At 71.7% G+C, this 46,831-nt stretch carries 37 protein-coding genes and 1 riboswitch (1 of these 38 cut by a window edge); of the genes, 15 read left to right on the top strand and 22 right to left on the bottom strand.

Going from position 1 to position 46,831, the window contains the following annotated elements:
- Window positions 1-121 precede the first annotated feature (121 nt).
- The 4 genes from Ato02nite_RS01120 to Ato02nite_RS01105 all read right to left on the bottom strand — a co-directional run bounded on the left by Ato02nite_RS01120 (window position 122) and on the right by Ato02nite_RS01105 (window position 4,523).
- Window positions 122-685 (bottom strand): copper resistance CopC family protein, encoded by a 564-nt coding sequence (locus Ato02nite_RS01120; RefSeq protein WP_438873002.1) that lies wholly within the window; start codon window positions 683-685, stop codon window positions 122-124.
- A 38-nt stretch (window positions 686-723) separates the two neighbouring features.
- A complete protein-coding gene (locus Ato02nite_RS01115; protein WP_213004410.1) occupies window positions 724-1,917 on the bottom strand; it encodes a Dyp-type peroxidase in 1,194 nt (397 codons plus the stop codon).
- Window positions 1,914-2,456, bottom strand: coding sequence for a copper chaperone PCu(A)C (locus tag Ato02nite_RS01110; RefSeq protein WP_213004409.1), 543 nt, complete (start codon window positions 2,454-2,456; stop codon window positions 1,914-1,916). The genes Ato02nite_RS01115 and Ato02nite_RS01110 overlap by 4 nt, the downstream gene beginning before the upstream one ends.
- A gap of 81 nt (window positions 2,457-2,537) precedes the next feature.
- Entirely contained in the window at window positions 2,538-4,523 is a 1,986-nt protein-coding gene (locus Ato02nite_RS01105; protein ID WP_213004408.1) for a bifunctional copper resistance protein CopD/cytochrome c oxidase assembly protein, read from the bottom strand.
- Window positions 4,524-4,611: 88 nt separating this feature from the next.
- Between Ato02nite_RS01105 and Ato02nite_RS01100 the strand changes: the two genes are divergently transcribed.
- A complete protein-coding gene (locus tag Ato02nite_RS01100; RefSeq protein WP_213004407.1) occupies window positions 4,612-5,154 on the top strand; it encodes a sigma-70 family RNA polymerase sigma factor in 543 nt (180 codons plus the stop codon).
- A gap of 157 nt (window positions 5,155-5,311) precedes the next feature.
- Window positions 5,312-5,824, top strand: coding sequence for a ricin-type beta-trefoil lectin domain protein (locus Ato02nite_RS01095; protein WP_213004406.1), 513 nt, complete (start codon window positions 5,312-5,314; stop codon window positions 5,822-5,824).
- 60 nt (window positions 5,825-5,884) lie between these two features.
- Here the strand turns inward: Ato02nite_RS01095 and Ato02nite_RS01090 are convergent, their stop codons facing one another.
- The 3 genes from Ato02nite_RS01090 to Ato02nite_RS01080 form a co-directional block, all read right to left on the bottom strand.
- Window positions 5,885-6,880: a ribonucleotide-diphosphate reductase subunit beta gene (locus Ato02nite_RS01090; protein ID WP_213004405.1), complete on the bottom strand. Its 996-nt coding sequence runs from the start codon at window positions 6,878-6,880 to the stop codon at window positions 5,885-5,887.
- Complete coding sequence (locus Ato02nite_RS01085; RefSeq protein WP_213004404.1) at window positions 6,880-9,213, bottom strand: ribonucleoside-diphosphate reductase subunit alpha; 2,334 nt, start codon at window positions 9,211-9,213, stop codon at window positions 6,880-6,882. Before Ato02nite_RS01085 ends, Ato02nite_RS01090 begins: the two co-directional genes overlap by 1 nt.
- A gap of 89 nt (window positions 9,214-9,302) precedes the next feature.
- Window positions 9,303-9,508, bottom strand: a riboswitch (cobalamin riboswitch).
- Between the two features lie 62 nt (window positions 9,509-9,570).
- Window positions 9,571-10,350, bottom strand: a complete 780-nt coding sequence (locus Ato02nite_RS01080; protein ID WP_213004403.1) for a sulfite exporter TauE/SafE family protein — start codon at window positions 10,348-10,350, stop codon at window positions 9,571-9,573.
- Window positions 10,351-10,462: 112 nt separating this feature from the next.
- On the opposite strand from Ato02nite_RS01080, the gene Ato02nite_RS01075 reads away from it, so the two are divergent.
- Window positions 10,463-10,972 (top strand): hypothetical protein, encoded by a 510-nt coding sequence (locus Ato02nite_RS01075; protein WP_213004402.1) that lies wholly within the window; start codon window positions 10,463-10,465, stop codon window positions 10,970-10,972.
- Between the two features lie 109 nt (window positions 10,973-11,081).
- Here Ato02nite_RS01075 and Ato02nite_RS01070 read toward each other — a convergent pair whose 3' ends face one another.
- The 3 genes from Ato02nite_RS01070 to Ato02nite_RS01060 are packed head-to-tail and all read right to left on the bottom strand — an operon-like array spanning window position 11,082 to window position 15,132.
- Window positions 11,082-12,719 carry an NAD(P)/FAD-dependent oxidoreductase gene (locus tag Ato02nite_RS01070; RefSeq protein ID WP_213004401.1) on the bottom strand — a complete coding sequence of 546 codons (1,638 nt, stop codon included), beginning with the start codon at window positions 12,717-12,719 and terminating at the stop codon, window positions 11,082-11,084.
- Window positions 12,698-13,960, bottom strand: a complete 1,263-nt coding sequence (locus Ato02nite_RS01065) for a cation:proton antiporter (protein ID WP_213004400.1) — start codon at window positions 13,958-13,960, stop codon at window positions 12,698-12,700. Before Ato02nite_RS01065 ends, Ato02nite_RS01070 begins: the two co-directional genes overlap by 22 nt.
- Before the next feature lie 2 nt (window positions 13,961-13,962).
- Window positions 13,963-15,132, bottom strand: a complete 1,170-nt coding sequence (locus Ato02nite_RS01060) for an LLM class flavin-dependent oxidoreductase (RefSeq protein ID WP_213004399.1) — start codon at window positions 15,130-15,132, stop codon at window positions 13,963-13,965.
- Between the two features lie 220 nt (window positions 15,133-15,352).
- Here Ato02nite_RS01060 and Ato02nite_RS01055 point away from each other — a divergent pair, with 220 nt between their 5' ends.
- The 5 genes from Ato02nite_RS01055 (at window position 15,353) to Ato02nite_RS01035 (ending at window position 26,882) form a co-directional block, all read left to right on the top strand.
- Window positions 15,353-20,608: a diguanylate cyclase gene (locus Ato02nite_RS01055; RefSeq protein WP_213004398.1), complete on the top strand. Its 5,256-nt coding sequence runs from the start codon at window positions 15,353-15,355 to the stop codon at window positions 20,606-20,608.
- A 99-nt stretch (window positions 20,609-20,707) separates the two neighbouring features.
- Complete coding sequence (locus Ato02nite_RS01050; RefSeq protein ID WP_213004397.1) at window positions 20,708-23,545, top strand: GH92 family glycosyl hydrolase; 2,838 nt, start codon at window positions 20,708-20,710, stop codon at window positions 23,543-23,545.
- Between the two features lie 44 nt (window positions 23,546-23,589).
- Window positions 23,590-23,976 carry a DUF6394 family protein gene (locus Ato02nite_RS01045; RefSeq protein ID WP_213004396.1) on the top strand — a complete coding sequence of 129 codons (387 nt, stop codon included), beginning with the start codon at window positions 23,590-23,592 and terminating at the stop codon, window positions 23,974-23,976.
- Window positions 23,973-25,676: a potassium channel family protein gene (locus Ato02nite_RS01040; protein WP_213004395.1), complete on the top strand. Its 1,704-nt coding sequence runs from the start codon at window positions 23,973-23,975 to the stop codon at window positions 25,674-25,676. Before Ato02nite_RS01045 ends, Ato02nite_RS01040 begins: the two co-directional genes overlap by 4 nt.
- A 9-nt stretch (window positions 25,677-25,685) precedes the next feature.
- The gene (locus tag Ato02nite_RS01035) at window positions 25,686-26,882 is read left to right on the top strand and encodes a sensor histidine kinase (protein WP_213004394.1); all 1,197 of its coding nucleotides are present in this window, start codon (window positions 25,686-25,688) and stop codon (window positions 26,880-26,882) included.
- Window positions 26,883-27,694: 812 nt separating this feature from the next.
- Here Ato02nite_RS01035 and Ato02nite_RS01030 read toward each other — a convergent pair.
- Both Ato02nite_RS01030 and nadE read right to left on the bottom strand, forming a co-directional pair.
- Window positions 27,695-27,889: a hypothetical protein gene (locus Ato02nite_RS01030; protein ID WP_213004393.1), complete on the bottom strand. Its 195-nt coding sequence runs from the start codon at window positions 27,887-27,889 to the stop codon at window positions 27,695-27,697.
- 37 nt (window positions 27,890-27,926) lie between these two features.
- Window positions 27,927-28,769 (bottom strand): NAD(+) synthase, encoded by an 843-nt coding sequence (gene nadE, locus Ato02nite_RS01025; RefSeq protein ID WP_213004392.1) that lies wholly within the window; start codon window positions 28,767-28,769, stop codon window positions 27,927-27,929.
- Between the two features lie 60 nt (window positions 28,770-28,829).
- On the opposite strand from nadE, the gene Ato02nite_RS01020 reads away from it, so the two are divergent.
- A complete protein-coding gene (locus Ato02nite_RS01020; protein WP_213004391.1) occupies window positions 28,830-29,267 on the top strand; it encodes a hypothetical protein in 438 nt (145 codons plus the stop codon).
- On the opposite strand, the gene Ato02nite_RS01015 is transcribed toward Ato02nite_RS01020, so the two are convergent.
- Window positions 29,238-29,477: a hypothetical protein gene (locus Ato02nite_RS01015; protein WP_213004390.1), complete on the bottom strand. Its 240-nt coding sequence runs from the start codon at window positions 29,475-29,477 to the stop codon at window positions 29,238-29,240. The two genes, Ato02nite_RS01020 and Ato02nite_RS01015, sit on opposite strands and share 30 nt — an antisense overlap.
- 192 nt (window positions 29,478-29,669) lie before the next feature.
- On the bottom strand, window positions 29,670-32,357 hold the full coding sequence (locus Ato02nite_RS01010) for an alpha/beta hydrolase family protein (protein ID WP_213004389.1): 2,688 nt from the start codon (window positions 32,355-32,357) through the stop codon (window positions 29,670-29,672).
- A 132-nt stretch (window positions 32,358-32,489) separates the two neighbouring features.
- Here Ato02nite_RS01010 and Ato02nite_RS01005 point away from each other — a divergent pair, with 132 nt between their 5' ends.
- Complete coding sequence (locus tag Ato02nite_RS01005) at window positions 32,490-33,446, top strand: sensor histidine kinase (RefSeq protein ID WP_213004388.1); 957 nt, start codon at window positions 32,490-32,492, stop codon at window positions 33,444-33,446.
- Between the two features lie 45 nt (window positions 33,447-33,491).
- Here Ato02nite_RS01005 and Ato02nite_RS01000 read toward each other — a convergent pair whose 3' ends face one another.
- Window positions 33,492-35,447 carry a LysM peptidoglycan-binding domain-containing protein gene (locus tag Ato02nite_RS01000; protein ID WP_213004387.1) on the bottom strand — a complete coding sequence of 652 codons (1,956 nt, stop codon included), beginning with the start codon at window positions 35,445-35,447 and terminating at the stop codon, window positions 33,492-33,494.
- A gap of 105 nt (window positions 35,448-35,552) precedes the next feature.
- The gene (locus Ato02nite_RS00995) at window positions 35,553-36,215 is read right to left on the bottom strand and encodes a response regulator (protein WP_246605939.1); all 663 of its coding nucleotides are present in this window, start codon (window positions 36,213-36,215) and stop codon (window positions 35,553-35,555) included.
- 150 nt (window positions 36,216-36,365) lie between these two features.
- On the opposite strand from Ato02nite_RS00995, the gene Ato02nite_RS00990 reads away from it, so the two are divergent.
- The 3 genes from Ato02nite_RS00990 to Ato02nite_RS00980 are packed head-to-tail and all read left to right on the top strand — an operon-like array spanning window position 36,366 to window position 39,030.
- A complete protein-coding gene (locus Ato02nite_RS00990) occupies window positions 36,366-36,890 on the top strand; it encodes a hypothetical protein (protein WP_213004386.1) in 525 nt (174 codons plus the stop codon).
- Window positions 36,891-36,901: 11 nt separating this feature from the next.
- Window positions 36,902-38,005 carry a sensor histidine kinase gene (locus Ato02nite_RS00985; protein ID WP_213004385.1) on the top strand — a complete coding sequence of 368 codons (1,104 nt, stop codon included), beginning with the start codon at window positions 36,902-36,904 and terminating at the stop codon, window positions 38,003-38,005.
- Window positions 38,006-38,010: 5 nt separating this feature from the next.
- Complete coding sequence (locus tag Ato02nite_RS00980) at window positions 38,011-39,030, top strand: sensor histidine kinase (protein ID WP_213004384.1); 1,020 nt, start codon at window positions 38,011-38,013, stop codon at window positions 39,028-39,030.
- On the opposite strand, the gene Ato02nite_RS00975 is transcribed toward Ato02nite_RS00980, so the two are convergent.
- From Ato02nite_RS00975 to Ato02nite_RS00960, 4 genes are read right to left on the bottom strand one after another with little or no spacing between them, the layout of a single operon-like run.
- Entirely contained in the window at window positions 39,012-40,520 is a 1,509-nt protein-coding gene (locus Ato02nite_RS00975; RefSeq protein ID WP_213004383.1) for a GGDEF domain-containing protein, read from the bottom strand. The two genes, Ato02nite_RS00980 and Ato02nite_RS00975, sit on opposite strands and share 19 nt — an antisense overlap.
- 44 nt (window positions 40,521-40,564) lie before the next feature.
- The gene (locus Ato02nite_RS00970; RefSeq protein WP_213004382.1) at window positions 40,565-42,607 is read right to left on the bottom strand and encodes a xanthine dehydrogenase family protein molybdopterin-binding subunit; all 2,043 of its coding nucleotides are present in this window, start codon (window positions 42,605-42,607) and stop codon (window positions 40,565-40,567) included.
- On the bottom strand, window positions 42,604-43,584 hold the full coding sequence (locus Ato02nite_RS00965) for an FAD binding domain-containing protein (protein ID WP_213004381.1): 981 nt from the start codon (window positions 43,582-43,584) through the stop codon (window positions 42,604-42,606). Before Ato02nite_RS00965 ends, Ato02nite_RS00970 begins: the two co-directional genes overlap by 4 nt.
- On the bottom strand, window positions 43,581-44,069 hold the full coding sequence (locus tag Ato02nite_RS00960; RefSeq protein ID WP_213004418.1) for a (2Fe-2S)-binding protein: 489 nt from the start codon (window positions 44,067-44,069) through the stop codon (window positions 43,581-43,583). The genes Ato02nite_RS00965 and Ato02nite_RS00960 overlap by 4 nt, the downstream gene beginning before the upstream one ends.
- 60 nt (window positions 44,070-44,129) lie before the next feature.
- On the opposite strand from Ato02nite_RS00960, the gene Ato02nite_RS00955 reads away from it, so the two are divergent.
- On the top strand, window positions 44,130-44,663 hold the full coding sequence (locus tag Ato02nite_RS00955) for a hypothetical protein (RefSeq protein ID WP_246605938.1): 534 nt from the start codon (window positions 44,130-44,132) through the stop codon (window positions 44,661-44,663).
- A gap of 12 nt (window positions 44,664-44,675) precedes the next feature.
- Here Ato02nite_RS00955 and Ato02nite_RS00950 read toward each other — a convergent pair whose 3' ends face one another.
- Complete coding sequence (locus Ato02nite_RS00950; RefSeq protein WP_213004380.1) at window positions 44,676-46,079, bottom strand: glycoside hydrolase family 76 protein; 1,404 nt, start codon at window positions 46,077-46,079, stop codon at window positions 44,676-44,678.
- A gap of 180 nt (window positions 46,080-46,259) precedes the next feature.
- Between Ato02nite_RS00950 and Ato02nite_RS00945 the strand changes: the two genes are divergently transcribed.
- Entirely contained in the window at window positions 46,260-46,637 is a 378-nt protein-coding gene (locus Ato02nite_RS00945; protein ID WP_213004379.1) for a DUF6188 family protein, read from the top strand.
- A gap of 58 nt (window positions 46,638-46,695) precedes the next feature.
- Here the strand turns inward: Ato02nite_RS00945 and katG are convergent, their stop codons facing one another.
- Window positions 46,696-46,831: the 3' end of a catalase/peroxidase HPI gene (gene katG, locus Ato02nite_RS00940; RefSeq protein ID WP_213004378.1), read on the bottom strand. 2,102 nt of this gene lie beyond the right edge of the window; the window shows 136 of its 2,238 coding nt (coding positions 2,103-2,238); its start codon lies beyond the right edge, outside the window; it ends in the stop codon at window positions 46,696-46,698.

The following is a 46,831-nucleotide window of genomic DNA, read 5'->3' as shown; positions in this document are numbered from 1 at the left end:
GGGGCGGGGCGCGGCGCGGCGCGGCGGGGCGGGGCGGCGGGAGGTCTGAGCGCGGGGTGGCCGGGCCGGGTCGCTGCCGGGCCGGCCGCGGTCGTGGGTGGGTGGTGGGCCGGCCTGGCTGTCAGGCGGCTGACTCGCTGTGGATTGTGGTGCGGCGCCTGCCGGAGATGTACAGGTAGAGCGCGGCGGCCGCCAGGAGTAGGCCGGCGGAGCCCAGGCCGATCAGTAACCCGGTCGGCATGCCGCCGGCGGTGGAGTCGGGCGGCGGTGGGGCGGCCGCTGCCGATGTCGCCGGCTCGGCGGTGGGGGAGAGGGTGGCTGGGGCGGACGGCTGGGCGGGGTCGGCGACGGTGAAGGTGTAGGCGCCCTGCACCGTGTGGCCGTCTGTGGACACCACGCGGTAGGCGACCGTGTAGGTGCCGTTGGTCAGCGCCTCGCTCAGCGTCAGCGTGCCGGTCGCCCGATCGATGGCCGGGGGAGCGGCCGGGATCCGTTGCCTCGCCGCGTTGCTGACGACGATGGTGGTGAAGTCCGGGTTGAGGCGCTGGCTGAAGGTCAGCGCGACGGCGGTGGGCGCCTTGGTCAGGGCGGCGTCCTTGGCCGGCACCGATGAGACCAGCGCGGTGTGTGCCCACGCCGGGGCGCCCGGCAGCAGCACGACCACCAGCGCCACCACGGCCACCAGTGCTCTCCGGACACCGGACACCGGCCGGCCCGCTGCGGCTATGACAACAGGCCGGCGCCGATCCAGCTGCCCTCGGTGCAGCCGGGCGGGATGGCGAACACGGCGGAGCCGATCGGTGTGATCCATTCGTTCAGCAGGTCCTTGTCGGCTAGGCGTTGCTGGATGGGGACGTACTGGCGGGCTATGTCCCGTTGGTAGGAGGCGAAGATCAGGCCCGCGTCGGGGAGGCCGGCGGCGTTGGGTGCGTCGTCGTAGTTGTACGGGCGGCGCAGGATCTTCTGGGTGGGGTCTTCCACGCGGGCGCGGGTTACGTGGGAGAAGTCCGGCATGGCCGGCAGGCCCGACTGGTCCACTGTGGTGAAGTCGGGCTTGTCGTGCTCCTCGTGGCCGCTCAGGGGCGCACCTGACGTCAGGCGGCGGCCTACCGCGTTCTCCTTGTCCGAGACCGACAGCATGTCCCACTTCTCGATCTCGGCGCGGATCCGCCGCACCACCAGCGTGGTGGAGCCGTCCTCGTTCCACACCGCCGGGTCGATCTCGGGGCCGCGCGGGTTGGCGGTGCCGTCCAGTTGGCCCAGCACGTTGCGCTGAGTGTGGTCGGGTGCCTGGACGCCGGGGCTGCGCCGGAAACCTTGCTGCACCCAGCGGATCGCGGCGAACGGGCGGGCGTCCTTGATCAGCATTCGCTGGGTGTGTGCGACCGTCAGCGGGTCGTCGGCGCAGATCTGCAGCAGCAGGTCGCCGCCGGACCAGCGGCGCTCGAGCCGGTCGATGCGGAACTTCGGCAGGTCGGCGATGGGCGCCGGCCGGCCGGCGGCGCGGTACAGGCCCGGCCCGAACCCGAACGTCACGGTCAGCCGGGCCGGCAGCGCGGCCAGGGTGGCGTCGGTGTCGCCGAGCGCCGGCTCGCCCTGGGTGAGCCGGGCCGCGTCGTCGGAGAGCAACCGCAGCATCCGACCGAGGGCGCGCCGGTCGGTGCCGGCGGCCAGGGTGAACGCCACGAACGCGGCGTGCGCCGGCGGATCCTCGGCCACCCCGGCCTGCCTCGGGCCGTGGAACGCGACGGCAGCCGTACCCGTCGGGAAGGTTTGGGGTTGGGTGACCGCGACCGGAACCGGCGTCTCCTGGCCGGTTGCCGCGACCGTGCCGGCGCCGGCCGCGGCGCCGAGGCCGGCCACCGCGGCCCCGGTGAGCAGGCGCCGCCGGCTCACCGGGGAAGGGCGGGCGGTCATGGCGCGGCGCTGCCCATCGGTGCCATCGACATGCCGGGGTCGTAGCTCTCGCCCGCGCCGGCGTACGGCTTGGCGATCGCGGTGAACGGTACGGTCGTGCCGTCGCCCAGTTTCAGGGTGAAGCTGACCTCGTCGCCGGCCTCGATGGCCCGGGCCGGGTTCATCAGCATCAGGTGGTCGCCGCCGGGGGAGAGCTCGTGCGTGCCGTTCGCCTTGATCACGAAGCCGCCCTCCTTGGGCTGCATGACCATCTTGCCGTCCTTCATGGTCATCTCGTGCAGCTCCATCGGTGAGGCCGGCGACTCGGCCGCCGCGACCGTGATGTCGGCGCCCGTGTCGTTGACCAGCACCCCGAACGCCGCCGTCATGGTGCCGGCCGGTGCCGCCTTGACCCACGGGTCGCGGATGGTCAGGGCGGCGGCGGGGGAGGGTGCGGGACTCGGCGTACTCCCGGCGGCGGAATCGTCGCCGCAGCCGGCCAGACCGAGGGTGACCAGGAGCCCGGCCGTGGCCGCGAGACGAGTAAGCGTATTTTTCATGACATCCACTTCTATAGCCGGACCTTCAGTTCATTGGTCCCGCGGAGTCGCCGAAAAGTTCCCGCTCCTTTTCGATAGTCGTCAAGACGGCCGTCCGGGTTCCCGGGCTTCGTCGGTGGCCGCCGCGGCCAGGAAGGCGTTGTAGCGGGCCAACTCGTCGTCCTCGCCGGTCGCGTCGGCGCGGTCGGCCGCCCGGTCCAGGCGGGCCTGCTCGCGCTCGTCGGAGCGGATCCACTGGCGCACCAGCACCAGCATCACCACGGCGGCCGGCAGCTCGCCGAGCGCCCACGCCAGGCCGGCGCCGAGCCGCTGATCCGCCAGCAGGGACGAGGCCCAGGCCGGGTGCACGGCCGGGTACCAGTCGGCGGCGATGACGGTCGTCGACTGCAGCAGCACGAACCCGAAGAACGCGTGCGCCGCCATGGCCAGGAAGTGCACGACCGTCAGCAGGGCCGGATGGACCCGGCGGCGGCCCGGGTCGGCGCCGATGAGCACCCAGAACAGGAGGTAGCCGGCGAGGACGAAGTGGACCAGCATGGCCAGGTGCCCGAGGTGGTAGCGCATCAGAGTGCCGAGCAGCCCACCCAGGTACAGCCCGTACAGGCTCACGACGTAGATCCCGAGCGCGACGAGCGGATTGCCGATCAGGCGCAGCCCCCGGCTGTGCAGCACCACCAGCAGCCACTCGCGCGCCCCGCGCACCTGCGGATCGGCCGGCCGGCGCAGCGCCCGCAACGCGAGCGTCACGGGCGCGCCGCCGACCAGCAGGATCGGCACCACCATCGACAACACCATGTGCTGCACCATGTGCACGCTGAACAGCACGTACGCGTACCGGGCCACGCCGAGCCCGGTGATCGCGCCGAGCAACAGCAGCCCGCCCACCCAGGACGCGGTGCGGGCGACCGGCCAGTCGTGCCCGGCGCGGCGCATCCGCACCACCCCGGCGAGGTAGGCGGCGATCCCGACCGCGACCGCGGTGAGCAGGAACAGGTCCGGGAGCGGATCGCCGACCATCCGGGCGGCGGTCGGCGGACCGGGCTGCCCGAAGCCCAGCAGTTCCACCAGCGGATCCGGCGTGGCGGCGGCCGGCGGGGTGGGGCTGCGCGACAGCGCCACCGCGAGCCCGACCGCGGCACCGAGAACGAGCAGCTCACCGGCGGCCAGCCGGAGGAATGCCCGGGGCCGGCCGGCGCGCAGGCCGGGCAGGGTGCGGCCGCGGTGCGCGGCCCCGATCACCCCGACCAGGACCAGGGCAAAGACCTTGAGGAGTACGAGGGTGCCGTAGCGGGTGCTCCACAGCGCCGGCCAGGCACCCAGCCGCACCGCCGCGTTGACCACCCCGCTCACCGCCGTGGCCACGAAGCAGGCCAGCGCGAGACGGCTGTAGCGGTCGGCGGTGTCGGCGAACCGGCGATGCCGGCGCACCAGCAACAGCCCGGCCAGCCCGCCCAGCCACAGCGACGCCGCGAGCACGTGCACCGCGAGGCTGCTCACCGCGATCTGATGGTTGCCGGCCCCGGCCGCGTGCCCGGTGAAGGCCGGCGGCAGCAGCGCCACCATCGCGAGCCCCGCGGTGACCGCGGCCGTGCCCCGCCCCGGCCCGGCCCGGCTGAGGACGGCCACCGCGAGGGCGAGCCCGGCCTGCAGCACCAAGGCCTGCCCCTGGTTGACCGAGAACGCGAAGCTCAGCAGCGGTTCCCGGCCCAGCCTCGCGACCGGCATCCCCAGCAGGTCGGAGACGGCGAACGCAACCAGGACGAGGCTGGTCGCGGCCCACAGCAGCGCCAGCCAGGTGGTGCGGCGCAGCAGCCGCCACCCGTGCGCGGCCACGCTGCGGCCGTCCCCCGGCAGCAGGAACGCCGCGGTGACGGTGATCCCGGCGGTGAGCACACCGAGCACGTCGGCCAGCATGGTCAGGACCGGCAGGGCCCACTCGGTGAGGGCACCGGGCTCGGGTATCCCCGGCAGCACGGCGTCATCCACCGCCCCGCCGAACAGCAGTCCCCCGACGAGGACCGCGACACCCGTACCCGTAGCCGCCGTCACCAGCGACGGCGCTTTCATCGCAGCACGCACCCTGCCCAAGTCGGTCCGCGCGGCCCGGTGGTTCCCGGGGGTGAACTTTTCCGCTCGCCGCCGCGTACCTCCGGGCGTGACCGACGCCGACCCCCTGGCCGCCTTGGCGTACGCGGCCGGGCGTGGTGACCGGGACGCGCTCACCGACCTGATCCGGCTCACCCAGCGGGACGTCCAGCGTTTCCTGTCCCCGCTGACGTCGCCGGCCGAGGTGGAGGATCTCGCCCAGGAGACCTATCTGCGGGCGGTGGGCGCGCTGCCACGCTTCGCCGGCCGCTCGTCGGTGCGCACCTGGCTGTTCGCGATCGCCCGCCGGGTCGCGGCCGACCACGTCCGGTACGCGACCCGCCGCCCCCGCACGGCGCCCTTGCCGGACGCGGAGGTGCCGTCGTCGGCGTCGTCCCGTTTCGAGGAGCAGCACGCCCTGACCGACCTGATCCGCGGCCTCGCCCCGGACCGCCGGGAGGCGTTCCTGCTGACCCAGGTGGCCGGCCTGTCGTACGCCGAGGCGGCCGAGATCTGCGACTGCCCGGTCGGCACCATCCGGTCCCGGATAGCCCGGGCCCGCGAGGACCTGGTGGCCGCCATGCGCGTCCAGGAGTCCCGCAACGCCGGTTGACGGCTCGCTGTCTGTCGAGGGAAACCGTCATGTCCGTCTTGTCGGATAGGTGGAAGCGGGGCCACCCATTTGACGATCTTCGATATAGCTTTCCTTCGGGCCTCGAGCGAGGTCCCTCACGGGGAGGACTGCTATGTCATTCAAGGTTCGATGGCGCGTGCGGAAAGCAATGGCTTTCGCGCTGCTGATGGTCGCCATGGTCGCGGGTTTCGCCGCGCCGGCTCAGGCGGACGACCCGCCGCCGTACGGCGCCCTCTACACGGACGCTTACTACTTCGGTTCCATCAACGCGAACCGGCCCGGCACCATCCTGCTGTCCGAGACGTGCCTCGCCGGCTGCTACAACTACCAGCGCTGGCACTCGCTCGGCGCCGGGAAGAGCCCGTCCGGACACTCGATCATCAAGCTCCAGAGCTACCTGACCAACCAGTGCATCAGCAGCCATGCCTCGACCGCCGGCGGAACCGCCTACTCGAGCGCCTGCAGCAGTCACTACGAGAACTGGGAGGTGTACCCGGTCTCGCACAACGGCGGAACCTTCTACGTGTTCAAGAGCTGGGGTGCCTGGGTTCACCAGGGACTGCACCTGTGCCTCCAGGCCAACGGCAACCCGGCGTACGTCCGGATGGAGCCCTGCGACACGGGCAACAACCGGCAGCGCTGGGGCTGAGCCCGGCGGTCCGGCGGCGCGGGGTTGCCCGTGCTGCCGGACCACCTGTTGTCCCGGCGGTCAGAAGTCGTCGTCGAAACTCACCGTTCCGGTCACCCCCATCTGGTACGCCGAGACACGGCGTTCGAAGAAGTTGGACAGCTCCTGGACGTCCTGCAACTCCATGAAGGCGAACGGGTTCTTGCTGTGGTACATCGGCTCGATGCCGAGCACGGCCAGCCGGCGGTCGGCGACGTGTTGCAGGTACTCCCGCATGTCGGCCAGGGACATTCCGGAGACGCCCTGGTCGAGCAGGTCGGCGGCGAACTGCACCTCGCACTCGACGGCTTCCGCGAGCATGTCCCGGACCTGCTGTTCCAGGTCGGCGTCGAACAGGTCCGGTTCCTCCTTGCGCACCTGGTCGACCACGTCGAAGGCGAACGCCATGTGCATCGACTCGTCGCGGAACACCCAGTTGGTGCCGCTCGCCAGGCCGTGCAGCAGGCCGCGGGAACGCAGGAAGTAGACGTACGCGAAGGCGCCGTAGAAGAACAGCCCCTCGATGCACGCCGCGAAGCAGATCAGGTTGAGCAGGAAGGCCCGCCGATCCTCCCGCGTCTTCAGCAGCCGCACCTCGAACAGCGAGTCGATCCACTTGAAGCAGAACTCGGCCTTACCGGCGATCGACGGAATGTTGTCGACCGCCGAGAACGCCGCCGCCCGCTCGTCGAGATCGGGCACGTAGGTGTCCAGCAGGTTCAGATAGAACTGGACGTGCACGGCCTCCTCGAACAGTTGCCGGGAGAGGTAGAGCCGGCCCTCCGGCGAGTTCACGTGCTGATAGAGATTGAGCACCAGGTTGTTCGCGACGATCGTGTCGCCGGTGGCGAAGAACGCGACGAGCCGCGACACCAGGTGCCGCTCGGCCGGCGAGAGCCGGTTCAGGTCGGCCAGGTCGGAGTGCAGATCGACCTCCTCGACCGTCCAGGTGTTCTTGATCGCGTCCTTGTAGCGGTCGAAGAAGTGCGGGTACTTCATCGGCCGCAGGGTCAGGTCCATTCCGGGATCGAGCAGCATTACTGGCAGGCCTCACAGGATTCGGGGTTCTCCAGGGAACAGGTGACCGCCTCGATCGGCACCGTTGCCTGCTGGATACGTGTCGCGGGGCGCGAACGCAGGTAGTAGGTCGTCTTCAGGCCGGCCTTCCAGGCGTACAGGTACATCGAGGAGAGCTTGCCGATGGTGGGTGCGCTCAGGAACAGGTTCAGCGACTGGGACTGGTCGATGTACGGCGCGCGGGCGGCGGCCAGATCGATCAGCGCTTTCTGCGGCAGTTCCCAGGCGGTGCGGAACACCTCGCGAACCTCGGCGGGCAGTTCGGCGATGCCCTGCACGGAACCCTCCGCGCGCTTGATCTGCTCGCGGACCGGTGCGGTCCACAGGCCGCGCGCCTTCAACTCCCGTACCAGATAGGTGTTGATCTGGATAAATTCGCCGGACATCGTCTCGCGCTTGAACAGGTTGGACACCTGCGGCTCGATGCACTCGTAGCAACCGGCGATGGACGCGATGGTCGCGGTCGGCGCGATGGCGATCAGCAGCGAATTCCGGAGGCCGTGGATCTCCAGGCTCTTACGCAGCGCCGCCCACCGCTCGGTCTGCTCCGCGGTCGCGCCCCACAACTCGTGGTGCAGGTCGCCGCCGGCCGCCCGGGTCTCGGCAAAGGCCGGGTGCGGGCCGAACTGCTCCGCCAGCCGCACCGAGCTCTCCAGCGCGGTCAGGAAGATCTCTTCCTGTACGCGGGTGGACAGTTCTTTCGCCTCGGCCGAGTCGAACGGCAGCCCCAGCGTGAAGAACGCGTCCTGCAGGCCCATCAGCCCGAGCCCGACCGGGCGCCACCGCGGATTCGAGGCCGCCGCCTGCGCCGACGGGTAGTAGTTGATGTCGATCACCCGGTCCAGGAAGACGACCGCGGTGCGGACCGTCTCGCGCAGCTTCGCCCAGTCCACGCCGCCGTCCGCGGTGACGTGCGCGCCGAGGTTGATCGACCCGAGGTTGCAGACGGCCGTCTCCTCGTCCGAGTTGACCTCGAGGATCTCGGTGCACAGGTTCGACAGGTGGATGGTGTTGCCGGGCGCGCCGGTCTGGTTGGACAGCCGGTTCGACGGGTCCTTGAACGTCATCCAGCCGTTGCCGGTCTGCGCCAGGGTGCGCATCATCCGCCCGTACAGGTCGCGGGCCTTGACGGTTTTGACGGCCTTCTTCTCGGCCCGGCGGTAGGCCTCGTCGAACGCGTCGCCGTAGAGGTCGGGCAGGTCCGGTGCGTCCGACGGGTCGATCAGCGACCAGTCGCCGTCGGCCTCGACCCGGCGCATGAACTCGTCCGGGATCCAGTTGGCCAGGTTGAGGTTGTGGGTGCGCCGGGAGTCCTCGCCGGTGTTGTCCCGCAGCTCCAGGAACTCCTCGATGTCCGGGTGCCACGGCTCCAGGTAGACGCAGGCCGCGCCCTTGCGCCGGCCGCCCTGGTTGACCGCGGCGACGCCCGCGTCGAGCGTCTTCAGGAACGGGACGATGCCGTTGGACTTGCCGTTGGTGCCGCGGATCAGGGCTCCCCGTCCCCGGATCCGCGACCACGAGATGCCGATGCCGCCGGAGAACTTGGACAGCTTCGCGACCTGGTGGTAACGCTCGTAGATCGAGTCCAGCTCGTCCCGGGGCGAGTCGACCAGGAAGCACGACGACATCTGGGTGTGCCGGGTGCCCGAGTTGAACAGGGTCGGTGAGCTGGGCAGATAGGCGAGCGACGACATGAGCCGGTAGAAGCCGATCGCCTCGGCCGGCGTCTCGCTCAGTCCACAGGCGACCCGCAGCAGCCAGTACTGCGGTGTCTCCACGACCAGCCGGGACTGCGGGTGCCGCAGCAGGTAGCGGTCGGCGACGGTACGCAGCCCGAAGTATTCGAACCTCTTGTCCCCGTTGGGGTCGACGGCGTCATCCAGCTTGCGGGCGTTGCGCGCCACGAAAGCGGCCGTGTCGTCGCCGATCAGTCCCTGCTGGTGGGCGTAGCGGATGGACTGGCTGAAGGACGCCACGCCCTGCTGGCGGACCTCCTTCTCGACGTACGCGGCGAGCAGCCGGGCCGCCAGCCTCGAGTATTGCGGCTCCTCGCCGATCAGCTCGGCCGATGTCTGGATCGAGAGTTTGTCCAGCTCGGACGTGGTAGCGCCGTCGTAGAGCCCGCTGATCGTCCTGGTCGCCACCCGGAGCGGGTCCACCTCGTCGAGGTCGTCCACCCACCGCTCGACGGCCTTCACGATCTTGTTGACGTCGACGATCTCCAGATCGCCGTCGCGCTTGCGCACCTGCATCACGTGCCGACGCTGCTCCGGCACGGACTGTGTCACCGTCATGTGTCCCCCTCGCCACTGGGAAAGCGCGCAGGAGGACGCCAACTGACGGCGTCGGCCGTCCCACGCGGCCTTCGACCGCCGCGCACCGGTCGGCACGCGGCGCGCTGGCAGGTCTTCGGACTCGCGGGCGTCGCACTCGTTCCTACTGGCCGTCGCTTCCCAGGCTCCGCGGAGCCCAGTGCTTCATGACGGCGGTCGTTCCCACTTACCGCTGCGGGGCAGTCCCGGAATCACACCGGGTTCCCTGTTGCCTCGGCCGCCTTCCGGCGGTCGAACCAGCTGCGATCAACACCATATATGGGTACGGGTCTGAATGGAAACCACTAGATATCGTGTCGGCGTGTCGGTGATCCCCGGTTACCGGGCCGCCTGGGTCAGATACAGCGCGGCGAGCGCGGTGGCCAGGCCGCCGAGCAGCAGTCGGAGGGCCCGCTCGGGCAGGCGCGGTTGCAGCCGGGCCCCGAGGTAACCGCCCAGGAGGCCACCGGCGCCGCAGAGCAGCCCGAGTGTCCAGTGTGGGGCGATGTCGCCGCCGGTGGTCAGGGCGAGCAAGCCGTAGGTGACCGCGCCGGCGATGGAGTTCAGGAAGGTGCAGGCCAGCGCGGCCGGCGCGATGGTCGCCATCGGGACGCCGCGGCCGGCCAGGATCGGGCCGAGCAGCGAGCCGCCGCCGATGCCGTAGATGCCGCCCACGGTGCCGACAGCGACGCCCAGCACGAGGGTCGCCCGCCGGGACAGCGGCCGGCGATCGGGAATGCCGGGACGCAGCGCTCGGACGATCAGCCAGAGCCCGAGCGGGAGCAGGACCACGGCGACGATCAGCCGGAAGACCCGCGGGCCGGGCACCGCGAACACCCGCAGGCAGGCGCCGAGCACGATGCCCGGCAGGGTGCCGGCCAGCAGCAGCCGGGTCAGCGGCCCGGTCAATTGGCCGGACCGCCGGTAGCGGATCAGGGCACCCGGCCCGGAGACGACGTTGAAGAGCAGGTTGGTCGGGGTGACCGCGGGGCTGGGCACGTGCAGCAGGCTGAGCTGCACCGGCAGCAGGAAGACCGCGCCGGACACCCCGGCCGGCGTGGTGATCAGCGAGATCAGCAGGCCGACGACGAACCCGGCCGCACCGGTCTGCCACGTCACCCGACGATTATGCCCACCTGACCCAACCGGCCGGTTCGTCACTCGAGGCGCGATGGCTACCAGAACGTGTGACCCCGGGTCCGGCGCACCCCCGCGCGCCTAGCCTGGCCGTATGTCGTACGTTGCCGCAAGAGACGGTCGGCGGCGCCGGAGCGCCGCCGACCGTGCCCCCGTCGTTCCCGCTCAACTCGCCGACCTGCACGGCCACAGCGTGGGTCTCCTCGAGGTGCCGCATCACATGATCACCGGGCGCCGGAGCCGGCGCCGGTTCAACCTCGACGACCCGGCCGAGCAGCGCACCGCCTACCAGACCGTGCTGTGCCAGGCCGCCGACTGCTGCGAGGTCAACGACCTGCTCAACCCGGGCGTGCTGCGCCGGCTCTGGCGCAGCCTGCACCTGCCGCAGCGGGTCCGGGAGGCGTGGGAGGCCCGCCATCCGGATCTGTCCCGGCCCACGACCTCCGACGATGTGGCGGTCGACGCGGCCGCGGTGGTCACCGCCGCCCGGGTCGGTGGCGACGCCGACGGTTTCCGGCGCCGGTCCCGCCCCGGCGTGGCGGTCCGGGTCCGCAGCCTGACCGGCGCCCAGATGATCGCCGCGCGCACCGCCTCGGCCCGCTGACCCACGACCCTTCAGTGGCGGGCCCGCCCGCAGCGGGCGCGCGGAGGGTGAGTTCCGCCCGGCCGAAACCGTGCGGCGGGGACTGCTCCCGCCCGCGTACGAAAAAAGGTCAGGCAGTGCGGACCAATTCGGCGGCCTTGGCGATGGTGGCCCGGTCGTAGTTGAAGTACGGGCGCAGTGGCTCCGGCGCCGCGGTGCGGCCCCACTGGTAGATGAGCCGCTGGGTCTCCATCGACCCGTCGTGCCAGCGGCGCAGCACGTCGTGCAGGTTCAGCGGGGACGGTGACGCCTCGCCGTCGCCGAGGATCCAGGCCAGCTCCGGCACGGCGTCGGTGGGCGACAGCTCACCCCGCTTGACCCGCAGCATGACCTCGAAGCACGCCTCGAACTGCTCCTGGGCGCTGGGCAGGTCGGGGCAGAACGAGCCGGGCACGGCGCCCTGGTGCAGCCGCTCCAGCAGCGCCGGCTCGTTGGTTTCCAGGTACTGGTAGTAGGTGCCGGCTACCCGGATCACGCCCAGGTTCCACGCCAAATACCACATCTTCGACCAGGCCCGCCACAGGTCGAAGTCGCGGAACGCGATGTACGACCCGGCGATCAGCTTGTCGTTGTTGTCGAGGATGTTCTGGTTGAGCGTCTCGATGTAGTCGAAGCGGGCGGCCGAGTAGTCGCCGTCCGCCCGGGCCGCCAGGAACCGCGGCACGAACGCCTCGATGACCGCCATGGTGTTCGCCATGCCCCGGCTGAACAGGGCGTCGATCGCCCCGGCCGCGTGGCTCATCAGCACCCACCGGTCGCCGACCGTGCGCGACGAGGAGAACTGGGTGCGGCCGGTGGAGATCCAGCGGAACGCCGACGTGGCCCCCTTGAACTGCCGGGCGATCGCCGGGAACCGGTCGAGGAAATCGGTCCACTCCTGCTCCGGGGTGACGCCCTCGGGCTTGGGGAACTTGTCGACGTCCAGGCTGAGGCCGACGCTGACCAGGTCGGACTCGCTGCCCTCGCGGTTGTCGAACGGGATGACCCAGAGCCAGCCGCCGTCGAACAGGTGGTGCAGGGTGCCCTCGTGCCAGAGGTTGGGCTGGCCGCTGGACTCCTCCACCGAGTCGTACGGCACGACGCCGCGCATGTGCGTGAAGATGGTCCGTGAGTTGGTCTCGAACCGGCACGGCTCCTCGCGCAGCCCGAACGCGTCGGCCAGCACCGAGGTGCGCCCGGTGGCGTCGATGACGTAGTCGCTGCGGAAGGTCTCGCCGCTGTCGAGCACGACGACGGCCTCGTCCGCCCCGATGTCGACCGACCGGACGCGAACGCCCTCGCGCGCGATCGCGCCATATTTCTTGCAGGCCTCGAAGAGGTACTGGTCGATGTCGGCGCGCATCAGGTGCGACTCCGGGCCGTACGGGCCCTCGGAGACGCTGCACTGGGTGACCTCGAACGGATCGTGGTCGACGCCCGCGGTGTGGTACACGAAGCCGAAGTTGGTCTTGATGCCGCACCGGCGGCTGGCGTGCTCGGCGATGCCGCCGCTGGTCGACACGTGGGCCAGCTCCGGTACGTCGTAACGGGCGGCCAGCAGGCGCAGCAGGAACGAGGTCTCGCCGATGGTGGACTCGCCCAGGGCGAACCGCGGGTGTTTCGCCGCGTCCACGATGGCCACCGAGACTCCGAGCTTCGCGAGGATGGCGGCCACGGTGCTGCCACCGATGCCGCTGCCGAGGACGGTTACGTCGACGCGGGTGTCCATGATTGATCCTTCCGGTTCACAGTTTGCCTGCCCTTTCGCTCTATCCGCGAGAGCAGCGGGCCGGTCGCCAGGGTGGTGAGCACCGCATTGATCACCAGAACGGTGTAGAGCGTGGTGGTGAGCAGGCCGGCGGCCGCGCCCACGCTGAGCACGACGAGCTCGGTCAGGCCGCGGGTGCTCAGCAGCACGCCGAGGGTCAGCGAGTCGCGGCCGTCCATGCCGGTGAGGCGGGCCGGCCCGGCCGCCCCGGCGATCTTGCCGATCATCGAGACCGCCACCGCCGCGACCAGCACCGCGGTGTCCCGCCACCCCATCGCGGCGACGTCGACGCCCATGCCGGCCACCACGAAGAAGGCGGGCAGCAGCAGCCCGCTGCTCAGGTCGGCGGCCCGGGTGGTGATCAGGTCGATGACGGACTCGACCCGGGGCAGGGCGAGGCCGAGGATGAACGGGCCGAAGATGCTGTGCAGGCCGATGCTCTCGGTGAACCAGGCGGCCAGCACCGCGGCCACCAGCACCGCGATCAGCAGGGCCCGGGGCGAGATGCGGTCGAGGGCGCCACGCCGTTGCAGGGTGGCCAGCGCGGGCCGCACCACCAGCAGCATGATCAGGACGAACGCGGCGACCAGGGCCAGCATCACCCACGGCCGGTGGCTGCCCTGGCCGGCCAGCGCGACCACGGCCGCCAGGGCCAGCCACGCCGCCACGTCGATCAACGCGGCGCAGGCCAGGGCGATGCCGGCCATCCGGGTGCCGGACATGCCCCGGTCCCGCAGGATGCGGGCCAGCACCGGGAACGCGGTGATCGCCACCGCCACCCCGACGAACAGCAGGAACGGCGTGCGGCCGGCCGGCACCTCGTACCACGGCCAGATGACCACCGCGAGCAGCAGGCCGAGCAGGAACGGCAGCAGGGTCGCGCCCAGTGCGACCGCCCCGACGGTGCCGGCCCGCCGGCCCAGCGTCGCGGTCTCCACCTCGAGGCCGACCACCAGCATGAAGATGACCAGGCCGAGCTGGGCGAGCATGGTCAGGTAGGGCTTCGCGTCGTCCGGCAGCAGCAGATCGCTGACCTGCGGCGCGAACAGGCCGAGCAGCGACGGCCCGGCGCAGATGCCGGCCACGATCTCGCCGACCACCGGCGGTTGCCCGGCCCGTTCGAAGAGGAACCCGCCGAGGCGGGCCAGGGCCACGACAAAGGCCAGACTCAGCAGTACGTGCGACAGCACCTCGCTGGTCACGACTACGACGCCCGCCGGCGCCCGGCGACCTCGTGCGAGTACTCCACCCCCGCTTTCGCCTGCGCGGCGGCCATCGTCCGGCGGGTTCGGCCGTCGGTCTGCAGCTCCGCCTCGTAGGCCGCGAGCCGTGGCCAGGTCGCCGCGGTGAAGTAGGGAATCACCCGGCGGGCGAACAGTTCCAGGGACCGGCGGGTGGCGTACGGGTCGGCGATGTCGGACTGTTCGATGAGGAACGTGCCGAAGCCCCCGCTGAGCTCCCACATCTTCTCGATGTGCGCGATCGCCTGCTCGGGGGTGCCGATGACCGCGGTGCCGGTGGTGGTGAGGACGTCCACGATCGCGTCCGGGTCGTCCAGGTCGACCGGCACGTTCATCGGCAGGATCTGCCGGATGTATTTCGTGTAGGCGGTCAGGCCGTAGCGGACCTCGGCCCGGGCCTGCTCCTCGGTGTCGGCGATGTGCATCAGGCTCATCACCGACCACCGGTTGCGGTCGAACCGGTGACCCGCCTGCTTGGCTTCCTCCTCGGCGATGCCGGCCGCGGTCTTCAGCGGGTTTTCCGAGCCGGTGCCGAGCGAGGCGGACGCGCCGAACGAGACCATGCCGGCCCCGAACCGGCCGGCCAGCCGTGGCCCGGCCGGCGACTTGAACGCGGCGACCCGGATGTCGAACGGCCAGCGGTAGGGGCGCAGGTGCAGGGCGGCGTTGTCCAGCTCGAACCAGTCGGTCTTGCGGGTGACCGGCCCGTCGTACCGCAGCATCGCGGTGATCGCCTCGAGCGACTCCTCCATCATCCGGCGCGCCTGCATCGGATCGTGGCCGATCATGGTGGCGTCCAGCGTCAGCGCGCCCGAGCCGACCCCGAAGATCAGCCGCCCGCGGGTCAGGTGATCGAGCTGGATGATGCGGTCGAGCAGCATGAACGGGTGGTGGTAGGAGAGCGTCGACACGCCGGTGCCGAGCCGGATGCGCCGGGTGCGCTGGGCCGCCGCCGCGATCATCAGCTCGGGCGCGGCGATGATCTGCCAGCCGCCGGAGTGGTGCTCACCGAACCAGAACTCGTCGTAGCCCAATTGGTCGCAGTGCTCGGCCAGTGCGAGATCCCCCTCGAGCTGGAGGGTCGGATCTTCGGCCGGGTGATGGAACGGAAACAGCAACGCACCGAATTTCATGACACGCCCCCCGCGGGTCCCGGTCTTCGGATCATCGCAGTCCGGCGCAACTACGCCAATCGTGGATGTCTATGCCGGTCGAAATGCGGTGAAAGTTAGACTGTGATCCGCATCACTATGATCGAAGTGTCCAGGGACCGCCAGGAAGACTTTCAAAGCTGGCATCACGCGAGGCCCGGGGCGTAACGTCCGAGAAACTCGTCGTGAATGGAAGGATCCGTTGACCTCGATCTTTGGGACGGCGCCCGGGGCGTTCTCCGACCTCGAGGTGATCTCGCAGCTCGGGCGTGGCGCCGAGACTGTCGTCTATCGTGTCCGCCGGCACGGCGACGAGTACACATTGAAGGTCCTGACCTCGCCTGATGCGGGTAAGGCCCTCGCCACGGTCCGGCGGGAAGCCGCCCTGCTCGGCTGCGTCGGCCACCCGCTGCTGCCCAAGATCTTCGAGGTCGGCGAGACCGCCGCCGGCCCCTACCTGATCCTTGAGTACATCGACGGCTCCCCGTTGTCGCACCGGCTGCGCCAGGCGCGCCTGGACGAACCGGCCGCCGTCCGGCTCGCCATCGACCTGGCCGGGCCGCTGGCCGCCGCCCACCGGGCCGGCCTGGTGCACCGGGACGTCAAGCCGGACAACGTGATCATGGAGCCGTCCGGCACCGGTCGCCTCATCGACTTCGGACTGGCCGCCCGCCGCGGCGCCCCGGACGACCGGGTCGCCGGCACGCTGCTCTACAGCGCCCCGGAGCAGACCGGCATGCTCAAGCGCCCGGTCGACGGCCGCTCCGACCTCTACGCCCTGGGTGTGCTGCTGCACGAGTGCGTCACCGGCCAGGTTCCCTACCAGGCCAAGGACGCCGGCGAGCTGATCCGGCTGCACGCCACCGCCCCGGTCCCGGACGCCCGCGACCTGCGGCCCGACCTGTCACCCACGATGGCCGCGATCATCGCCACCCTGATGGCCAAGGACCCGGACGACCGCTACCAGAGCGGCGAGAGCCTGCTGAACGACCTGCGCCGGCTGGCCGACGACCCGGGCACCCGGTTCCCGGTGGCGGCCGACCAGCGGACCGTCCAGCCGATCGGTCCGCAGCGCCTGGTCGGCCGGGACCAGGAGGTGATTGCCCTGGCCCACCGCTGGCTGCGGGCCCGGGACGGCGGCGGCGGAGCGGCCGTGGTCGAGGGCCCGGCCGGTGCCGGCAAGACCCGGCTGGTGCGGGAGCTGACCAACGCCGTCGTGGTGGACGGCGACCTCGTCCTGTACGGCAAGTGCGTCCCCGACGACCCGGTGCCGCTGGCGCCGCTGCGGGGCGCCGTGGAGCGGTACCTGAAGACGGTGGAACGGCTGCCGCCGGCCGAGCGCGACGACGCCGTCCAGCGGCTGACCCGGGCGGCCGGCCGGGGTGGCCCGCTGCTGCGGACGCTGTCGCCGCTGCTGGCCGATCTGGTGCAGGCGCCCGAGATCGGCGAGCTTAACCACCACGAGCAGTTCGTCAACGCCGTCGCCGCGTTCCTCATCGGGCTGGCCGACGAGTTCCAGGGCGCCGTCCTGCACATCGACGACGTGCAGTGGCTCGACGGCCCGACCCGGCGGGTGCTGCGGCACGTGACCAGCCGGCTGACCGGCACTCCGCTGCTGGTCATCGCGACCAGCCGGGACGACGCCGCCAGCTCGGCCGCGCTGGACCGGTTCGGCATCGACATGGACGCCACCCTGGACACCCGGATCCCGCTCGGGCCGCTCGACTCCGACGCGGTGATCGAGCTGGTCACCGAGCACCTGGGCGCGGTCCGGCTGCCCGCCGAGCAGATCGGCGAGCTGGCCGTCCGGGCCGGCGGCAACCCGTTCACCATCGGCGAGTACGTCCGGGCTGTCTTCGACGCCGGGCTGGTCACGCCGTCCTGGAGCGGCTGGCGGCTCGATCAGTCCGGGCTGGACCGCCTCGAGCCGTCCGGCGACGCGATCGAGCTGGTGCTGCAGCGCATCGACACCCTCGGCGTGCAGAGCCGGCAGTTGCTGGCGGCCGGCGCGGCCGGCGGGCGGTACTTCCCGACCGAGCTGGTGGCGCAGGTCTGCGACATCGATCCGCGGCAGGCCCGCGCCCTGCTCACCGAGGCCGAGTCGCGGCGGTTGGTGACCGCGGCCGGACCGGACGCGTTCCGCTTCCTGCACGACCGGATCCGGGAGGCACTGCTCGCCGCCCTGGACGTCGCGTCGCTGCGCCGGTTGCACCAGCGCATCGCCGAGGTCCTCGAGGTGGTGGCGCCCGACGATCGCCGTTACGTCTATTCGATCGCCCGGCACTACGCGCTCGGCGAGACCGAACGGCGGCCGCACCGGGTCTACCTCAGCGGGTTCGCCGCCGGCCGGCTGGCCCTGGCTGAGCACGCGCCGGCCGAGGCCCGCGAGTTCCTCCAGGTCGCCGCGAGCGCGGCCACCGCGGCCGGGGTCACCCCGCAACCCGACTTCCTGCTCGCCCTCGGCACCAGCTGCGCGCGGTCCGGCCGGTTCGCCGAGGCGCTGCGCCACCTGGACGGCGCCCTCAACGGCGAACCGGACCGGCTGCGCCGGGCCGAGATCCTGGCCCAGGTGGCCCTGGTGCACAACAGCGCGTGGAACCCGGACAAGGCGTTCGAGGCGGTCCGCCGCGGACTCGCCGAGGTGGGCGCGCCCCTGCCGAACGGCAAGTTCGCGATCGTGCTGAGCACGGTCTGGTCGATGCTGGTCGGCCTGCTCGTCGGCCGCACCCGGCTGGGCTTCGGCTCGGCCCGCGGCCGCGCCCGCTACCGCTTCCGGGTGCAGGCCGTGCTGTGCGACACCGCCACCTTCGCGCTGTCCATGCGGATGCGCCGGGCGATGCGCGCGACCATGAGTTTCCGCGCGATCTACCCGATCAACCGGCTCGGGCCGGGCCGCGAGTACGCCCAGCACATGGCCGGCCTCGGGGTGATCGCCGACGTGGCCGGCCGGGCGAAACTCGCCACCAGCCTGTTCGACCGGGCCGCCGCGGTGGCCGCCGACATCGGCGACCCGGAACTGGTCGGCTACGTCGAGTGGAAGCGCGGCGCCGGCAGCCACCTGGGCGGCCGCGACGACGAGGGGCAGGTGTGGAGCCGGGTCCTGATCGAGCACGAGCGGTGGCTGGAGCTCGGCGACTACCTGACCGGCGTGTCCACGGTCAGCATGCAGTACTTCAAGCGTGGCTGCACCGCCGAGGCCGAGGCCTGGTACCAACGCGGCCGGGCCCGGCTGGGTCCGGGCGCGCAGGCCGAGGGGTCCGCGATCAGCGCGGTCGGCGTCGTGCTCGCCGCGCAGCGCGGCCGGCCCGAGGAGGCGGCCGCCAAGCTCGAGACGATGCAGCGCTTCCAGAGCGCCAACCCGGACAACCCGATGCAACAGATCAATGTGTACGGGGCCCGGATCGTGGCACTGGTCGAGGAGAGCGAGCTCGGCGAGCCGTTCGAGCGGTGCACCGCCGAGTTCGCCGCGCTCGGCCTGAAGCCCCAGGCCATGGTTCCCGAGCAACGGGTCTACTACGTCTTCGAGGCGCTCGGCCGGCTCACCCGGTGTCATCAGGGCGGATCCGACCGGGCGGCGGCCGGGGCCGCGGTGGCCCGGCTGGCGACGATGGCCGACACCAAGCCGCTGCGGGCCTGGCACCTGGTCACCCGGGCCGACCTGGAGGTGCTGGCCGGCCGCCCGGGCGACGCGCTCCGCACCCTGTCCGCGGCCGAGGCCGAGCTGGTGCCGCTGGACGCGCCGCTGATCGGATATGAGGCGGCCCGGGTGCGGGCCCGCGCCCTGGGCGCTCTCGACCAGCCCGCCCCGGCCGCGCACCACGCCAAGCTCGCCCAGATGATCGCCATCGACCAGCGGTGGCCGCAGCGGGTCCGCTGGATCACCGACGAGTTCCGGATCGACGAGCTCACCTCGACCAACCCGGGCACGATCACCACCACGACCAACCACAGCGCGGAACCGCACAACCCCACCCGCTACCAGCGCCGCCTGGAGGCGTTGCAGCAGGTCAGCCTGGCCTCGGCGACGGTGCTGGACCCGAGCGCGCTGGCCCGGGTGGCACTCGACGAGACGCTGCGGATCATGGGCGCCGAGCGGGCGTTCCTGTTCCTGCTCGACCGCGAGCGCAACCAGCTCGTGCCGCACGTGGGCCGGGACGGCCAGGGCAACGACATCCGGGAGCTGACCGGGTACAGCTCGACCCTGGTCGACCGGGTGCGGCGCTCGGGGGAGCCGCTGGTGGTCACCGGCAGCGAGGAGGGCGTGGCCCTCGGGTCGCAGAGTGTGCAGGTCCACGGCCTGCGCAGCATCCTGATCGCCCCGCTCCAGCTGGACGGCCGGTTGCGCGGCGTGGTCTACCTGGACAGCCGGGTCGCCAAGGGCGTGTTCACCGCCGACGACGTCGACATCCTGAAGGCCATCACCAACCACATCGCGGTGTCGCTGGAGACCGCCCGGGCCGCGCAGCTCGAGGTCGCCGTGCAGACCGCCCGCCGGCAGCGCGACGTGGCCGAGACGCTGCGCGCGGCGATGGCCGACCAGAGCTCGTCGCTGGACCCCGACGAGGTGATGGAACGCCTGCTCACCAGCCTGGCCGGCACCCTGCGCGGTGACACCGCCGCGCTGCTGACCTGGGTGGACTCCGACCGGCTGACGGTCGCCGCCACCTACGGCGTGACCGCGCCGGTGGGCACCGGGGTGCATCCGGTGCCGCGCGAGCTGTTCGAGCTGACCGGCCCGCGGGTGCGCACGGTGTTCCCGGGGGACCGGCCGCCGTTCGCCGGCGTGCTCGGTGCCGTGCGCTGCTGGTGGGCGATCCCGGCGGTGCAGCGCGGCGAGCCGTTCGGCGTCCTGCTGGTGGGGGCGACCGCCGAGGACGTGATGACCGAGGCGCAGATCCAGATGGCCGCGGCCATCGCCGGTCAGGGCATGACCGCGTACGAGAACGCCCGCCTGTTCAGCCAGGTGCGGGCGATGGCCACCATCGACGGTCTGACCGGCCTGTTCAACCGCAACCACTTCTTCGCCGAGGCCGAGCGGCAGCTGGCCGCCGCCCGCCGGGACCGGCGGCCGATCGCGGCCGTCATGGTCGACATCGACCACTTCAAACGGATCAATGACACGTACGGGCACCCGGTCGGCGACGAGGTGATCCGGGCGGTGGCCGCGCGGCTGAACGGGGCGCTGGCCGGCGTCGACGTGGTGGGCCGGTACGGCGGCGAGGAGTTCGCGGTCGTCACCACCCAGACCCCGGCGGTGGAGCTGGCCGAGCGGTTGCACCGCACGGTGTCCGGCGAGCCGATCCCGACCACGGCCGGCCTGCTGCCGGTCACCATCAGCGTCGGGGTGGCCGCGCTGGACGGCGGCGACCAGGACCTGCGGCAGCTGCTCGCGCACGCCGACGGGGCGCTTTACCAGGCCAAGCGGTCCGGCCGCGACCGCGTCTGCACGCACGGCTGACGCTTTTGCCCGGAAGGGCAGCAATCCGGCAAAGCATTGACACATTTCTCTGTCTCGATACAGCCTGGCCTGACATCGTTGTCAGAGGAGGAGTCCGCCATGCTCCGCACTCGTGTCCTCGCCGCGCTCGCCGGCCTGGCCGTGACCGTCCCGATCGGAGCGGCGGCCCACGCCGCCCCCGCCTTCGATCCGGCCGCCCTGGTGAACCCGTTCATCGGCACCACCAACCTGGGCAACACCTATCCCGGCGCGGTGCGCCCGTTCGGCATGCTCGCCTGGAGCCCGCAGACCTCCCGCGGCAACCAGGTCGCCACCCCGGCGCCGGGCGGTTACCAGTACACCGCCACCCGAATCCGCGGACTGAGCCTCACCCACCTCAGCGGGGTGGGCTGCTCGGGCGCCAACGGCGACATCCCGATCATGCCGCACGCCGGGGCGGTCACCGGCTCGCCCAGCGCCGACACCAGCGACGCCGTCTACGCGAGCACGTTCGCGCACGCCAACGAGGCGGCCTCGCCGGGCTATTACCGGGTCGGCCTGGACAGCGGAGCCGGTGCCGAGCTGACCGTCACCGACCGCACCGGGATCGGCAACTTCACCTTCCCGGCCGACAAGCCCGCCAGCCTGCTGTTCCGCACCTCGATGTCGGAGACCGGCAGCGCCGACGCCACCGTCCACCTCGACGCCGCCACCCGCACGATCACCGGCTCGGTGAGCGCCGGCAACTTCTGCGGGCCGCAGAGCACCGACAACTCGCACGCGTACTACACGCTGCACTTCGTCGCGACCCTCGACCAGCCATTCGCGGCCGCCGGCACCTGGAAGGACGGCACGCTCACCCCGGACTCCACCGACGCGTCCGGCGGCAGCGGCTGGACCAGCGCCGGACGGCCGGTCGCCGGGAAGGGCTCGGGCGGTTACGTCACGTTCGCGCCCGGGACGACCGCGGTCACCATGCGGGTGGCCATCTCGTACACCTCGGCGGCCGGCGCCGAGGCCAATCTCGCCGCCGAGTCACCGGCCCGGCTCGGCTTCGCCGAGATCCGGGCGAAGGCCCGTTCCGCGTGGAATGCGCGACTGGGCAAGATCCGGATTTCCGGCGGCACCGCGGACCGGCGCGCCACTTTCTACACGGCGCTCTATCACTCCGCGTTGGAACCGACCCTGACCAGTGACGTCGACGGCCAGTACTACGGGGCCGACGGCTTGATCCACCGCTTGTCGACCGGACAGAAGGCTCAATACGGCACCTTCTCCGGCTGGGACGTCTACCGGGCGCAGGTGCAGCTCCTCGCGCTGCTCGACCGGCGGCAGGCCAGTGACTATGCGCAGTCGCTGTTCAACTACGCCACCCAGCGTGGCGGCGAGTGGGATCGCTGGCTGTTGCAGCACGGCAAGACCGCGGTGATGTCCGGCGACCCGGCCGCGGCCACCATCGCCGCGATCTACGCGTTCGGCGCCCGCGACTTCGACGCCCGCGGCGCGCTCACGTCGCTGGTGCACGCCGCGACCGTGCCGACCGCCAACGACGAGAGCGACCTGGGCTGCCCGGTCGAGTGCTTCGGCCAGCGGCCGTCGCTCGAGGAGTACATGTCGCTCGGTTACGTGCCGGCCGACGACTGCCACTGCTGGGGCGGCGCCGCCGAGACCCTGGAGGACGCGGCCGCCGACTACGGCATCGCCCAGCTGGCCCTCGCGCTCGGCGACCGCTCGACCTACCGGACGTTCCTCGCCCGCAGCCACAACTGGCGCAACGTCTTCGACCCGCAGGCCACCGCCGACCCCGGCCTGGCCCACAACATCCGCGAGCACGTCACCGCGATCACCGCGAGCGGCGAGAACCCGCCCGGCGAGGGCAAGGCGCAGGCGCTCGACGGCGACAAGGGCACCAAGTGGCTGACCTTCGCCACCACCGGCTGGCTCGCCGCTCAACTCGACGCGCCACTGACCGTCGACCACTACGCGCTCACCTCCGGCAACGACGAGCCGGGGCGCGACCCGGTCGATTGGGAACTGCAGGGCTCGGCCGACGGCGCCACCTGGACGACGCTCGACACACAGACCGGGCAGAAGTTCGAAAAACGAGGCCAGACCCGGGAGTACGCCGTGGCGGCGCCGCAGCCCTACGCGCACTACCGCCTGAACGTCACGAAGAACGGCGGTGAGGACATCGTGCAGCTCGGCGAGCTCGAACTGGCCGACCCGGCCGTGCCCACGCCGGCGCCGATCGACAGCCCCTACGTCGGCTGGATGCGCGACCGCTACCGGGACGGCACCTGGGCCGAAGGGTTCACCCCGTCCACCCAGACCGGCTTTGTCGAGGGCAGCAGCGCGCAATACACCTGGATGGTCTACTCCGACGTGACCACCCTCGCCGAGCGGATGGGTGGCACCGACATCGCGCTGGAGCGGCTCGACGCGTTCTTCCGCAACCCCGACGGCACGTTCGACCTCAGCGCCAAGCAGGCCACCCGGTTCGACGCCACCAACGAGCCGGACATCCAGACGCCGTACCTCTACAACTACTTCGGCGCCGCCTACAAGACACAGGAGACCGTGCGAGCGATCATCGACACGAAGTGGAGCAACGGCACCGGTGGCATCCCCGGCAACGACGACGCCGGCACGATGAGCGCCTGGTACGTACTGTCCGCCCTCGGCCTCTACCCGACCGTGCCCACCCGGGCCGAGCTCGCCCTGACCACGCCGCTCTTTCCGCACGCCTCGGTGCGGCTGGGCGGTGGGGGCAAACTGGTCATCGACGCGCCCGGCACCGGACCGTACGTCCAGGGCCTGAAGGTCAACGGCCGGGCGACCACGAAGGCCTGGCTGCCGGCGCGCGCGGTCCTGGTCGGCGGCCATCTCGCGTACGCCCTGGGAACCGCACCCAGCAGCACCTGGGGCAGCGGCCCGGGGGACGTACCGCCGCAGAACTGAGCTTCGGTGAGCGGCGCGCTCAGCGCGCCGCTACCGTAATCGCCATGAGTTTGGAAAAGGTCGTCTTCGGCTTCTTCGTGCTGCTGGCGGCCACGCTGAACTTCGGGTTCTTCCTCGGCGACATCTCCGACCCGGCGCTGCACAACGTCTACGAGTTGTTCGCGGCGGTGGTGGTCAGCCTGATCGCCACCGTGCTGAAGTTCGGCGACCGCACCCAGATCGGCGCGGTCCACCTCGCCACCAGCCTGGTCGCCGACCTGCAGCTGATAGCGGCCGCTCTGATGTGGGCGTACGCCACGCAGATCTCCTCCGCCGGGCTGGACGCCGAGGCGATGGCCGGCGTGGTGTCGCTGTCCGGCGGCGCGCTGCTGGCCAACCTCGTCTCGGTCGCCCTCCTGGTGATCGAGACGACGACGTTCCACCGCCGATGACGGCCCGGCGGCGCCACTTCTCGGCGCGCTACGCCGAACGGTCGCCGACCATCTTCCTGATCCTGCGGCGCATGCGCGCGCCGCTCATCCTGCTGATCACCAACTTCGCGATCAGCGTCCTCGGCCTCACCCTCATCCCGCCCCGGCTGAGCTTCTTCGACGCGTTCTACTTCATGAGCTACACGGCCACCACCATCGGGTACGGCGAGCTGCCCCAGCCGTTCACCGGCGCGCAGCGGCTGTGGGTCATGGCGACGATCTATCTGACCGTGGTGGGCTGGGCCTACACCATCGGCTCGCTGCTGGCCCTGCTCCAGGACCGCACGTTCCGGCAGGCCCTGGCCCTGCGCCGGTTCAGCCGTACGGTCAACCGGCTGCGCGAGCCGTTCCTGCTGCTCGTCGGCTTCGGGCAGACCGGTCAGATCCTCGGCCGGGCGCTCGACTCGCTCGGCCGCCGGATGGTCGTGCTCGACCTGTCGGCCGACCGGGTGGACGCCCTCGACATCGACTCCTACCACGCCGACGTGCCCGGCCTGGTCGGCGACGGGGCCGACCCGCGCACCCTGGACCTGGCCGGCCTGGAACACCCGCAGTGCGAGGGCGTGCTGGCGCTCACCGACAACGACGAGGTCAACCTGGTGGTCGCGATGACCGCGGCGCTGATCCGGCCGGACGTGCCGGTCGTCGCCCGCACCGTCTCGCCGGCGACCGAGCACCGGATGCGGGCGTTCGGCTCGCCCACCGTCGTCAACCCGTTCGACCGGTTCGGCGACCACGTCCGGCTCGCGCTGCACGCTCCCGCGTCGTACCAGTTGATGTCCTGGCTGGCCGGCGGGCCCGGCGCCGAGCTGCCCGACCCCGGGCGGCCACCCGGCGCCGGGCGCTGGGTGGTGTGCGGCTATGGCCGGTTCGGCCGCAAGTTCGTCGAGGACCTCCGCGCCGACGGCCTCGAGGTCACCATCATCGACGTGACCGAGCAGGAGGACGAGCCGGGCGTCATCGTCGGCGACGCCTCCGACCCCGCGGTCCTGGCGAAGGCCCGCCCGGCCGAGGCGGTCGGCTTCGTCGCCGGCACCGACAACGACACCACCAACCTCTCGCTGATCGCCGCGGCCCGCCGCCTCAACCCCGGCCTGTTCATCGCCGCCCGGCAGAACCACCGCTCCAACGCGCCGCTGTTCGCGGCGCTGAACGTCGACTGGGTCCTGGTCGCCGCCGAGGTGGTGGCCCGGGAGATCTACGCCCAGCTGAGCACGCCGCTGCTGTGGCGTTTCCTGCAGGAGATGCCGGCCTGCGGCAACGACTGGGCGACCGACCTGCTCGACCGGCTCGAGGCGCACTGCGGCAGCCGGCTGGGCAGCGTGTGGAAGATGACCCTGGACGACCGCGAGGCCCCCGCGCTCGGCCCCTGGCTGCGCCGCGATCACGCCCGCCTCGGCGACCTGGTGCGCAGCCCGCAGGACCGGGACCGGCAGGTCGCCGCGGTGCCGCTGCTGCTGCTCCGCGGCGACGAGGCGACCCTCGGCCCGGCCGACGACGTGACCGTCGAGCCCGGCGACCAGCTCCTGTTCGTCGGCCACCCGATGGCCCGCCGCGCCCTGATCGACACCATGATCAACCGAGCGACCAGCGAGTACGTCCTCAACGACCGCACCGTCCCGGCGGGCTGGCTCTGGCAGCGCCTCTCCCGGCGCACTTAAGTTGTCCCGGTGGATGTTCTGAAGCCGCTCGCCACCGTCGTGCCGTACGTGTTGCTCGGGGCCCTCGCCGCCGTCACCGTCGTGGCCGGAGCCGACGCGGTCAACCTGGCGCTGTGCGCGCTGGCCGCACTCTGGATCCTGATGGTCTACACGCTGCACCCCGCCTGGCGGGACCGCCCGCGGGTGATGGGCGTCTTCCTGGCCGGCCTGCTGCTGATCACCCTGGCACTGGTCCTCCGCGACCCGTGGTACGCACTGTTCACGCCCGCCTGCTACTTCTACGCCTTCCGGATCATCGGGTGGCCGGCCGAGCTGTACTTCATCGCCGGCACCGGAGTCATCGCCGGCATCGCCCAGGGATCCGGGCTCGACGCCCGCACCGCGTCCGGCCTGACCGGTTACGCCGTGACGGTGCTGGCCAACGCGGTGCCGCTGTGCGGGCTGGCCTGGCTGGTCCGGATCAACGAGCGCCACCAGCGGGAACGCGAGGCGGCCCTGGGCGAGGCCCGCGCGGCCAACGAACGACTGGCCGCGGCCCTGGCCGAGAACGCCGACCTGCAGGAACAATTGCTGGCCCAGGCCCGGACGGCCGGGGTGCTGGACGAGCGGCAGCGGATGGCCCGCGAGATCCACGACACCGTCGCCCAGGGCCTGATCGGGATCGTCACTCAGTTGCAGGCGGCGGCCCAGGCCCCCGGCGACGACTGGCGGCGCCATCACGACTCGGCGACCGAACTGGCCCGGGAGAGCCTGACCGAGGCACGTCGCTCGGTGCACGCGCTCCGCCCCCGAGAATTGGAAACCGGCCACCTGGCCGAAGCCCTGGCCGAGGTGGCCACCCGCTGGTCGGACCGGCACGGCGTCACCGCGGGATTCACCACCACCGGCACGCCCCGTCCGCTGCCTCCCGAAACGGAAGCGGTGCTGCTGCGAACCGCCCAGGAGGCCCTGTCCAACGCGGCCCGGCACGCGTCGGCGACCAGGGTGGGCATCACCCTGTCGTACCTGGACAACGACGTGGCCCTGGACATCCGCGACGACGGCCGAGGCTTCGACCCGGCCGCGCCGCCCCCGACCACCCCGACGGGCGGCTTCGGCCTGCTGGCGATGCGCCAGCGTGTCGAGGCCCTGGCCGGCACCCTGGCCATCGAGTCAGAGCCAGGCACCGGCACGGGAATCTCAGCCCGCGTCCCCACCCCCGCGTAGCGGCGGTCGGCCTTGGGGAGCCGTTGTCCCGCATGCTGGCTGTCGCCTTCAAATCCTGGGACGGCGTCCCGCATGGCGGTCCTGGTCCCGCATCATGGGACAGCGCTTCCACATTTCGGCTCTGGCGTGATCGGTAAAGTCGACATATCGCTTATATCGCCGCACGTTGGCAGCGATTCCACAAGATCTGGCGGGGGCGATGCGGTGGGGCCGGGCGAGCGGCAGCCGCCCCGCCTCGCACTCAGCGCTCAGTCTGGGACGCCGGCTTTGGGCGGCGGTCGGCCTGCGCGCGAGCTCAACCCTGGGTGGTGGTCGGCATGGACCGCGGTCTCCGTCGGCATCACGGAACCCGACATATCGCTTATGTCGCCGCTCGGTGGGCCGGTGCGACGCGATCTTGTCGACTTGGCGTGCGGACGTGGCAGGTATTCCACAAGATCTGGCAGCGGCGGTGCGAAGGAGAGCGGGTCGGGCCACCGGGCGCTCTCGGTCCAGCGTGGTGCTTGGGGCGCACGTGGTGGGGACCGCGTGGTTGGGCGCGCGTGGCGGCGACCGCGTGGTTGGGCGCGCGTGGCGGCGACCGCGTGGCTGGGAACCGCGGGCTGGTCGGCGCGCGTGGTTGGGGGAGTCAGGATGGTGGGTGGGCGGCACTCGATACGGGGAGCGCGCGTGGTCGCCGGGCGGGTGCGTTGGGTGGCGGGCCCGCCCGGCGGGGGCGCGCGGAGGGTGAGGGTCGCGTGGCGGGACTGAGCGCCACGGGACTTGGGCCACCGCGTACGGAAAAAAGGGAAGCGCTGCCGTGGGGGATTCGGTCAGCGGAAGGAGAAGCGGCGCTTTTTTTGAGGGCGCAGGCCCTGGAGGGTGTCGGCGCCCTGGCGGAGCAGGCGGGTTGCGCGGGTTGAGCCGCGCTTTGCCTCCAGCCTCTCGCTCAGCTTGCGGGCTCCGGCGGCGGCCAGCGGTACGGCGACTGCCATGATGACGAAGCGGCGGATCAGGTTCGGGATCATACGGACACCGTTACCCGGGAACGGCCAAGGTCACGCCTCAGTCGCGCCACCATTCGTCCAGTGGGGTGACCGGGACCGTGCGCTTGTGCCGGGTCGCTCGGTAGATCGACTCGACCCGCCCGGCCAGCTCGGGGGTGACGTCCACGCCCTCCAGGTAGTCGTCGATCTGGGCGTAGGTGAGGCCCAGCGCTACCTCGTCGGGCAGGGCCGGGCGGTCGTCCTCCAGGTCGGCGGTGGGGATCTTCTGCCAGACGCTGTCGGGTGCGCCCAGCTCGCGGAGCAGGGCGGCGCCCTGTCGCTTGGTGAGGCCGGTCAGCGGGGTGATGTCGACGCCGCCGTCGCCGTATTTGGTGAAGAAGCCGGTTACCGCCTCGGCGGCGTGGTCGGTGCCTACCACCAGGAGGTTCAGCTGGCCGGCGATCGAGTACTGAATCACCATGCGTTCGCGGGCCTTGATGTTGCCGCGGACGAAGTCGCGCAGCCTCGGCTCCTCGCCCAGCAGCTCGCCCAGCCCGAGGGCCGACTCGGCGGCGACCGCGTCCGCGCTCGGCTTGACGTTCACCGCGATGGACCGGTCGGGCTGGATGAACTCCAGCGCGACCTGTGCGTCGTGCTCGTCGGCCTGCACGCCGTAGGGCAGCCGGGCCGCCACGAAGGTTGCCGTCCGGCCCTCGGCCCGCAGCTCCTCGGCGGCGAGCTGGCACAGCCGGCCGGTGAGCGAGCTGTCCTGGCCGCCGCTGATGCCGAGCACGAAGCCCTGCGCGGGGGTGGCCCGCAGATACTCCTTGAGGAAGTCGACCCGCCGCCGGATCTCGTCGGCCGGCACGATCGCCGGGTTGACGCCGAGTTCGGCCAGGATGTGCTGCCGTAGGTCCGCCACCCCCGCACTGTATCGGCGGAACCTTTGACCGCGGGGCGGCGGCTGCCGAAATGACCGGGCATGAAGAAGCTCGTCCTGGCCCTGGTGGTCCTGCTCGCGGGGTGCGGCGGCGGCACCGAGGGGGCGCGGCCGGTGGCGACCGTGACCAGCGGGACGATGGGCGCACCGGTGACCCGGGAGGGCACCTTCGAGTACACGGTGACCTCGCTGAAGTGCGCCGAGTCGGCCTGCACCGTCGGCCTCACCGTGCACAACCTCACCATCGCGGCCCGGAAGCCGGGCATCTCCTTCGCCACGGCGTACGACGGTGCGGGCACCGCCTACCTGGCCGATGCCCTGGCCCAGATCCGGAGCGGCTCGCTGCTGCTCGACGACCTGGCCGGCGGCGCCACGATCGACGATCACCTGATCTACGACGTCCCGAAGACCACGACCCTGACCTCGATCGTGCTGCGCGAGTCGACCAGCTCAGCGGGCATCAGCATCCCGCTGGGCTGACGCGAGTGCCGCCCGCAGCGCCTCCTGCTCGCCCGGCGGCCAGGGCCCGGTGGACGCGAGCGGGATGTCGGCCATGAAGGGGCTGATCCGCGCGGCCCGGGTGCCGTCCGGCGAGCGCAGGGCGATCGCCCAGTCCCCGGCACCGCACGGCGTCCACCCCGCCGCGCGGAACGCCGCTTCCACGTCCCGATGGTCGCCCTCCGGAATCATGGTGCCGATCGTAGGCCCCGGGCATGTCCCGGGATCGGCCCCGCGCCGGGGCGAGGCGCGGAGCCGATCGTCCAGAGCCGGCGTATCAGGGATTGACGAAGATCCCTGACCCCCGTAGCCGGCGACTCGTCGAGTGTCGGGCGTCGATGCCCCGAGCGGGTGGAGTCTGGACGAATTTGGACGGCGCTCGGATTAGCCGCCGGTGACCACGCCGGTCAGCGGCGGGCCCTCGTAGCCGTAGACGAAGTGCAGTTCCACCGCCTCGTCGGGCTCGGTCAGGCCGTCGGTGACGGTCGGAACGGTCAGCTCGGCGGTGGTCACCCCCGGATCGAAGAAGACGTACGGGGTCAGATAGGTCGACGAGAGCGGCCGGGACGGCTCGACCGGTTCGTAGGCGTTCTGCTCGAACCACTCCGGGTCGACATCGGTGGTGGACAGCTCTGCTCCGCCGGTCGGCGCGTGCGGCTCGGTGACCACGTAGAACCAGGTCTCGGTCGGGGCCGACAGGGAGAACCGCCAGCTCAGCGTGCCGCCCTCGGCGACCCGGTCGGCGACCGGCTCGACCGTGACGACCGGCTCGGGGTCGTCGTTCTGCACCTCGACGCCGCCTATCCAGTCGCCGATGACCACGCCCTTCTCGGCCTTCGCCAGGATGTACTGGTTCTCGTCCTCGCCGTACAGGATGTCGCCGGCGACCTCGACCGGCACCGTGATGCTGCGATCGCCCGGGCGGACGGTGGCCAGCCACGACGTCGACTCGTACGTGTTGCTGTCGACCTGGAAGAGGCGCACCACGCCGGCGCCGCGGCCGGTGATGTTCACCGGCACCCGGTAGGTCTTCGTGCCCGAGTCACCCTCGACGACCACGAGGCTGCCGATGTCGATGCGGGGCAGGCCGGTCTCCTGCGGGTTCGGCGTGCCGGGGTTCCAGCCCCACGCGTCGAGCACCCACGCGCTGCCGGTCGCGGTCCGCGGGGTGAGCTCGACCGCGGCCACCGTGCGCGTGCCGCGCAACGGCACCCGCACCTCCTGACCCCAGTACGAGGTGGTGAGCTCGGTGCCGGGCAGGCCGTCGATCCGCACGTCGCCGAGGGTGGTGCGCCGGCCGTCGGGGCCGACCGCGGTCACCCCGAAGCGGGTGCCGGTGCTGTTCGGCGGCACGATCACCCGCAGCGCGAGCGCCTGGTCACCGGCCACCGACACCGGCCGGGCGGGAGTGAGCCGGATCGGGGTGCCGGCCGCCGACCAGTTCAGTGCGGCGGCGTACCGGCCGGGCTCCGGGATGACCGGGCCGAACCAGGTGAAGTGCCCGGTTCCCGAGTTGATGTCCTCCGGGTCGAGGCAGGACGCGGCGGCGTCCCGGGTGACCTGCTCGCAGATGCGTGCCCCGGCCGACACCCGGACCGTCGGGTCGGGGGTGAGGACCGCGTCGCGGCGGGCGCCGAGCGCGTGGCTGAGCACCCGGGCCGGGTCGGCCGAGCGGGCCCGCGCGCCACTGCCGTCGAGCAGCGGCCGCACCCGGTCGTCGCCGGCCACGAACAGCCGGGCGGCGGCCGCGATGTAGGTGGCGCCCACGTTCTGCTGCTGCGGCGCGGTGAGCCGGGTCGGCGTGCCGGGCGAGCAGACCGGGTCGGGCTCGTCACCGCTGAAGAAGTCGTCGAACGACGGCGCCACCGACTGGCCCGGCGTCCATTCGGTGTTGAAGAAGTTGTGGTTGGCGCCGATCACGTAGAGCGCGCTGTGCAGCGCCTTCCCGCGGCTGACGCCCCGGGTCTCGTCGACGAACATCTGGCCCTGCAGGTCGAAGACGTCGCCGTCGCAGCCGGGCAGGATGGTCGCGGACGGCACGTCCGGCACCGGGTCGTGGCCGAAGATGGTCGGGCCGATCAGCAGCAGGCCGCGGATCGTCCAGCGGACCTTGCCGTGGTAACCGTCCTGGGCGGCGGGCGGTGGGGTGAGCGTGTCCATGGCGGCCCGGCTGACGCCCTCACCGCCGCGTGAATGCCCCATCAGGAAGACCTTGGACAGGTCGGCTCGCGGTGCGGCCCGGACGATCGCGGGCGCCCCCGCCCGGCCGGATCCCGCCCAGTCGGCCCAGCGGGCCAGGTGCAGCCGCACCAGCGAGGAGCGGGCCTGCGCGCCGCCGTCGTCGGACGCGAAGTCCTGGCCGTTGATCCCGTTCGCCGAGATCGACACGGTCACGTAGCCCTGCGACGCCAGCAGCTCCTGCGCCTGCAGGTAACCGCGGTAGCTGGGGATCGGGTCGGTGCCGGCCGGGCACGGCCACTCCTGCGGCACGTCCTCGTCGGTGCCGTGGAAGCAGACGGTGTGCCGGCCGTGCAGGAACAGGGCGAGCGGCCGCGCGCCCGGAGCGCCCTTGGGGGCCACCACGACGGCCCGCATCTCGACGTTCTCCGGGAAGTCGGGCAGTTTCACACCGGGCAGGTCGTACTCCCCGGAGATGGTGCGGAACGGGCCCTTGACGCCCGGGTCCACGGGGTTGGCGGTGCCGAGGGCGGGAGCGGTCGCGGGCGCCGCCCGTTTCGCCGCCGCGGCCGGCGGTGCCTGGTCGAGGCGCTTGCCGCCGGCCCGCACCGACAGATCGCCGAGCTTGGCCTGGCCGAGGTCGAGGCGGAAGGTCCGGCCGTCGGCGAGCGGCCGGGGCCGGCCGAGGAGGGTGTCGCCCGACCAGAACTCGACCGCCGCGTCACCCATCGGCACCGGTTTGTCGGACTGCCAGGTCAGCCTGCCGTCCGCGACCGACCAGTTACCCGCCGGATCCGATCGGTGTGCCGGGGGAGCGGCCGACACCGGGCCGGCCGCTCCCGCCGCCATCACCATTGCCGCCGCCAGTACGGTCGGTATGAGGAGTCTTCGCATGCGGCCCTGTCTATCGAACCCATGCAAGATGGCCGATGTCCGGCGGCGGGGAGTCGCCGAGGAGGTCCGGGCTGGTTACTGTTGCCGGCAGAGCCGGGCGGTGAATGCCGATCGGGAAGTGGAGATCGCCCGATGAGGACAGGTGCGGCCGCCGGGCATGTCGGCTATTACCACGAGGCCGCGTGCTACGGGTCCGACGACGAACTGCTCGCCCTGGCCCTGCCGTTCCTGCTGGACGGGGTCGCGGCCGGCGAGCCGGCGGTGGTCTCGCTCGGCGAGCACGGCGCCGAGGTGCTGCGGGCCGCGCTACCGGCCGGCAGCGGGGTCACCTTCCTCACCGGTGGGACGATCTACGCGCGCCCGGCCGCCGCCATCCGGGCCTATCGCAAACTGCTCGCCGACTACGTCGCCGGCGGTGCCACCCAGATCCGCATCATGGGCGAGGTGTGGCCGGGCAATGTCGGTGTGACCTGGGGCTCGTGGGCTCGGTACGAATCGGCCATCAACCACGCGTACGACGATTTCCCGCTCTGGAGCATGTGCGCCTACGACACCCGGCGCGTCCCGGAGCACGCGGTGGCGGACGTGCTGCGCACCCATCCGCGCTCGGCGATGCCGGACGGCCGGCACGTCGCCAACACCGGCTACACCGAGCCGACGCTCTACCTCGGCGAGTCCCACGAGCCGGTCCCGGACCCCCTTCAGCACACCGAACCGCAGGTCGACCTGGTCGACCCGGCCCTGTCCGAGGCCCGCGCGGCGGTGCGCGCCGCCGATCACGGCCACCTGCCGGCCGACGAGGTCGACGACTTCGTGGTGGCGGTCAGCGAGGCGGTGGCCAACGCCCAGCTGCACGGCCGGGGCCCGGTCCGGATGCGGCTGTGGAGCGGCACCGACCGCATCGTCGCGACGGTCACCGACGCCGGCGCCGGCCCCAAGGACCCGTTCACCGGCCTGGTGCCGGTGGGCGACGGCGCCGCCGGCGGGCTGGGCCTGTGGATCGCCCACCAGACCTGCAACCACGTCGTCCTGCACCGGCACGCCGACGGTTTCACCATCCGGCTGACCGCGGGCAACCCGCAGCACTGAGGTTGGGCCGGCCGCCGGGCGCCGTGACGCCCGGCGGCCGCCGGATCAGCCGGCCGGCAGGATCAGGACCTGACCGGGGATGATGCGGTCGGGGTTGGTGATGATGGCGCGATTGAGGGTGAAGATCTCGGGCCAGCGGTTCTGGTCGCCGAGCTTGGCGGCGGCGATGCCGCTGAGCGTGTCGCCCCGGGAGACCGTGTGCAGTCGCGGGATGGGGCCGACCGGCTGCTTCGGCGGCAGGACGAACACCTGGCCGGGGAAGATGCGGTCGGGGTCGCGGATCAGGGCCTGGTTGAGCGCGTAGATCTGCGGCCAGCGGTTGGCGGCGCCGAGCTTGGCCGCCGCGATGCTGCTCAGGGTGTCGCCGGCCTGCACCGTGTGGGTCGCCGGCGGCTGGCTGCCGGCCAGCACGCCGGCCAGGCGCAGGATGTCGGCGAGCTCGAAGGTGCCGGGCTTCGCCGACGGCAGGGACGGGGTCCAGCCGGGCTGGGTCAGGATCGAATCGGTGCTGCGCCGCACCAGGCCGACCAGGACCTCGGCGACCAGGGTGCTGCCGACCGGGCCCAGGTGGGCGCCGTTGTGGAAGTGCCGCGCCTCGGCGAGGACGTAGAACCACAGCGGCGTACGGAACTGGAAGCCGCCCGCCTCGAGGGCGATGCGCTGCTCGTCGCTGATCGCGGCGGCCAGTACCTCGTCCTTGGTGAGCACCTGCACGCCGATGTGCTCGGCGACGGCCTGACCGGTGGGCAGCCGGAGACGGTAACCCCGCAGCAGGTTGCGCACCGCCAGCCGGGCGGCCAGGTCGGGGGTCTCGGTGGCGCCGGTCAGGTTCTTCAGCGCGAACAGCGCCGCGAACTCGTTCTGCTTGAACGTGGCGAGACCCGGGTCGAGCCGCCGCGTCTTCATGACCGCGTCGCCGTCGCCGATGATGTTCTGCCACTGGATGATCCAGTTGTCCGGGAGCGTGTTGAAGCGGTCGCTGATGTTGCCGCTGAGCGCGGTGAACGTGAACAGCAGTTCCAGCGAGGCCGGGATCGCGCCCAGGTTGAAGTTGCTGTTGAAGTCGTACTCCGCGCGCACCATCGTGTGCCCGAAGCGGTAGCCGGCGACGGAGAACTCGAGCGGCATGAAGTTCGGCTCGGAGAACGGGTCGAACCAGCGGTTGCCGTTGGTCACCACGTCGTCCACGATCGCCGGGTCGGCGACCCGTTTGAGGAAGTCGTGCACCACCACGTGCTGGTAGTGCTGCCGCAGCACCCGGCGCGCGTCCTCGAAGGACAACCCCTGGTCGACCAGCGCGTTGTGCGCCCGCAGGAACGCCACGTGCAGCTGCGAGATGATCAGATTTTCGTCGTTGCGCGGGTCGCCGATCACCGCGGCCCGGTCGTGCTCGATGTTGCCCTCGTCGCGCGGCTCGCGCGGCAGGTCGTGGAAGTCGTCGGCCTCCGTGCCGGCCGGCCGGGCGGTCGGCGGGGTGGTGCTCCTCAGCAGCTCGACGGTGCCCAGCTGCATCTTGTTGCCGTCGGCCGGGTCGTGCGGTGCCGGCAGGCCGTAGACGCTGTCCAGGTCGAGCGTGGGTGTGCGGTGGTTGAGCAGCGCGTTGCGGATCGCCGCCACGTTCAGCGGAGTCATCGCCGGGTCGAGCAGCTGGGCCATGGTGGCCGAGCCGAAGCCCTGCTGGATCTCCAGCGTGATGTCGTGGTCGACGAACTGGCCGAAGTACGTGTACGCCGCCGGGATCGGGCTGTCCTCGCCCGCCGTATCGGTGTCCACCATGGACGAGCCGAGGTTCTTGAGCAGTTCCGGCGTGTTGGCGCCCTGCGGTAGAAGGTTGGCCTCGTCGTCCTGCAGGCTCGGGAACAGGAAGTCGAAGCTCTGGCTGCCCGCCGGGGTGGTCAGCGCGAACGCTGCGGTCCTGGCGACGCCGACCTCGGCGAGGCCCGATTCGGCGGATTGGATGTCGTTCTCGGTGATTGAACGTCCGTGTCCGAGACGCGGCATGTTCGATCACTCCCCCCATGAAGTGATGGTGAACGGCCGGATTCAATTGCCGGTCACGATAGGTAACTGGCGCAACTCGAACAGGCAGCTATCCGACAGATTGTCCTATTCGGAACCGGTGGTGGCGAAACCTGTCCGATAGGCGACGACGACCGCCTGCACCCGGTCGCGGACGCCGAGCTTGGTCAGGATGCGGGCCACGTGCGTCTTCACCGTGGTCTCGGCCACCACCAGCTCGGCGGCGATCTCGGCGTTGGACCGGCCGCGCGCGATCAGCCGCAGCACGTCCAGCTCGCGCTCGGTCAGGGCGGCCAGCTCGGGCGGGCGGCCGACCGGCTCGGCGGGCGCGGCGAACCGCTCGACCAGCCGGCGGGTGATCGACGGCTCGATCAGCGAGTCGCCGGTGGCGGCCGCTCGCACCGCGGCGATCAGCCGGCTGGACGGCGCGTCCTTGAGCAGGAAACCGGCGGCTCCGGCGTGCAGTGCGCGGTACACGTACTCGTTCTGGTCGAAGGTGGTCAGCACCACGATCGTGGGCGGATCGGGCTGCCGGAGGATCTCCTCGGTGGCGGCCAGGCCGTCCATCTCCGGCATCCGGATGTCCATCAGGATCACGTCGGGCGCGGCCAGCTGCGCCTGCCGGATCGCCTCGGTGCCGGTGGCCGCCTCGGCCACCACCTCGATGTCGCCCTCCGTCTCCAGGATGACCCGGAAGCCGGTGCGCACGAGGGTCTGATCGTCGGCGACCAGGACCCGGATCTTCGGCACGCCACGATTCTCCCGCTCACGGCGTCGTCGCCGGGTCCTCCCTGCGGAGGATGGCGGCCCGGCAAATCGTCCTTGCGGAAGACGAGGGCTACGACCGCCGATCCCTAGCGTCATGGCCATCAATCAACAAAAGCCCCAGGGGAGTACGCCATGACCAAGATCCGGCCGCTCGACTATCTGCTCGCCGCCCTGATGACCGCCGCCGGTGTCTTCCTGATGTGGGAGAACATCAACGCCGGTAACGACCCCTCGCTGATCCACCCGGCGTCGACCGACTCGTGGCTGGTCGTGCCGGCCTTCCTGATCGTCACCGTGCCGATCCTGTGGCGCCGGTGGAACCCGGCCGCGATCGCCGGGATCACCGCCGTGGCCACCGGCCTGCACGTCCTGGCGTTCGGCTGGCTCACCCGCTGCGGCGTGGTGCTGCCGCTGTCGTTCGCGCTCGCGTATGCCATCGCCCGTTACGCCGGCACCCGCCGCGATCACCTGCTCGGCCTGGCCGCGGTCGTGGTTCTGCTGGTGATCACGCTGTTCCGGGACTCGTCGGCCGACCTCGCCGGCGCGTTGCCGATCGCTCTTCCGGGCGCCGCCCTCTTCTACGGTGCCGGGTTGCTGGTCCAGAATCGGGTCAGCAAGAAGCAGGAGCTCAGCGAGAAGCAGCCGGCGACGGTGTGAGGAGCTCGGCCGTGGGTGAGATCTTCCGTGGGGTCAAGGGCCGCGACTGGCTGCTCGCGGGAGTTCTCACCGGGCTCGCTGCGCTGCTGGCCCTGATGAACATCACCGCCGAGGACACCGGCACCCATTCGTGGCTGCAGCTGCCGGTGTTCGTGGCGGCGTTCGTCCCGGTGCTGTGGTGGCGGCGCGGCGTCCTGGTCGCGGTGAGCGTCTCGCTCGGCGTGATGGTGCTGCACGACCTGCTGTTCGGCTGGGTGACCCGGTGTGGTGCGGGGCTGCCGCTGGCGTTCGTGTTCGCGTTTCTCGCAGCACTGTCCTACGGGCGTACCAAAGCTTGGATCGGTTGTGCTCTGGCGGTCGCCGAAACGGGCGCCGTCCTGGTGGTGGACGCGTCGGCCGGCCCGGGTGCCCTGGTCCTGGCGCTGCCGGTGGTGCTGATCGTGTTCGGCGTGGGCCGGGCCGCGCGGCACCGGTCGCTGCTGAACCAGCAGCTGGCGGCCCGCGACGAGGAACTGCGGCAACTGCGCGACGACCGGGCCGCGCTGATCGTGGCGGACGACCGGGCGCGGCTGTCCCGGCAGCTCGACGGCCTGCTGCAGGAACGTCTCGATGAACTGACCCGGGCCGCCGAGTCGGCTCTCGATCTGCCACCGGACCGGAAGCGGGCGGAGTTCCGATCGATCGAGGAGGGCGGCCGGCAGACCATGGACGACATGCGGGAGATCGTCGGGTTGCTGCGCGGCGGTGAGGTCGCCCTGGCGCCGGCGCCCACGGTCGCGCACCTCGACGCGCTGCTGGCCCGGCACCGTTCGCCGCAGTCCCGGCTCACCGTGACCGGTGACCCTCGATCGCTGCCGGCCGCGGTCGAGCTGTCCGCCTACCGCATCGTGGAGTACCTGGTGAGCGCGCTCGGCGAGCGTCCGGTGCAGGTGGCGGTGCGGTTCGAGGACGACGCGCTGGAGATCCGGGTGCAGGGTTCGGTCGGGCGCGGCGCCGACCTGCGGGCGGCCGTGGCCCGGGTGCGCGAGCGGGCGAAACTGCACGCCGGCTCGGTGGACGTGAAGCTCGCGCGGGGTTCGGCCCGCGTGGTGGCCCAGTTACCCGTCCTGGGGTGAGCGGGGTGCTCATCACCGCTTGCCTGATCGGGAGTGGGCTGGCCTTGCTGTGGTGGCGCACCCGTCCCCGGGCGGTGGCCCTGACCGGCGGCGCGCTGTGGCTGGCGGGCGCGGCGCTCGCCGGGCCGGGCCGGTTCCCCGATCTCGCCTTCGTGCTGATGGCTCTGCTGTCGACCGTGGCGGGGCTGGGTTTCCGCAGCTACTGGGCCGGCGTCGGGCTGGCCGGTTACCTGGTCGCGCTCTTCGCCGTGCTCCATCTGACCACCGGCGAGACCAACCCGGTCCCGCTGATCATCTTCGGGGTCCCCGGCTTCCTGGCCGGCGTCATCCTGCGGCTGCGGCGGGAGACCGCCGAACAGCTCGCCGACCGCAACCGCGAGCTGGAGGAGGAACGGGAGCTCTTCGCCGAGCTGGCCCTGCGCCAGGAACGGGCCCGGATCGCCGCCGAACTGCACGACATCATCGGCCACGCGATCAGCGTGATGATCATCCAGGCGGCGGCCGGGCAGCGGCTGGTCGACCGCGATCCGGTCGGGGCCCGGGCGGCCCTCGAGGCGATCGCCGAGTCGGCCCGGCAGGGGCGCGGCGACCTGCGGCGGCTGGTCGACCTGCTCGGCGGCACCGAGGTGAACGGCCCCGACCTGGCGCTGATCGAGGAGGTCGTCACCCGGGCGGCGCGCAGCGGCCTGGACGTGACCTGCCGGTTCGAGGGCGACCGCGAGGGGGTGGCCGCGCCGGTCGCGCACCTCGCGTTCCGGGTGGTGCAGGAGAGCCTGACGAACGCCCTGCGCTACGCGCCGGGCTCGGCCGTGCGGGTCACGGTGAGCGGTTCGGATCGCGATCTGGCCGTACGGGTGGAGAACGATCCCGCCGCCGCGGAGCCACCCGGAGTGCCGGGCACCGGCCACGGGCTGACCGGTCTGCGCGAGCGGATCCAGCAGCGTGGCGGCCAGTTCACGGCCGGGCCGACCGAGCGCGGCGGCTGGCTGGTGCGGGCCAGCCTGCCTCAGGGGGCGAGCGCGTAGGAGCCCTTGCCGGCCCGCTTCACCGTGTACATCGCGTGATCCGCCTCGCGCAGCAGCGAGTCGCCGTCCCGGGTCAGTTCGCCGGCCGTCGCCACCCCCACGCTCGCGCCGACCCGCGCCTCGCCGAAGCCGGCCAGCAGCACCGGCTCCTCGACCGCCCGGACCAACCGGCTCGCCACCTCCCGCGGGTCCGCGCCCGGGGTCAGCAGGACCGCGAACTCGTCGCCGCCGATCCGGGCCACCGTGTCCTCCGCCCGCACGCAGGCCGTCATCCGGAGGGCGATCTCGCGGAGCAGGGTGTCCCCGGCGGCGTGTCCCCACCGGTCGTTGACCTCCTTGAAGTCGTCCAGGTCGATCAGCATGGCCGCCACCGCGCCGCCGGCCGCGATCGCCGCGTCCAGCCGCTCGGCGTACAGCGATCGGTTGGGCAGGCCGGTCAGGCCGTCGTGGAAGGCGTGGTGGTGCAGCCGGGCGGCCAGGGCGTCGCGCTGGGCGAGGGTCTCGCGCAGCCCCTCCTGGGTCTCGTGCAACTCTCGTACCTTGGTGTCCAGTTCGCCGAGCAGGCGGGCGTTCTCCCGGAACGCCATCAACTGGCGCAGCACCACGAGCGCGGTGCTGACGGCCGCGCCGGCCAGCGCGATCGGCACGGTCGGCGACCCGTCCCGGACCACCGCGACGGAAAGCAGCAGGTAGGTGACGGCGATCGCGCCGTACGGAAGCAGGCTGTACGGCCTGCGCGGCCGCGGCGCGAGGTTCTCGGCCTTGCGGCCCAGCTGGATCTGGTTGACCCGCAGCGCGATCGCCAGCCCGGCGTGCGCGGCGATCGTGCAGGCCAGGTACCAGTGCAGGCGACCGCCGCCGAGACCGTCGCGGCTCACCAGGTCCGCGCCCGACTTGATGGCGGCCGCGCTCGCGCCGATGATCCCGCACGCCCGGGTGAACGGGGCCGTGCCCGACATGACCAGCTTGGCCACCACGAAGACGCACAGCAGCAGGATCACCGGGCCGCTGAGCACCTTGAGCAGGGCGGCGGGCAGGTCGGGAACCACCATGTACCAGCCCACGACGGCGGCGGCCACCATCACGGTGGCCACGTCCATCCAGAACCGGATGCGTTCGCGGCGCGAGCCGAACCCCAGCGGAACCGTGAGCAGCGTCAGCATCAGCAGCGCGCTGCCCACCGAGAGGGTGATCATCTGGATCCGGCCGCCGGTCGCCGCCACGGCGGCGTACGGGTCGCGGGCGGCCGTGCCGATCTGGGCGAGGTCACCGAGCAGGTAGACGACACCGGCCGCGGTGACCGCCCGCCAGAACCGGCGCAGCGGTGGCGTCAGGCCGGGCATCCGGGACGTGGACCGGGCCACCCAGATCAGGCAGACGTGGATGATCGCCACCACGATCCAGGTGATCGGGGTGGAGTCGAGGCCGGCCGCGTACAGCGCGACCACCAGGGCCGTTCCGGTGAGCAGGCCGGTCAGTAAGCGATCCACGCCGGCCGTGATCGGCATCGGCGGCCGGGATTCAAGTCAATGCGTCAATCGGCACACAGCAGCTTGTCGAGACGGACCGGCAGGTCGCGAACGCGGACGCCGGTCGCGTGCCACACCGCGTTGACGATCGCGGCGGGGGAGCCGACGATGCCGATCTCGCCGATGCCCTTGCTGCCCATCGGGTTGAGCTGGTCGTCCCGCTCGTCGAGCCAGGCCGCGTCGATCGACTCGACATCGGCGTGCGCGGGGATGTGGTAACCGGCCAGATCGTGGTTCATCCACTCGCCCATCGCCGGGTCGAGCACGCCCTCCTCGTGCAGGGCCATGCCCATTCCCATGATCATGCCGCCGAGGAACTGGCTGCGGGCGGTGCGCGGGTTGAGGATGCGGCCGGCGGCGTACATGCCGAACAGCCGGGAGACCCGCACCTCGCCGGTGACGGCGTCGACGCGTACCTCGGCGAAGTGCGCACCGAACGCGTGCCGGCCCTCGGTCTCCTGCTTCTCGATCAGCTCGGTGGTGTCGAAGACGGCCTCGTCGCCGCCCGTCTCGCGCAGTTGCCGGCAGGCGCCGGTGACGGCCCAGCCCCAGGACGCGCTGCCCGAGGAGCCGCCCGCCACCGAGGCCTTGGGCAGGGTGCTGTCGCCGATCCGGACCCGCACCCGGTCGACCGGCACGCCCAGCGCGTCGGCCGCGATCTGGGTGAGGATCGTGCGGGCTCCGGTGCCGAGGTCGGCCGCGCCGATCGCGACCTCGAAGTCGTCGCCGACGGCGCGCACCCGGGCGGTCGACGGCTGCGCCATGGTCGGGTAGATCGCCCCGGCCACGCCGGTGCCGATCCACCAGTCGCCCTCGCGGCGCTGCCGCGGTCGTGGGTCGCGGCCGGCCCAGCCGAAGCGCTCGGCCCCGGTCCGCAGGCACTCGACGTAGTGGCGGCTGGTGAACGGGGTGCCACCCTCCGGCTCGGCGGCCGGCTCGTTGCGGACGCGCAGCTCGATCGGGTCGATCCCGAGCTTCTCGGCCAGCTCGTCGAGCGCGCACTCGAACGCGGCCATGCCGGGCGCCTCACCGGGTGCGCGCATCCACCGGGGTGTCGGCATGTCGAGGCGGAGCAGGCGGTGACCGGTACGCCGGTTCGGCGCGGCGTACATGTGCCGGGTGACGACCGCGGTCTGCTCGGCGTACTCGAGGATCCGGCTGCTCTGCCCGATGGCCGCGTGGTCGATCGCGGTGAGCGTGCCGTCCGGGTCGGCGCCGAGCCGGATCTGCTGGATCGTCGGGGTGCGGTAGCCGACCAGGCTGAACATCGCCTGCCGGGGCAGCACCAGCTTGACCGGGCGGCCGACCACCCGGGCCGCCATGGCGGCGAGGACCGCGTTCGGCCGGGCCGAGCCCTTCGAGCCGAAACCGCCGCCGACGTGCTCGGTCACCACGTGCACGCGCTCGGGTTCGAGGCCGAAGACGCCGGCGACCGTGGCGGCGATCCCGGACGGGTGCTGGTTCGAGTCGTAGAGGGTCAGGTCGTCGCCGGCCCAGCGGGCGATGGTGGCGTGCGGCTCCATCGGGCTGTTGTGCAGCGCCGGCGTCGAGTAGGTGACGTCGACCGTGACGGGCGCGGCGGCCAGCGCGGCGTCGACGTCACCGCTCGCGGTCTCGCTGGGAAAGGCCGGGTTGACCTGCTCCGGCGTGTAGAGGCCGGGATGGTCGGCGCGCAGCACCGCGTCGTGCTCCTCGGCGGTGATGTCGAGCTGCAGCACCTGGGCGGCGCGGCGGGCCGCCTCCAGGGTCTCGGCCACGACCAGCGCGACCGGCTGACCCCGGTAGCTGATCCGGTCCGACTGCAGGACGTCCAGTTCCGGGTCGTCGGCCGGCTCGAGCCGCGGGGCGTTTCCGTGCCACAGGACGGCGATGGCGTCGGCCGTCGGGTCGGCCAGCACGGCGTTGAGCCGGCCACGCGGCACCGGGGACTGGACGATCCAGCCGTGCACGACGTCGTCCTGCGGGTATTCGGCGGCGTACCGGGCGGCGCCGGTGACCTTGGCCGGTCCTTCGAGGCGGGCCAGCGGTGTGCCCACGGTCGCGGTCATCGGGCCTCCCCGGCCGAGGCCAGCCGGGTGAGAACCGCGGCGGTCAGGTTGCGGGTCAGGGTCGTCTTGTACGCGTTGTCGCGCAGCGGCCGGGCGGCGCGCAACTCCTCGTCGGCGGCGGCCAGGAAGTTCTCGTGGGTGGCCGGCCGCCCACGCAGCAGCCGTTCGGCGGTGGTCGCCCGCCACGGCCTCGGCGCGACCGCACCCCAGGCCAGCCGCACGTCCCGGACCAGGCCGTCGGCGACGTCCAGGGCCGCGGCGACCGAGCCCACGGCGAAGGCGTAGGAGGCCCGGTCGCGGGCCTTGCGGTACGCCGACCGGGTGGCGAACGGCAGCGCGGGCAGGTCCACCGCGGTGATCATCTCGCCGTGGTCGAGAACGGTGTCCAGGTCCGGCCGGTCCCCGGGCAACCGGTGCAGCTCGGTCACCGCGATCGTCCGCTCGCCGGTCGCGCTCTCCACCCGGACCTGCGCGCCGAGGGCCGCGAGCGCCACCGCCATGTCCGACGGGTGGGTGGCGATGCACGCCTCGGAACCGCCGAGGATCGCCAGGTTGCGGTGGTCGCCGGCGCGGGCCGGGCAGCCGGAGCCGGGCGCCCGCTTGTTGCACGGCGTGCTCGGGTCCATGAAATAGGTGCACCGGGTGCGCTGCAGCAGGTTGCCGCCGGTGGTCGCCATGTTGCGCAGCTGCCCTGAGGCGCCGGCCAGCAGTGCCTGGCTGAGCACCGGATAGCGTTCGCGGATGCGCGGATCGGCGGCCAGGTCGCTGTTGCGGACGGTGGCGCCGACCCGCAGGCCGCCGTCCGGAAGATCGGTGATCCGGTCCAGCGGCAGCTTGGTGACGTCGACCAGGACGTCCGGCGTGGCCACGCCCAGCTTCATGAGGTCGACCAGGTTGGTGCCGCCGGCCAGGAACGCGGCGTCCGGCGCGAGGACGGCGGAGGCGGCGGTAGCCGTACGGTATTCGAAGGTCTTCATTCGCCGGCCGCCTGCCTGATCGCCGGGACCATGTTGGGATAGGCGCCGCAGCGGCACAGGTTGCCACTCATCCGCTCGCGGATCTCGGCGTCGCTGAGCAGGTCGTCGCCGGGTGTGGTCACCGCGCTCGGCCGGCCCTGCTTCACCTCGTCGAGCATGCCGACCGCCGAGCAGATCTGCCCCGGCGTGCAGTAGCCGCACTGGAAACCGTCGTGGTCGAGGAAACCGCGCTGCACCGGGTGCGGCCGCTCGGCGGTGCCCAGGCCCTCGACGGTGGTCACCTCGGCCCCCTGCTGCGCGACGGCCAGGATCAGGCAGCTGTTGACCCGCCGCCCGTCGAGCAGGACGGTGCAGGCGCCGCACTGACCGTGGTCACAGCCCTTCTTGGCGCCGGTCAGGCCGAGGTGCTCGCGCAGCAGATCGAGCAGGGTGGTGCGCGGGTCCAGGTCGAATTCGTACTCGACCCCGTTGACGATCAGCTTCACCTCGGAGAGATTGCCCGGGAAGTGCCGGATAAACCCGCGCGTCACGGATACGCTGACGAAGTGCACCTGATCGTCGAGGTCGGCAGTCGGCTCGACCCGGACATCAGCTGGCCGGAGGGTGCCGCCCTGACAATGTTCGCGGGCGAGCCGGTCCAGTTGATGATCTTCCTGAGCCGGCCGCATCCGCTGGAGGTCCAGGCTGTCGCGACACCACCGACCCAGTTCGCCTGGGTCGACGGTGAGGACGCCGGAGTTCTTCTCTACCGTCTGGGCCCGGTGCTGGGCTGGTCCCAGGTGCCGTATTCCCCGCACCTGTTCGGGCCCGAGGACGGCCTGCCCGGGGTGGACGTCGACCCGGTCGTGCAGATCGTCCTGGTCGACCGCGACACCAACACCGTCATGGCGATGCACCGCGTCGGCTGGCCGGAGGAGTTCGCCGCCCAGGTCCGCGCGTCGGTGGTCCGGATGCGGGACTCGTTCCACACCCAGGCCGCCTACGAGCATGCCCTGGCCGCGTTGCAGCGCCGCTTCCCGTCGCCGGAGGACCTGGTCACCGACCGGGCCGACGCGTTCTGCACGGCCACCGAACGCTAGGACAGGCCCTGGTCACGGGGCGGCGTTCAGCAGATCCAGGGCGCTGTGCTGGCAGCCGTGGTTCGTGCCGCGGAACGGGCCGGCCCAGTGTGATCCGTACGCGTCCAGGGTGTCCCGGTCGTTGTTGTAGGCGCTGTCCGCGTTGCGCTGCAGGTAGGCGTTGTAGGCGCCACCGGTCGCCGCGTTGAGCACGCCCAGCCCGCGGATCGCGGCCCCCTTGAACGAGACCCCGTCGCCGCCGCACGCGTCCGGCTCGTTCGGCTCGCGCAGGATGCCGCCGGGGGAGAGGTAACCGCTGGCGGTCATCGCATCGCCGATCCGGCGTGCGGTGGCGAGCGCGCCGGCGTCCCCGGTCAGACGATTCAGCTCGACCAGAGCATTGATCAAAACCCCTTGGTTGTACGTCCATGTCACGTCGCCGTTGTTCCGGCAGGTGCTCAGGTTGACGCCGTCGTTGACCAGGTTCTGGCTGTTGAGCATGCCGGTGCTCGAGAACCAGGTCCAGCCGGCCTGGGCCCGCTGCCGGTAGACCGTGTCCCCGCCGATGCGCCGGCTCAGCGCGGCATTGAGCTGGATGTAGAGGCTGTTCGGGATGGCGTTCTTCACCGTCCGGGCGGTGCTCCAGTACACGCCGCCGCCGCAGCGGGTGTCCCAGTTGGCGTACATCCAGTCGGCGTCGGCGCGGGCGGTGTTCAGGTAGCGGCTGTCGCCGGTCAGGTCGTAGGCCGCCACCCAGGCCAGGCCCCACCAGCCGGTGTCGTCGAGGTACTCGTTGCGGAACTGGCCCTGCGCCGCGTTGATCTGCTTGTCGTAGGTGCTGGCGATCGCGTACCGGTAGCTGTTCATGCCGCTGCGCTGGATGTTGCCGATGATCGCGGTGAGCGCGTTCGCGCCGGTCCACCAGCCGTTGGTGTCGAACAGTCCGGTGCCGCGGTCGAAGCGCATCATCAGCGCGGTGGCCGCGGCGGTACGCCGGTCCCAGGCGTTCCAGGTGCTGCGCGTCCAGGCGGTACAGACGATCTCCGGCCGGTCGCCGGCCTTGCCGCAGGCGCGCAGGGCGCCGACGCCGTTGCTGCCCCAGTCGTCGACGTTGAACTGCGCGGTCCGCCCGCCGGTGGTGTCGCCGAGCCGGGAGCCGTCCGCCCAGCTCCGGCCGCCGTCGAAGGACCGGTCCAGCCACACCTCGTCGCCCGCCTGGCCGTTCTCGATCGAGCCCCAGGCCATCGCGTCGGTGTCGTTGACGTGCACCTTGACGACCCGGCCGTAGATGCTCGTGGACACCGGCACCCGGTCGGCGGGCGCGAGTGCCGCGTCCCGGCCGTCGCAGTACCGATTGCAGACGGTGGCCGCCGCGGCGACCGGTGTGACCAGGGATGCCGCCGCGACCAGGGCCGCGGTGCCGGCGCTCAGAAACATAAAGTTAACAATCCTATTAGATTGTTGCCTGTCAATGTGTGGGCCGACCGGCTGCCTCAACGGGCAATCGATGCTTCCCCGATGCCTCCGCCGATTTAAGGCTTCTTTATGAAAGCCCCGGATACCGTCCTGCGATCAAGACGTTCGACTAGTCGATCGAGGTTACCGATGGTGTCTGTCATGGCTGAACGACGTCCGCTGCAGCTCGAGGCTCTGGCCGGGCGGAAGCTGGAGTACGTACGGCTCGACTCCACCGTCGTGCTCGGCCTGTCCGGCGGCGGCCAGGTCGTGATCGAGACCCCCGCGCTGCTGGTCGGCGCGGACGGCCCGTTCGCCGTGCTGCCCGGCGTCACCTCGTCGGAGGTCCTCGCGACCCTGCTCGGCGACACCGTGCGGACGGCGCGGGCGCGCGACACCGGTGAGCTGGAGATCGGCTTCGCCGGCGGCGCGCGGCTGCTGGTCGGCGCCGACGACGACTACGAGTCCTGGGCCGTCATCGGCCCGGACGGCCTGCTGATCGTCTGCCTGGCCGGCGGGGAACTGGCCGTCTGGGGCTGACCCGCGGGCACGAAAGAGCCCGGCCGATCCGCATCGGCCGGGCTTTCGCGTTATGTGGTCAGACCAGGTCGAAGCGGTCCAGCTCCATGACCTTCGTCCAGGCCGCGACGAAGTCGGTGACGAACTTCTCCTGGGCGTCCGAGCTGGCGTAGACCTCGGCGAGGGCGCGCAGCTGGGAGTTGGAGCCGAAGATC

It is taken from the genome of Paractinoplanes toevensis (assembly GCF_018332695.1).
GTDB lineage: Bacteria > Actinomycetota > Actinomycetes > Mycobacteriales > Micromonosporaceae > Actinoplanes > Actinoplanes toevensis.
The sequence above is the reverse complement of the archived record's forward strand: the minus strand, read 5'-3'. Positions and strand labels throughout refer to the sequence as shown.

Coding starts and splice junctions, on each gene's coding strand:
- Ato02nite_RS01115 (WP_213004410.1), bottom strand. CDS start 1,917: ATGACCGCCCGCCCTTCCCCGGTGAGCCGGCGGCGCCTGCTCACCGGG.
- Ato02nite_RS01110 (WP_213004409.1), bottom strand. CDS start 2,456: ATGAAAAATACGCTTACTCGTCTCGCGGCCACGGCCGGGCTCCTGGTC.
- Ato02nite_RS01105 (WP_213004408.1), bottom strand. CDS start 4,523: ATGAAAGCGCCGTCGCTGGTGACGGCGGCTACGGGTACGGGTGTCGCG.
- Ato02nite_RS01090 (WP_213004405.1), bottom strand. CDS start 6,880: ATGCTGCTCGATCCCGGAATGGACCTGACCCTGCGGCCGATGAAGTAC.
- Ato02nite_RS01085 (WP_213004404.1), bottom strand. CDS start 9,213: ATGACGGTGACACAGTCCGTGCCGGAGCAGCGTCGGCACGTGATGCAG.
- Ato02nite_RS01075 (WP_213004402.1), top strand. CDS start 10,463: ATGTCGTACGTTGCCGCAAGAGACGGTCGGCGGCGCCGGAGCGCCGCC.
- Ato02nite_RS01070 (WP_213004401.1), bottom strand. CDS start 12,719: ATGGACACCCGCGTCGACGTAACCGTCCTCGGCAGCGGCATCGGTGGC.
- Ato02nite_RS01060 (WP_213004399.1), bottom strand. CDS start 15,132: ATGAAATTCGGTGCGTTGCTGTTTCCGTTCCATCACCCGGCCGAAGAT.
- Ato02nite_RS01050 (WP_213004397.1), top strand. CDS start 20,708: ATGCTCCGCACTCGTGTCCTCGCCGCGCTCGCCGGCCTGGCCGTGACC.
- Ato02nite_RS01045 (WP_213004396.1), top strand. CDS start 23,590: ATGAGTTTGGAAAAGGTCGTCTTCGGCTTCTTCGTGCTGCTGGCGGCC.
- Ato02nite_RS01040 (WP_213004395.1), top strand. CDS start 23,973: ATGACGGCCCGGCGGCGCCACTTCTCGGCGCGCTACGCCGAACGGTCG.
- Ato02nite_RS01030 (WP_213004393.1), bottom strand. CDS start 27,889: ATGATCCCGAACCTGATCCGCCGCTTCGTCATCATGGCAGTCGCCGTA.
- Ato02nite_RS01020 (WP_213004391.1), top strand. CDS start 28,830: ATGAAGAAGCTCGTCCTGGCCCTGGTGGTCCTGCTCGCGGGGTGCGGC.
- Ato02nite_RS01015 (WP_213004390.1), bottom strand. CDS start 29,477: ATGATTCCGGAGGGCGACCATCGGGACGTGGAAGCGGCGTTCCGCGCG.
- Ato02nite_RS01010 (WP_213004389.1), bottom strand. CDS start 32,357: ATGCGAAGACTCCTCATACCGACCGTACTGGCGGCGGCAATGGTGATG.
- Ato02nite_RS01005 (WP_213004388.1), top strand. CDS start 32,490: ATGAGGACAGGTGCGGCCGCCGGGCATGTCGGCTATTACCACGAGGCC.
- Ato02nite_RS01000 (WP_213004387.1), bottom strand. CDS start 35,447: ATGCCGCGTCTCGGACACGGACGTTCAATCACCGAGAACGACATCCAA.
- Ato02nite_RS00990 (WP_213004386.1), top strand. CDS start 36,366: ATGACCAAGATCCGGCCGCTCGACTATCTGCTCGCCGCCCTGATGACC.
- Ato02nite_RS00970 (WP_213004382.1), bottom strand. CDS start 42,607: ATGACCGCGACCGTGGGCACACCGCTGGCCCGCCTCGAAGGACCGGCC.
- Ato02nite_RS00965 (WP_213004381.1), bottom strand. CDS start 43,584: ATGAAGACCTTCGAATACCGTACGGCTACCGCCGCCTCCGCCGTCCTC.
- Ato02nite_RS00950 (WP_213004380.1), bottom strand. CDS start 46,079: ATGTTTCTGAGCGCCGGCACCGCGGCCCTGGTCGCGGCGGCATCCCTG.
- Ato02nite_RS00945 (WP_213004379.1), top strand. CDS start 46,260: ATGGCTGAACGACGTCCGCTGCAGCTCGAGGCTCTGGCCGGGCGGAAG.